Below are 55,602 nucleotides of genomic sequence, written 5' to 3'. Positions count from 1 at the left end.
TCGGGTCGAGCCGGTGGAAAGCCTGGAACGGCTTGGTGGTGGTCTCGACGGGATAGAGCCCGCCGGCGCTGACCAGTTGCAGCATCAGCAGCGTCATCAGCAACACCTTGCCCAACACCGGGCCGAGCAGCGCGCTGATCGCCTGCGCCACCGCGATGAAGGAGCACGACGCGAGCATCATGAAGCCCAGCATGGCCACCGGATGTTCGGCGTGTACACGCAGCGCGAAATGCACGACGCAGTACAGGATCACCGCCTGGGGGATTCCGATCAAGACGGCCGGCAGGTAGCTGGCCAGCGTCACGCGGAGCGGACTGATCTCCGCGGCGATCGCGCGGTTCTGCAACGGGCGGAACGCCATCCACAACAGCATCGCGCCGAAGAACAGCGCGAGCGTGAGGAAGAACGGCGCCATCCCGGTGGCGAAGTTGGGCGCCGAATTCTCGTGTGAACTGGTCAGCTGAACCGGACCGCCGATCGTGTCGGCGATGGCGTCCTTCTGCTGGGGACTCCAGTCGGGAACCTTCTGCGCGCCCTCGGAGAGCTTGGTCGCCAGCTCATTGGCCCCGGAACTCAACTGCGCTGTACCGGATTTCAGCTGCCGGGCACCGTCGTCGAGTTTGACGATGCCTGCGTTGAGCTGCGCGTTGCCCGACGCCACCTGCTGGGCGCCGTCGCGCAGCTGGTTGAGCTTGTCGCTCAACTCCTTGCCCTTGGTCGAGATATCGGTGAGCGCGGAACCGACGGGACCGCCCCCGTTGGCGGCCGCACGTGCCTTGTCGAGCTTCGCCTGGATGTCCGCGGTCCGCTGGTGGGCCAGCAGTTGATCGCGGGTGTCCCGCAGTTTCGCGGTGGCAATCACCGACACCGGATCCTGGTTGGCGGACAGGTTGTCGATGATCGAGGTAAGCGACTGGGCGGCAGTGTCTTGCGCCCCGGCGATGGTGTCGAGCTCGTTGGACGCATCCGTCAGTGCTGACGAGCTGTCCTGCACCTGGCCGTTGACCTGATCGCTCTGAGTGCCGATCTGCGCCAACAGGTTGGTGATCTTCAGCAGCGGATCGGTGGCGGTGTTGATGCCGTCGGAAAGCGTGCGCGAGCCGGCCGCCAGCTCTGCGGACCCGCTACGGGCGGTATCGAGGCCGCTCGCCAACTGGCCTGCGCCGGTGTCCAGTTGGGCCGCTCCGTCAGAGAGCTGACGCGCGCCGTCGGCCGCCTGTTTGATGCCGGCCCCCGAGGTGGTGATCACTGACAGCACCTGGTTGACCGCCTGCCCGGAGATCCTGCTCGATACGGCGTTGAGCACCTGCTCCAACGCGGTGTGGCCGATGCTCGACGAGATGTAGTTGTTGGCGTCGTTGTATTCGGCGATCAGTTGCGCCTTGCGGGGATTGCCAGTGGTGGGCGAGGCGATGGCCGCACTGAAGTCCGGCGGCAGTTCCAGCATGAAGTAGTACTTGCCGTGCGCCACCCCGTCGCGTGCCTCGGCATCGTCGACCAGGTGCCAGTCCAGGCTTGCGTCGTCGGTGAGGCTGTCGGCGATCTGGGAACCGACGTTCATCGGCTCTCCGGACACCGTGGTTCCGCGGTCCGAATTGACCAGTGCCACAGGCATTTTGTTCACGTGGCCGAACGGATCGGAGTACGCCCACAGATAGAGTGCGCCGTAGGTCAGCGGCATCAGCATCAGGACGACGACGGCGATCCGTGTCATCCGATTGCGGGCGAAGCGTTTGATCTCCGACCCCAGGGCAAGTCCGCCCACCATCTCCTAGTCCTTTCCCGCGATGTTCGGGATGTGTACGTCATGCTCGGGTGCTTGCTCGCCGAGCGAATTCGTCACGCCCACAACGACCAGACGGTCGGCGGCGATGGCGCCAAGACGTTGCACCGCCTGCGCCCGTCGTCCGTTGTCGCGGACCTGTTCGAGGTCACCGACCACCAGCACCGGTCGGTCCGAGCACAGCGCCAGGGCGATCTGCAGCAGGAACGTCTCCAAGTCGCCCAGGTCCCCGATGTAGTCGGTCGGTTTCGGGCGTTCGATGTCGCCGAACGCCAAAGCCAGTACATCTCGGTCGGCATCGGCACTCGACCGCCGGAACAGGGGAGCGAGCCACCGGCGCTGCTCGGTCACGACCGTTCCCACGGTCACGGCCTCGTCCAGATCGTCGATGTCGCCGAAGGCCGCGATCGCGCAGTGCTTGCGGATCGCCCGCGGCGCGGTCTCACCGAACACGGCGACAGTGCCTGCGCTCGGTTTGAGCCGGCCGGCCAAGGTGAGCAGCAGTGCCTTCTGGCTGTGGCCGCCGGGCATGTGCACCGCGTGCAGGCCGGGGCCGAGGTCCATGTCGACATCGCTGAACAGCGGGCTGTGCTCACCGTCGACCGTCAATCCGCGCGACACGATGATCGCCTCGCCCTCGGGAAGAACCAGCTGAGGAGGGACCGCGGTGGGTCGGCTCATGGTTGCCTCCTGGATGTGTACATGATTCAATACGATATGCATCCAATACGGAATGTATCGAGTCTGAAGGACGATTTGCGGTGAAGGTCACAGAGGCGCGGACAACCCGGCGGCGCACGAACACCCGGGCCCGTTTGATCGAGGCCACCGACGAACTCATCCGGGACAGCGGCCGGACCTGGTTCAGCGTCGAGGAGGTGTGCCGGGCCGCCGGCTACACCCGTGGGGCCTTCTACTCCAGCTATGACGACATGGAGGCTCTGCTCTTCGAGGTGTACGAGCACCAGAACGACGCGCTCGTGGAGCGGCTGCGGAGTACGGCCGCGCCCCTGCTGCGAACCGAGGGCGTTCTCGAAACCGACCGTGTGGTGCGCCAATTGCTGAAGGCGGGCGTCGCCGATCAACCGCGCATCGCCCTGCATGCCGCGCTGGTGGCTCGTGCTGCCCACCAGCCAGAGATCGCCCACGCCCTGGACGCACAGGTCGAACGCTTCCGTGAAGGCCTGCAAGGGATCTTCGTCGCGCTGATCGCCAAGACCGGCCGGACCATGACCGTCACTCCGGAGGCTTTCACTCGTGCGCTGATGGCCGCCCAGGCCGGCGCGTCCGGCCAGTTCCTCAGCGACCGTGCCGCCACCGAAGAAGTCCGCTACCTGACCGCGCTGGCCGTGGTGGAAGGACTGTCGGCCTGACGAGGGCGCCCAGCTCAAGCCGCAATTTCCTCTGTATTTTCTTTGCTGTCAATATCTCATCAACGCATGACCGCGGCACCCTCGCAGCTCATCAGGCTGGCGGAGGGGTTAGATTGAAGCATGCCTATTCGCTGCACGCGTGGGCACCCGGTGGGGAGCGACCGGTCAGCCGGTCGCTGGGTCGGGCTGGTTGCTTCGCCATTGTTCGTCACGAGCGCACTGCTCGTCGGTCCTGTCGCGCCACCGCTGGCGTCCGCTGCCGACTGTCCTGACGCCGAGGTCGTCTTCGCCCGCGGCACCGACGAGCCCGCCGGGATGGGCCGGGTCGGCGACGCCCTTGTCGACGCGCTGCGCAAGCAGGCGCCCAGCCTGAACATCGACACCTACGCGGTCAACTACAAGGCCACCAAGCTGCAGCTGCACGGCGGCGACGGCGCCAACGACGTGATCTCACACATCAAATCGACGGTGTCGTCCTGCCCGGACACCAAGATCGTCCTCGGCGGATACTCGCAAGGCGCCAGCGTGATCGACATCGTGGCCGGCGTTCCGGTGGGCGGCATCCCCTGGGGGAGCTCGCTGCCGCCGGAGTACGTCAAGAACGTCGTCGCCGTCGCGACCTTCGGCAATGTGGCGACCCGCACGAATCAAGCGCTGCCCACCACGAGCGCGCTGCTCGGCGCCAAAGCCATCGATCTGTGTAATCCGGCTGACCCGATCTGCCACGCGGGCCCGGGCAACGAGTGGAGCGGCCACACCGAGGGCTACGTCCCCGGCTACACCAACCAGGCGGCCTCGTTCGTCGCGGCCAAGTTGCTCGCCGGGATCAGTCAGCACATGCCGGGTTACGGCAGCGCGCCCGGATATGGCCCGACGTCGCCCTACGGGCCGGACTCGATGTACGCGCCGCTGCCCGGATCGGGGCCCTCGGCCTCGCTGCCCGGGCCACTGCCTCGTTATCCCGCGGAGGTGCCGAGCAATCCGTCGCAGTCACCCACGATCAGCCCGCCAACGGTCGCGCCCAGCGCGCCGTCGTCCGGCACGGGATTCGTGTAACTCCTCGATTCACGACGTGCGCGAATAGCGCCGTACTCTTCCACCGTGAACGCGATTGACCCCGACAAGCTCAATACCTGCCTGCAGGTGTTGGCCGACGTCGAGTCGCTGCCGCCCGAGCACCCCGATGCCGTTGCCGTCCGTCGGGCCACCGCGGGCATCTTCAAGTCGGTCAGGAAGGCCCGCCGCAAGGCCAAGCGCGACGAGGTCGCCGCGGCCGACCGGGCTGTCATCGCCGCTACCGCGACCGGTGCGCCCGGCCGGATCGACGACGAGACGGCCGGCCTGCCGTTGGTGTCAACGGCGGCAGGGGCCTCGGCGGGCACGTTGCTCCGGTCTCGGGCCTGCTACATCTGCAAGACCCACCACACCGTCGTCGACGCCTTCTATCACCAACTCTGCCCGGAGTGCGCGGCGCTCAACCGCGCCAAGCGCGACGCCCGCACCGACCTCACCGGCCGACGCGCACTGCTCACCGGCGGGCGGGCCAAGATCGGCATGTACATCGCCTTGCGGCTACTGCGCGACGGGGCTCACACCACGATCACCACCCGGTTTCCCAACGACGCCGTGCGCCGATTCGTCGCGATGCCCGACAGCGCCGACTGGATCGACCGGCTGCGCATCGTCGGCATCGACCTGCGCGACCCGGCTCAGGTCGTGGCGCTCGCGGACAGCGTGGCCGCGCAGGGTCCGCTGGACATCCTGATCAACAACGCCGCCCAGACGGTGCGCCGAGCCCCCGGCTCGTATGCGGCACTCGTCGAGGCGGAGCGGGCCTCGGCGCCCGAACTCGTCGACGTGGTCACTTTCGACCGGGTGAGCGACGCCCACCCCGCCGCGCTCGCCGGCAGTCTCGCCGACCATCAGAGCCCGCATGCTCCATCAATTCCCGGGTCGCTTCGCTCCTGCCCTCCGGTCACCGAACTCGCGCTCACCGCGCGCAGTGCGTCGCCCGAGCGGATCGCGGCAGGCACCGCTATCGACGCCGGTGGCCTGCTGCCCGACACCGCGGCCATCAATAGTTGGACGCAGCGCGTGCACGAAGTCGACGCGATGGAACTGCTCGAGGTTCAGTTGTGCAACCAGACTGCGCCGTTCATTCTGGTGAGCCGGCTGCGTCGGGCGCTGGCGTCGTCACCGGCCCGCCGGAAATATGTCGTGAACGTGTCGGCGATGGAGGGGCAGTTCAGCCGCGCGTACAAGGGTCCCGGGCATCCGCACACCAACATGGCGAAGGCCGCTCTGAACATGCTCACCCGCACCAGCGCCGGTGAAATGCTGGAGCAGGACGGCATTCTCATGACCGCCGTCGATACGGGCTGGATCACCGACGAGCGACCGCACCCGACCAAGCTGCGGCTTGCCGACGAGGGATTCCATGCGCCGCTCGACCTCGTCGACGGCGCCGCCCGGGTGTACGACCCGATCGTCCGGGGCGAGTCGGGCGAAGATCTGCACGGCTGTTTCGTGAAGAATTACGCGCCCAGCGACTGGTGACACCTACCCGCTAACGGGCGATACCGGTACGGCTCAGCCTGCGCCGAAGGTGCAACGCCGCGATCGTGACCGGGTTCTCGAACAGCGGAAGCTGCCGCAGTCGCCGGCGCACCACCGAGCGACCCAGGAACCCGGCGAGGACGCCCAGGACGAAATACCCCCGGCTGCCCCGGTTGGCCTCGCGCCGCAGCCCGGCGACGTAACCGCAGACCGCGGCGAGCGCGGCGGTCGTCAAGACCACCACGATCATCAGCCCAACCGCGTCCACGGGAACGATCACACCATCGTTTGTGCCACATCCGCATGGGTGTGGAGAAGGTCGTGACCGAACCGAATACCTAGCGTTACCGTCAATTGGTTAGGAACTCGGATCCGAGTTCCGTCGGAGACTATGTGTGAATGGCTCGTTCGGTCAGGCCGTCTTGGCTAGGCTCCGGCTTGGCAAGCAGCGCCGACACCGTCTACGAGTCCGATTCGGAGCAGACGATATGGCCAACATTGTCCTCGTCAACCCGCGTTTCGAGGTGTCCTACTGGGGCTTGGAACACGCACTGCCGCTGCTCGGCAAGAAGTGCAATGTCCCGACCGCCTGCCTGCCGCTGTTGGCTGCCCTGACGCCGCCTGAGCATCACGTCACGCTCGTCGACGAGAACGTCGAGGAGATCGACTACGACACGCTGGCGCAGGCCGACATCGTCGGGCTCACCGGCATGATCGTGCAACGCCGGCGGATGCTGGAGATCATCAACGAGCTCAAAGCCCGCGGCGTGTTCGTCGTCGTCGGCGGCCCGTGGGTCAGCGTCCAGGAGGACTACTTCGACGGTCTGGCCGACGCGATCTTCGTCGGCGAGGCCGAGACCACGTGGCCGCAATTCCTCGAGGACTGGAAGCACGGCCGGCATCAGTACCGCTACGAGCAGGCCGAGCGCACCGACATGACGACTGTGCCGGTGCCGCGCTATGACCTGCTGAAGACCAAGAACTATGTGTTCGGCAGTGTCCAGTTCAGCCGGGGATGTCCGTTCCAATGCGAATTCTGCGACATCATCGTCACCTTCGGCCGCAAGCCGCGGCTCAAGACCAGCGCCCAGGTGATCGCCGAACTGGAAGCGATGCGCGCGGCCGGACTGTCGATCGGCTTCATCGTCGACGACAACCTGATCGGCAACAAGGCCGCCGTGAAGGTACTGCTGCAGGACGTCCACGCCTGGCAGGAGCGTGAAGGCTATCCGTTGCAGTTCTTCACCGAAGCGTCGCTGAACCTGGCCGAAGACGACGAGCTGATGGAGTTGATGGTCGCCGCCAACGTGACGGTGGTGTTCATCGGGATCGAGAGCCCCAACGAGGATTCGCTGAAAGAGGCCAAGAAGTATCAGAACGTGAAGAAGGGCGGCACGATCGTCGATCGCGTCCGCAAGGTGCAAGACGCCGGGCTGGAAGTCTGGTGCGGAATGATCGTCGGCTTCGACAACGACGACACCCGAATCTTCAAGGAGCAGGCCGACTTCATCGGCCAGACCGACATCATGCACGCCATGGTGGGCATGCTCGCCGCGATCCCCAAGACGCCGCTGCACGCGCGGCTGAAGGGTGAGGGCCGCCTCGACCTCGACGACGAGCAGACCTTCGGCACCAACGTCATACCGCTCAACATGAGCCGAGACGAGTTGCGCGACGGCTACATCGGTCTGATGCGCGAGCTCTATGATCCAGACTTCTACTTCGATCGGCTTGAAAGCCTCTATCTGACAAGGGAATTCGACTTCGGACGGGCTCGCAATGAGTACCTGCGCAAACATCCCTGGCGGCGCAGGCAGGCCCAGCTCTTCGACGCCGCACGGGCATTCGGACTGTTCCTGCTGCTGATGAAGAACGTTCCCGACGCGCAGCTACGCCACATCTACCGACGCCGGATGTGGAAGATGCTCCGCAGCCGCCCGAACCCCGGTGTCTTGTTCGTCAGCGTGGTCAAGTGCGCGACGCACTACCACCACTACACGATGTCGCGGGAGATGTCCGAGCGCCGGACGCTGGTCAATACGTTCTAGTTCTGGGGCTGCTGGCCGTTGCTGCCGGCGATCTGCTCCAGGAACTGGACGGCCAACACCCGGACGGGCACGTTCGTCTGCTGGCTCTGCTTGCGCAACACGTCGAAGGCCGCGTCGGAGTCGATGCCGTGCATGGCCATCAGTACGCCCTTGGCCTGCTCGATCGGTGCCCGGCTCTGCAGCACCCGCTGGATCGACTCCGCGGTGTCGCGGGCGGTTTTGTAGCGGGCGAAGTCGCCGATCGCCCGAGACACCGCCTTGGTCAGCAGGTCGAGGATCTCGGCGTCGAGGCCGTCGAAAGCGTGAAACGCCCTGCCGTACAGGTTGAACGAGCCCAGCGTCAGGTCGTCGGTGAACAGCGGTGCCGCCAGGAAGCTGTGGATGCCCTCCTCGCGGGCGGCGTTCGCGAAGCGCGGCCACGCGGCCATCGCCTCTTCGGAATCCAGCTGCACGGTGGTGCGGGTGCGTGAGGCATGCAGGCAGGGGCCTTCGCCGGCGTCGTACTGCTCGGTGTCGATTCGCAGGGTGCGCTCGTCGGTGTGCACCGCGGTGTAGGTCAGCCCGCCCAGGTCGATTGTGATCCCCGTGCAATCGGCACCCTGGATGGCTTCCTGCGCGATCGGGGCGACGCGCTGCAGCAGCGACAGCAGCTCGTCCTCGTCATTGACGCTGCGACCGGCGTCTACCAGCATGCGCCCCAGCTGGGCGGCCGACATGGCGTTGCGGGTGGCGGCCTCGATGACAACCTCGGCCGCCTGCTCAGCGTCGGTTCCATCCAGCGGCTCGGCCGGGATGGAGTCCTCGACGCGCGGGTCGCTGTGCTCCATGGGGTGAGTGTCCCACCTTCGGGACTTCCGGTTGCTGTAAGGGCTATCTAGGGCAGCACCGTGTGCATCAGCATCACGTTGTAGGCCGACCACAGCGAGAGGTTGTAGTACAGCTCGCGGCCCGTCGACCAGGGATGCAGGAACGGCGCATAGATGCCGCCGGGGATCTGCATCGACGACACCAGCATCTGTTCGGGCCCCCACGGCCCCTGCGGTGCCGGCGCGGTCCGCATGACCACGTCGTTGTTCCCGTTGCAGTACAGCACCAGGTACTGCTTCAAGTAATTGTTGAATTGGGCCGACATCTCGCCGACCGGTCCGGGGATCACCGGGGTGGCCGCCGCCGGGCTGCCCGCGACCCAGGTGTTGCTGTCGGCATTCCAGTACTCGTACTTCGTCAGGTCCGGGATCAACCCAGGGGACACCCGCGACACGTACGCCGATCCGCTTCGCCCGTTGGGTGTGCCGAACGAATAGATGTACGGATCGCCGGGGCCGGGTTTGAGGAACGCACCCATCTGGAATTTCTCGTTGCCGTTGGACGGCTGGCGGACAGTGCCCGGGTACACGCCCCACGTCTCGCCGTTGTCGGTCGAGGTCGCGATCGCCGAGTAGTTCGTGGTCCATGCGCCGTAGTTGTCCCAGCTCCGGATGGACATGAAGTTCAAGAACTGGTTGGGCCCGACGGCGACGCCGGAGGTCGGGATGATTCCCGTCTCCTGCGGCGCACCGTTGATGCTGTTGATGACCTGCTTGGCGATGCCGGGTCGCCACACCGGCGACCCCGAGTACTTGTTGCCGACGACACCGTCGGGAACCGCGACGGTGTTGGCCAGCGATCCGTCGGTACTGCGCATCAGCGTGTTGTAGCGCCACTGCTTGCCGGGAATCATGCAGAAACCGTTGGTGTCGCCGAACGCCAACAGGACTTGACGATGGCTGGGATCGCCGTTGTCCCACATGATTCCGAGATCGGTGCCGGTGATCGCGAATTTCTGAACAGTCTGGTTCGGGCTGTCGGGTCCGGTCACCCAGCCGACCACCGAGGTGCCCGGGGGTGCGGTCGACGGCGCCGGTTGCGCAACCGCGGGAGCCGGTTGGGGTTGGGCGGGAGCAGGTTTCGGTGTCGGTACGACTGCGGCCTGCTTCTGCACCTGTCCCGCGTTGGGCATCAACGCGTTGATGAGCATCTTGCCCAATGTCGGCAGCGGCGCCTGGTCGTTGGCGCCGACCGGTTTGTGACCGATCGGGCGATCGAACGGCGCTATCGCTGACGGCTGCGGAATCTGAAAGGCCTGGTTGGCGGCGGGCTGGGCTGCCGCGGATGCGCCCTCGCACGGATCGGCGGCCGCGGGCGGTGCGACTCCGGTGGCCGCGCAGAGGCCGACGACCAGCGTCGAGGCCAGCGACAGCGAGGGAATGCGGGGGCGCGGCGACACGACTCACCTTTCGGAGGCGGGACGTCGCTGTGACGTCTGTTGACCTTTGTGACGATAGGGACCCGTGTGTCGTTTGCGACCGGCGCTGCAGCGATAGGTACGCATCCGTGACCGTGTCGCAACCAAGGGGGTCCTCGGTGGGTTACTGTGCGCATGATTCGCCCGACACAGGAGGCACAGATGAGACGTGGATTCTCTGCGGCGGCAGCCGTTGCCGTAGCGGTAGCACTGACCGGTACCGCCTGTGGCAACTCCGACTCCGGCAGCAAGGCACCGGCTTCCGCGAGTTCGACGGCGACGACGGCGAGTACGACGGCGAATGCGACGACGACGGCGGATGCGGCGCCGGTGGCCGCCGACAAGCTGCCCTCGTTGGTGCCGACGCCGGCGAACAGCCAGACGACCAAGGGGCCGGACAACATCGCCGACGGTGGAATCCACCTGTACTTTCAGGTCACCGGGTCGCCCACCGATGTCATGACGGCCTACAAGGCAGCGCTGGAAGAGAAGGGCTGGACAGTGACCACCATGGTCACCTCAGGTGGCCAGGGCGGGGGTGGCGCCACCTATACCGGAACCAATGGGGGCGCCTACGGCGTGTTCGACGGTGGCGGCTACAGCACCAACACCTACCTCGACGTCTGCGCGTGGCCGACCAAGCCCGCGAGCCCCAATTGCAGCCGCGGCGACCGCTAGCGTCGGCGTCCGGCGGGCAGGCGAGGACGCGGGGGAAAACGAAAAAATGAAGGACTGAAAGCCACAGCCTCTGTGGTCCTTCGAAAAGTCCGCACCTGGCGGGATCCGCGTCCTCACCGAGGATTGAATCGCAATTCCGTGATGCCCGCAAGAGCCTTCGTGGCTGCCCGCCAGCTGCGATCAGCGCAGGTTGCGCAGCCTCACGAGTGACACCAAACCAAGCTCGCCACGCAACATCGCGGGAGGCACGAGGCGAAAGCCGCGGACCCCCGGCCGCCCGGTTGCGCACTGGACGATTTTGCGCGCAATCCGGAAGTCGAGGTCCTTCAACGTGTTGCGATCTGTGGTGGTATCCAACAACGACGACAAGCCCGGCACTGCAAAGGGATTCGTGACGTCGAGCATCACGTTCGTCGCCATCACCAGCTGGTGTGCCCGGTCCTGAACGGACAACGGACCCAAGGCGGCCGCCACTCCGTCGAGCCGTGCGGCGACGCGGCCGACGAAGCGGCGCAGCCGATGTGGTGCCACCGCCATGCTGCCGTCGTAGCCGACCGAGAGGCCCAACGAATCGATGCGCCCGCGGCCGAGGTAGGCGGGATCCTCCGCCGACGGTCGGCCGGTCGCGCTCAGCGCGGTCCGGAGTTCCTTGCCGAGTTTGCGTTTGACGCCCAACTCGCCCAGCAGCGCGTCGATGCGCATATCGGCCTCGTGCAGCGCGGACAGATCCGAGTGAGCGATCAAGAAATCGTCGTTGTAACGGGCGTAGAAGATGCCGTCGATGGCCAAAATCGCTTTGTCCATGGGCACCACGGCGAGGTCAGCCAGAATCGGGACAAGCGGAGTGCCCATGGCCACACCGCGCAACCGGCTGAATTGTGCGCCGTCCCCGTCCCGCACGACGGGCCGCGTCAGCCCTGTGATGAGGTTCCAGACCCGGGTTGACACCGCGCCGGTCGGGCTGCCCAGCGAGACCACCTCACGCAGAATCGGCCACAGCGCGGCGTCCGGGCCGACCGGCAGATTGTCGCCGTAATGTTCGAAATCGGATTGCAGAACATACAGCGGAGGGCCTTGGGGCCCGACCCGTGCGCGATGAGCGCGAACGAATTCGGCGAGGGCACGCATTGCGCCGACATTGGTCACACCGGGCAGGTACGAGTAGACACCGGGCAAGCCGAAGCAGCACGCGTTGTGCGAGATGAGTTGGAACAGCGCCGATCCTACGACGTGGTCGGTGAAAGCGGGCATGTGCGCGGCGCGGCGCTTGCCGTTGCTGTCCAAGATCCACAGATCAACCGGCAGTGGCTGATACTGATCGCTGGCCACGCTGTGCGCGATCGCGCGGGCAAGGGACCGGCGATTGATGGCGGTGTCGAAGTACGTCAGGTCGCTGTCGCTGAGCTGACCGAACGTCAGTCCACGCTGTCTCTTCTTCGAGAAGATCCGAAGGATGGTGTCTTCGTAGGTCTTTGGATCGACCAGCAGCCGGTCGATGTCGATCGGATCAGCCATCGGGGACACCCCTTGCGGCCTGGCCGATTTCCCACTCCCGGATGAGCGTGACCAAGCTCTTCAGTTTTTCGCGCTCTGGGTCGGGCGGACATACCAGCAGCATCCGAAGTGTTCCGTGTCGGTAGATGGGGGCGAGCCGGCGATCACACACCACCACCAGGGTGGATCCCTCATCGACACTGCGCGCCACGGCGGGCACGGCTGCCACCAGGAAGTTCTGGTCCAGACCCCGCATATCGCGTGTTCCGTCCATGGTTTGCAGATCCAGGGCGATCCCAGCCCGGAAGAGCGAATGAAACGCACGCACCAGGTCAGTCAAATCAATTGGGGCAGAGCCACGTGCGCTGGACGACCGCCACAACCGGAACGCCTCGCATCCGTCGGCAATCGGCTGTTGCGACGAGCTGCCCCGGGTCACCACGCCGCCGCTGACGGTTTGCAACACGAGGTGCGGTGAGGCGTCGACCGTATCCTCCTGCACACGTTGGTAATACATGATTTTCGTCGGGGAACCGAACGCCACATGCCCGGTGCCATCGAATGATTGGCGAATCAGCGTCAACGCGGCAGAGCGTTGCTTCGCCGTCGTCGATCTCGGAATTGTGACGTCGCCGACCCGCACCGCGGCCGGCTCCCGGGCCAGGCGGCGTAGCCAGTCGCCGACGCTCAGCACGGTCGGCAACGGCGGGTAACGACGATCGCGCAGGTGTTGCAGGTTGATCAGAAGGATCAGCTGCAGGATCATCGCGGCCGTGATCTGGATGAGGTCGGAGGCGGGATTCGGCTTGATCCAGACCAGCCACAAGAGCACGACCAGAAACAGCATGGTGATGAGGTGGATACCGAACCGGCCTTCGGCGAACAGCCGGATCTGGTAGATCCCGATGACGCTGCGCACCACGAACAGCGGTACCAGTGCAAGCAGGAACGTCAGCGGAACATCTTTCAGCACAAGCATTCCGAGGGCCGCGCCCAGCGCCCAGAAGTACAGCGAGGCAAGCGGCGCCACACACAGCAGGCGGTGAAAGAACACCCGCCGCAATTCGTGCAGAGCCGACACGCTGCGCAGCCGTACGAAGTCGAAATAGAAGATACCGGCAGACTCGTACGAGCCGCGAAACAGCGGTAGCACCAGATAGAAGAATCGGAAGGTATCCACGTGGCGCCACGACGCCACGGCGGCGGTGAGTTCGAACGAGCGGGTGTTGGTGCCATAGATGCCGACGATCGCGAGAACCAACACGGCATCCAGCCGCAGGCCGAGACCCGACACCGTGGTCTGGATACCAAGCCAGGGTGGAATTTTCGGCAGCAGCCGGCTGAGTGGACGGCGGGGCGACGGTAGCCGCGGCCGCAGGCCGATCAGCCGGTAGGTCTCCACGGAGTAATGAATCGTGATCGCGATGGCGATGGCGTTCGACGCGACGATCGCAATGATGATGGCAATTGTGGGATAGAAGTAAAACCCCCCGGTGATCACCGCAAGTTGCACTGCGGGGGAAAGGAATATCGACCAACGCGGTCGGTAGACGCGCCGGGTCGCGTACACACCGGAATGCAGAACCCGAACCGGAAAATTGGCTGCGAGTTCGACGACGACCAGAAAGGCGTACAGGTGCGCGACGGGATCGTTGCCCGACGGGCGCAGCACCAGCAGCGCGACGCCGCCACCGATCGTCATCGCGATCGTGAGGGCCACCGCGAGCACGAGCCAACGGCCGATCTCGTACCCGGCGGCGTCACGCTCACCTGACCGAGAGAAGTCGCGAAGGCGCTCGCGCATGATCTCCAGAAGGCCCCACCACGCGCCGCCGACGATCAGGCTGCCCGCGCGAAGCATCATGACCGTGAACGCCGCCATGCCGCCGAGGCTGGCGAGGATCAAGAAGAACTCCGCGACGTGGACCGCGAATTGCACCGTGGCGAGCACGAGCGGGTAACGCAGCCGGTACGCCAGGTACCTGAAGACCCTGCCCGTGAGGAGACTCGCATAGAGCGAAGGCACCCGGTTGTGCCCACGGGCGGTGCGCTCGAACCAGCGATGGATGTCGTTCACGGTCGGGCGAATCTCGGCATCGTCATCTGGCGTGACCTTCCGCAATCCGTCAACGCTGACGCGTGGTCGTGACAAGCTGTACCGCATGCGGCGAGGTGACGTGGCCGTATTGTCCATATCGGCCGCACTGGGGGCAGTGGTCGTCGCGGCCGTGGTCGTCAGCGTCCTCGTCGTCGATCGTCCACGCGAGCCGTCCAGGGACGCGGAGACCAACAGCAACTCGAGTCTGCTTGTGGTGACGTGGGGCCCTGCGCTCTGCAAGGTCGACCCACCCAACCCGGGTTGCCGAAGCGGTCATGTCGGCTCATTGGGACCGGCGTTCATCCTGCACGGCCTCTGGCCGCAACCGCCGACCCAGCAGTTCTGTGGAGTGCCGAAAGGGGGCCGGAACCCCAGCTTGGCGGAGCTGAAGCTGCCCCAGGACGTGCAGACTGATCTTCAATCGATGATGTCTGATGCCGGCGTCATGGCACCCCACGAATGGTCCGCGCACGGCACCTGCTCGGGGCTCCCACCGGCCGACTACTTCACCATTGCCACGAAGCTCACCGAACAGGTGACGGCTGTCCTCAACCCGATTTTCCGGAATGCGGAGGGCGGCAACGTGTCACTGAGCACGGTGCGAGGCCGGTTCGACGCCGCATTCGGTGCCCACACCGGCGACCGGGTCGGCATGAACTGCCGCGAGGCGGCCGGGAGCGGGATGATCGTCTACGAGTTGCATCTGTCGCTCCCGCCGGTTGCGGACCTGCGGAGCTCGTCGAACGCGTCGTTGGGTGAGCTGCTGGACAAGGGGCCGACGATCTTGGCGGGTTGCCGACACGGGCTCGTATCCTGACGTCGCCCGAGACCTGCGCCAGTGCACAATCAACCCGTGAGCCGCCGTCCGACAGCACTCGTTGTCGCCCTCCTGCTTCTGTTCACGTTGCCCGCCAAGCACGCCTACGCCACCGGCGATCCGCCCGGCGCGCTGACCTTCGGTGGCGTACAGCGGACGTACGTGTTGCACGTGCCCACCGGACTGACGCATCCCAAGGGCCTGATCCTCAACTTGCACGGCGGAAGCCAGACCGGCCGCAAGCAGGCCGCCGCGACCAATTACGACGCGATCGCCGACCAACACGGTTGGATTGTCGCCTATCCCAACGGCATCGACTTCAGTTGGGCTGATGGGCGCGGCGCGGCAGCCCCGGACCGCCAGGGGGTCGATGACGTCGGGTTCCTGGCGACGCTGATCGGCCGGCTCACCCGTGACTTCAACATTCCGCGCGATCGGGTTTTCGTCACCGGGATGTCGGCGGGCGGGTTCATGGCCAACCGGCTGGCCTGCGAGCGAGCGGATCTGGTGGCCGCGATAGCCCCGGTGTCAAGCACGCTCGGCGTGAACGTCCACTGCAATCCGTCCAAGCCCGTGTCGGTGCTGGCGATTCACGGCACCGCAGACAAGGTGGTGCCCTACAAAGGTGGCCGCATGATCGGACGCGGCGGAGCCAGCGCCGTCGTGTCTGCGCCAACGATGGTGGACCGGTGGTTGGCATTCGACCGCTGTCCACCGGCGACATCCACATCGATCGATGGCGGAAAACGCTTGGTCGCCTTCGGTTGCGCCGATGGCACCGAAGTCACGTTCGTCACCATCGACGGGTGGGGTCACACCTGGCCGTTGCCACCGAAGACCGCGTTCGATGCCTCACAGGCCAGTGCGCAGTTCTTCGTCGCGCACGGCGGGTGAGCCCGGATTGATCACGGCTGCCCGGGCAGCAGCATCGACTGCCATGTGCTGTTCTGCTTGGCGGGCTTGGCCAGTTCGGATTGGGTGTATTCCCGGCCGTTGGGTCCGACGTACAGCCCTGTCGCAGGGTCGTACTCGCTGACGGCCACCAGCGCGGGCGGGGGGACGTCGGCCGGAGGACTCTCGGGCGGGACGTCGGGCACGGGTTGGCCGGACAGCGTCGCGTTCGGGTCGCCTTTCCAGTTGTAGCCGTCGTTGAGGGGGACATAATTCTGGTCGCTCTCACAGAGCTTGACCGTGGGCGCGCGCTTACCCGGCACCGTCTCGCACGGAATGTTGCGCGCGCCACGGACATTGAACGGCGAATCCTGCGCGGTGCGGCAGTACAGGTCGCCGGGCGGCCGCTCGGGGTAGTCGACCAGATTCGGGATGCGCTGCTGCTGGGCGGGCAGGAAGCCGGTGGTGCAGGCCGGCGGAAGGTTGATGTTGAGGTTGAACGACAGGTATTCGCCGCGGTAGGCCTGGTTGGTGTTCGCATTGGCCATGAAAGTCGCTTGACCTTCCGACACCGCATGCGGCAGCAGGACGAGCAGTTGTTCGATGTCGTTCTGATAGGTCACGGCGACCTGACCGATGCTGGCGAGGTTGGCGACGATGACCGGCAATGTGGGCTTGAGCCGCTCGATCAGGTTGCGCGCCTGTTCGTTTGTCGCGACGAGGCCGCCCTGGTCGATCACGCCGGCCACGGCATCGTTGTCGGATTTCAGTTCCCCGGTAACCGTCGCGATGTGCGAGGCCCAGGCTTGAATCGCCGCCGACGTCTGCGCCTGCGAGTCGAGCACCGGCTTGGCGTTGTCGATGAGGTCGATCAGCGGATCGAGGTTTGCGCGTGCGTCGATCGCCAAAGTGGTTGAACCCTTGACGATGTCGGATAGTTGCGGTCCCAGGCCGCCGACAGCCGTATAGGCCTCGTCGATCGCGGTTCTGAGGTTCTCCCGTGGGATCGCCTGCAATCCGGAGTTGGCGGCGTCGAGGAGCGCGTTGATGTCGGGTGGTACGGAGGTGTGGTCGCGGGGGATGACATCGCCGTCCCGCAGCGCCCGTGCGGTGCCGTCGCGGGGGATCAGATCGACGTACTGTTCACCGATGGCGGACTGGCTGTGCACCTCGGCGCGCAGGTCTGATGGAATGTCGATGCCCGACTTCAACGACAAGACGGCGTCAACTCCGCTGTCACTCAATCGAACTGATTGAACCCGGCCGACCTCGACGCCCCGGTAGGTGACGTTGCCGGTGCTGTACAGGCCGCCGGTTTCCGGCAACTGCATGGTCACGCTGTAGCGGCCCACACCGAACCACTTGGCCGGCAGCTTGAGAAAGTGCAGACCCATCACCGCGATCGCGGTCAGTGCGATGACCGCGAAGACGGCCAGCTGGATCAGCATCCTGCGGGGCAGATGCATATCAGGGGCCTTGGTCGAAGTTGTACGGCGCGACCAGCGGGTTGCTCTTGGTGTAGGGGCTGGGGAACTGCCCGATCGTGCGCCCCCACTGCATCTCGAGCTCGGTCAGGTTGCCCTCCCATCGGGTTCCGGTGAACAGGCCCTGGTCGATACGGCTCAGCGTGAGATCGACGACAGCGGTCATGTTCGCGTAATCGCCGCGTTGCCAGTTCTCGATGGTCTCGTTCGGGAACGGGAAGGTGGGGATGAGGCTCAGCGCGCGCGTCATGCTGGGCCCGGCGTTGGCCAGCGACTCCAGCACCGGCCCGATGTCTTTGAGCTCCTTGATCAGATCCGCTTTACTCTGTCCGACCGAACTGACAACCAGGTTGCTGAACCTGCCGAGTTGGGCGGCGGCCTCAACGAGATTGTCGCGTTCGTTGTTGAGCACCGCGAGCGCCTCGGGCACCGTCTTGAGTGCTTGGTCCAGCACCGGCCGGTTCGCGGCGAGCACCCCGGTCAGCCGGTTGAGACTGTCGGTGGCGGCAATGATGTCGTCGGTCTGGTCGTTGACGTTTCCGGCGAAGGTGTCCAGTTGACCGATGAGGCTGCGCAGGTCCTGTTCTCGGCCGCGGAATGCCGTACTGAATGCCTCGGTGATGTCCTGAACCTGTGCCAGCCCGCCGCCGTTGAGGACGGTGGAGACCGCCGCCAGGGTCTGTTCGACGGTCGGGTAGGACCCCGTGTGGGACAGCGGGATGCGTGAGCCGGCGTGCAGTCGGCCCTGCGGCGGAGCGTCTTCGGGCGCGCTCAATTCGATGTGCTGTGAACCCAGGATGCTGGTGAGACCGATCGTGGCAACGGCGTTGGCGGGCAGCTCGACATCACCGTCGAGCCGCATGGTGACCACCGCATGCCAGCCCTCCAACTCGATCTTCGTGATGTGTCCCACCGTGGCGTCGCCGACCCTGACCCTGGAGTTGGGCTGAATGTTGTTGACGTCGGGCATCTCTGCCTGGATCACGAACGATCCGGGCCCGCCGCCCTGCGTGCCGGGCAGCGGTAATGAGTTGAGTCCCTGCCAGTTGTCGACGTCGCAGCCGGACGAGGCGGCCACGACGACCAGCAGCATCGCGACACCGGCCGCGCGACGGGCGTTCATGACCCGCCTCCGGTCGGGGTCATCATCCCGGTCAGTCCAGCGGTCGGGTCGGTGGTCACCACCGGTTCCTCGGCGGGCAGCGGGGAGGGCTCCGCCGCGGGTGCGGCGGGCGGTACGTAGTCGGGACGCATCCAGTCCTCGCTGTAGGTCACCTCGTTGGGCCGGGCTTGCGGACCGACCAGGAAGTTCTCGCCGATCGGCAAGAAGTTGTACTGGCGGTTCTTGATGATCGGCGCCAGATACTGCACACACAGCTTCGCGGACTGTTCGGCGCCCAGTCGTGACGCCGCTTGAATTGCCCCGCACAGGAACGAGATCGGATTGGCGAAGTTGTTGACCGCGAGCGCACCGGTGAAGGCACCATTGGACGCCTCGTAGATGTTGGTGAAGTTGGCGACGGTGGTCGGCGCGATGTGCAGGGTTTGTTTGATGTCGTCGAGGCTCTCGTTGAGCGCGGTGCTGATCGACGCCAGCTTCTCGGTGGTGGTGCCGATGGTGTCGCCGGTGTCCTCGATGAAGTCTCTGACATCGCCGATCACCGAGTTCATATCGGCGAACGCGGTACCGACTTTCGTCGGGTCATCGGCCAGCAGCCCGGTCACCGCGGCGAGATTCTGATTGAGCTGTCCCAATACGTCGCTGCTGCCGCGCAACGCGCTGATCAGGATGGACAAGTTCTTGAACGTCGCGAAGATGTCGCCGCTGTGGTCGCCCAGGATCGACATCGCCTGGGACAGTTTGACGATCGTCTCGCGGATGGTGCCGCCCTGCCCGCGCAGGTTGTCCGCGGCGGTGTTGATGAAAGAGCCCAGTGTGCTGACACCGCCCGGGGCCGTCGGTTTGAGCAGTTCGGTGAGCCGCTGCAACTGCACCCGCACCTCATCCCACTCCACCGGAACCGCGGTACGGCTGCGGGGGATGACGGCGCCGTCGCGCAGCGTCGGCCCGCCGGTGTAGACCGGTGTCAGCGCAATGGCGCGGCCGGTGACCAGCATCGGCGAGAGAATCGCGGCCATCGCGTCGGCGGGCACTTTGTACTTTCGGTCGAACCAGAACGCGATCTTCACTCCGTCGGGATGCGGCTCGACGGCGGTCACCCGGCCCACCGGCACGCCGAGGATGCGGATGTCGTCACCGGGGAATAGTGCCGTGCTGTTGTCGAAGTAGCCGACGACCTCGACGCGGTTACCGTGTCCGACGGTGCGTAGCAGCACGCCGCCGGCCAGGATCAGCACCAGGACGATCGCGAGAGCGGTACGGGCTTTGCGTGGCTTGCTCATTGGGCGGCTCCTGGCTCGCCGGGGGCAGGTACGTACACCGGTGCCGGCGTCTGGTCCGGGGTGGAGGCGATGCCAGGCGGCGCCGCGGCGGGCGGGCCGGGTGGCGGCCCACCGGGTGGCGGTGCGGGCAGCGGCTCGCGGTACGGGTAGCGCGGGTCGCCCGGCTTACCGGTGATGGCGTCGGGAAGATTCAGGTGCGGTTCGCCGCCCTGGCCGGTCCGCGGGTAGGGCACCGGCAGCGCCGGTGTGCCCGGTTGGCCGACTTGTGGGTCGGTCCGCAGCGACGGCAGCAGGGTCGCCGGGTCCACGCCGAGATCGGAGAAGGCGGCGTCGATGAACGGCTGCACGAACTGTCCGGGAAACAGGTTGGCCAGGTACGCCTTGAAGAACGGTCCGGACGACACCGACTCGCCCAATGACATCGCATAGCTGTTGAGCCGCTTGATCGCTTCCTGCACGCGGCCTTTGCGGTCGTCGACGATCGTCAGGACACCGTTGAGCTTCTCTAGCGCCGGTTTCAGCTGGGTGCGGTTCTCGGCGATGAATCCTTTGAGTTGCCTGGAGACGTCGGATAGCTTCAGCCAGAGCTGATCGAGGCCCGCGCTTTGGGCGTTGAGCGCGATCAGCAGGGAGTTGGTCTGACGCACGAGTTCGACGATCTGGTCGGTGCGTTCGGCGAGGACCTGAGTGGTCTTGGCCGCATTGGCCAACAGGTTGCGCAACTGGGCGTCCTGCTTGTCGAGGGTGTCGGCGAACCGGGACACCCCGGCCACCGCCCGATGCAGGTCGGATGGCGTGTGGGCGAACGTCTCGGCCATCGTTGACAGGGACTGTGAAAGCTGTTGGGTATCAAGCCCGCTGATGGTGGTGGTCAGGTCGCCGAGAGCGTCGGGGAGCTGATAGGGCGAGGTGGTTCGGTCCCGCGGGATGGGTCCGGACAGCGGACCGTCACCGCGCGGAGTGACGTCGAGCATCTTGGTGCCCAGCAGTCCCTTCGTCTTGATGGCGGCCAGCGTGCGCTCACCGAGGTGGACGTCGCCGTTGATCCGGAAGGTCACCAAGACCTGCGGGCCGTCGAGTTCGATGCTGGACACCTTGCCGACAGGCAAGCCCGACACCTCGACGGTAGCCCCGGTGAACAGGCCGCCCGCTTCGGCGAAGTACGCGGAGTAGTTGCGGCCGGGATTGAGGAACGGCAGTCTCTGCCAATTCAGGGCGCCCATCACGATGCCGGCGATGACGACGGCGCCGACGGCCCCGAGGATGACCGGGTTGCGTTCGGAGAAAGACTTCACTTCGGCGTGCACCGCCCGGTGTCCTGTCCGGCCACCTTGACGAAAACCGGTTGTCCGCCTTTGCCGTTCAACTTCAGGATCAGGTCGCAGAGGTAGAAGCTGAAGAAATCGCCGTACATGCCCTGCCGCTGCAGGGCGCGGTATTTGTCCGGCAATGTGTCGATCAGCTTCTCTAGGTATTCGTGATCCGCCACCGCGATCGACGAGACCCGGTCGGTTTCGTGGACCACCTTCTGAAACGGTGCGCGGGCGCCTGCGAGCAGATCGGCGACGCTTCCGGCTGCCGCGCTGGTGGATGTGAATGCGGCGGCGACGTCGCTACGGCGGGCATCGAGGGCCTGAACCAAACCGGTCAGATTGGTGACGGCTTTGTCGAGTTGGGCGCTCTGACTGCCCAGGGCGCCCAGCACCGCGTCGAGGTTGGTGATGACCTCACTGATCAACTGGTCGCGGTCGGCCAGGGTATTGGTCAGTACCGCAGCCTGATTGAGGAACGAGCCGATCGTCGCGCCTTGTCCCTGCAGAGCCTGGTTGAGCTGTGAACTCAGTGCGTTCACCTGATCCGGACTCAGGGCACGGAACAGTGGCTTGAAGCCGCCGATCACCGAGTCGAGGTCCAATGCCGGGGCGGTCCGGTCGACCGGAATGGTCTGGCCCGCCGACAGTCGTTTGATCCCGCCCGTACCTTCGTCGAGCGCTAGAAACCGGCCGCCGATGACGTTGTCGTAGCGAATGATCGCCCGAGTTCCCTCGGTGAGCACCAGCGTGTCGGTAGCCGAGAATTCGACTCGCACGGTCGCGTCGCGGTTGATTCGGATGTCTTCGACCTTGCCCACCTCGACGCCGGCGACCCGGACGAAGTCCCCTTTCTTCAGGCCGGTGACGTTGGTGAATACCGCGTTGTAGACCGTGCCGGTGGTGAAGCGGAACTGGGCGAAGATGGCCAGCAGAGCGAATGCGCCGAGGAAGCACACCGTCAGGAAGATGCCGAGACGCCACACAGCGCCCGCAAGGTTGTCCTTCACGGCTGACCCTCCGTCGGTGGACTCGGTTGCGGTTGCGCTGCAGCAGGTTCCGGTGCGGGCGGCACACCCGGCCACAGCGGCACGCCTCCTGGGCCGTACCAGGCCGCGCCGTAGGGCGGCATACCTGGACCCGGGTCCGGACCCGGAGCCGGCCCGGGCAGGCACTGCCGGATGCTGGGCGGCCGCGGATTACCGCGGGTCACCGGGAACCAATCCGCCCAACACGGATGTCCCAGACCGGGATTGGGCCTGATATCCAGGCCGGTTCCCCAGCCGGTGTTGGTGACGAGCTGGCGCACCGGGAAGTTCTTGGTGACGTCCGGCAGCGACCCGCAGCCGGGCTTTCCACCGGGACCGCCTTTGGCGCCGACGACGGGCAGATTGTCCGGATATTGGTAGGGGTCATTGCCCAGTAGCAGGGCGACGTCGAACACCGCGGACTTGCCGTCCTTGCCACCCCAGGCCTCGTAGCCGCCGTTGTTCAGTGTCCAGGTCGCGCCCTGCAGCCAGCAGGTGTAGACCGGGTTGTACTTGAGCAGCAATGCCGTCGTGGGTTCCAGGATGTTCGCCGCGCGTACCAGGTTTGCGCCACTGCTGTCCAGCAGGTCGTGGCCAGACTGGGCGAACCCGATTGTGTTGAGCAGCAATGTGTCCAATGCCTGTGATCGGTCGGCGACGGTGGCGCTGACGGTGCTGGCGGAGTTGAGGATGGCCACGATGTCGGGGGCGGCCGCGGCGTAGGTGTCGTTGAAATTCTTGAAGGAACGCCAATCAGCGCGGATGGTGTCGCTGCGCTCATTGAGCGCTGTAAGAACCTGGTTGAGGTCGGTGGTGGCCTGGCCCATCCGGGGGCCCTGCCCGCGAACTCCGTCGGCGACCGCCGTCAGCACGGCATTCAGTTTGGCGGGGTCGACCATACCGAGCAGGTTGACCACGTTCTGGAAGACAGTGTTCACCTCGGTGGTGACGTTGGCCGAGCGCAGTACCGCGCCGGCGGCCAAGCGCTGCGGGCTCGGATCCTCGGGGTAGACGAGGTCGACGAACTTGGCGCCGAAGACGGTGGTCGACCTGATCTGCGCACCGACATTCGCCGGGATGTAACGGATCTGGCCGGGATCGATCTCGAGTCGCAGACTCGCCGGACCGTGCCCGCCGCCGATGTCGGCGACGCGTCCGACCTGCACTCCACGCATCTTCACCTTGGCGCCCGCTTCCATGACGAGTCCGGATCGGTCCGAGGTCATTGTGACCGGCACGTAGGAGCGAAATGTCCCGGCGAAAGCTGTTCCGGTCACGAAGAAGAAGACGCCGATCGCCGCCAGGAGGATGACGGTCCACCAGCCGTCGGGAAGACGGTTCTCGCCGGGTCGGGTATCCATGTCACCCGGCCAGGTTGAAGTTGCCCGACTGGCCGTAGACAGCCAGGGAGATCATCACGATCTCGACCGCCGCCACCACCATCGACGTGCGCACCGCGCGCCCGACCGCCTCACCCACACCGGCCGGGCCGCCCTTGGCGGTAAAGCCGTAGTAGGTGTGCACCAGCATGATCACGATGGTCATCGCCACGGACTGCATGAATGACCAGATCACGTCGGTGGGATTGAGGAAGGTGTTGAAATAGTGGTCGTAGACGCCCGAACCCTGCCCGTAGATGGCCACCGTTCCGGTGCGCGCCGCCAGAAACGCCATCATCACGGCGATGCAGTACAGCGGCACAACGACGATCACGCCCGCCAGCACGCGAGTCGACGCCAGGTAGGTGACCGAGCGGATGCCGATCACCTCGAGCGCGTCGATCTCCTCATTGATCCTCATCGCACCCAGCTGTGCGGTCGCCCCGGCGCCGATCGTGGCGGACAACGCCACAGACACGGTCCCCGGCACGATCAGGCGGACGTTGAAGAAGGCCGACGCAAAACCGGTCAACGCCTCGAAACCGACTGAGGACAATTGGTTATAGCCTTGTACGGCGACCAGAGCGCCGGTGGTCATGGTCAGGAATCCGACGATCGCGACGGTGCCGCCCACGACCGCGAGGGCACCGGCCCCGAGACCCATCTGGGCGATGAGTCTCAGCAGCTCCTTGTGATAACGGGTGACCGCCTCCGGAGTTGCCGCCAAAGTCGTTACGTAGAACCGGGTTTGGGCGCCGATTCGCTTCCAGCCCGTGGCGGCGCTCTGCACGCCGCTGAGCAGCTTCGGGTGCAATCCGCTGGGCGTGCTGACACTCACCGGGACACCCTCATCCCACCGTGAACTGGATGCCCACGGCGGTCACGATCACGTTGATCGCGAACAGCACCATGAAGGTGAACACAACGGTCTCGTTGACCGCGTTGCCGACACCGGCCGGGCCGCCTCCCACCGAGATGCCTTTGTAGCACGCGATCAGGCCGGCGGAGAGGCCGAATAGGGTTGCCTTGGTCAGCGAGACGATCACGTCACCCATGCCGGTCAACAGGGTCATGCCGGCGGCAAATGCGCCGGGGGAGACGTGCTGGATGTAGACGCAAAAGATGTAGGCACCGGTCAGCCCCGCCAGGATCACGGTCGCCGACAACGCGAGCGCAACGGTGGTGGCCGCGAGCACACGTGGAACCACCAGTGCCTGAATCGGATTGATGCCCATCACCCGCAGCGCGTCGAGCTCCTCCCGGATGGTGCGAGCTCCCAGGTCGGCGCACATGGCAGTGGCGCCCGCACCCGAGACGACCAAAACGGTGACGATGGGCCCGATTTGGTTGACCGTGCCGATCGCGGCGCCTGTCCCGGAGAAATCGGTGGCACCGAATTCGCCGAGCAGGATGTTGAAGGTGAACACCAGCAGCACCGAGTAGGGCAAGGTGAGCATGAGCGCCGGAAGCACGGAAACGCGGGCGACGAACCAGGTCTGAAGCAGGTATTCACGCCAGGCGAACGGGGGCCGGAACATGGCGACCAAGGTGTCCAGCGACATGGCGATGAACCCGCCGAATGCCCGTACCGGCTTGGTCAGTGGATACGTCGCGGTCACGGGTTCCCGCCCGGTACCGACGGGTTCGTCGGCCCGGGTTCGACCATGACGACCGGCGGCATGGCGGAACGCTATCGTGAGCGTTGCTGCAGCGGCTGCTCCTCAATGGGGGCGAATTCCTACCCCCAAAGAGTTAGCCGCAGTTGCGGCGCCGTCTCGGGGGCGAATCACGCTGAGCACCTCAGTCCACCGCACACGGTCTGCGGACCCCGCTCAGATTTGCTGCGAACCGGGTGTCACCGGGCTTGGGAGCCCCCCGGCAGGCGAACCACCTGCACGAAGAATTCGTCGATCTGGCGAACCGCGCTCATGAACTGATCGAGGTCGACCGGTTTGGTGACATAGGCGTTGGCGTGCAGCTTGTAGCTGCGCAGGATGTCCTCTTCGGCCGACGAGGTGGTGAGCACGACCACCGGGATGGTGCTGAGGTCGTCGTCGGACTTGATCTTCTCCAGCAGCTGACGCCCGTCATATTTGGGTAGGTTCAGGTCGAGCAGGATGAGGTCCGGCCGGGGGGCATCGGCGAACGGGCCGCGCCGGTACAGATAATCCAGGCCTTCCTCCCCGTCGTGCACCACATGCAGGGTGTTCTTGAGCTTGTTGTGCTCGAACGCCTCCCGGGTGATCAGTTCGTCTCCGGGGTCGTCCTCGATGAGCAGGACGTCGATGGCGCGAGTGCTGTCGCTCATGAAGCGGTTCCTTCCAGTTGCAACGCTTGTGTTGCTTGTGCGATAGGGGCGGGCAGGGTGAAGCGGAACCGGGTCCCGCCGTCGTAGGCGGTGTCGATCGCGATGGTGCCGCCGTGGTGTTCGACGATCTTCTTGACCAAGGCCAGGCCTATTCCGGTGCCCGCGTAGGCATCCCGGCCATGCAGGCGTTGGAAGATCACGAATACTTTGTCGACGAATTCGTCGGCGATTCCGATTCCATTGTCGGAGAAGGTGAATACCCACTGTCCATCGTCTTCCCCGGTACCGGTCTCGGAGGTGATGGTGATGCGCGGGGCAACGCCGTCGCGGCGGAACTTCACCGCATTGCTGACCAGGTTCTGCCACAACATGGTCAGCAGGGTCGGATCGCCCGTCACGGTGGGCAACGGGCCGGAACGAGTGACCTCGGCACCGGTTTCCTCGATCGCCGTCGCCACATTGGCGATCGCCGCGTCCAGCACCGTATCGAGGTTCACGTCGACCTGAGTGGAGTGCAGCCGGCCGACCCGCGAGAACGTCAACAGGTCGTTGATCAGAACCTGCATCCGCTTGGCGCCGTCGACGGCGAAATCGATGTACTGGTGGCCACGTTCGTCGAGCTGGTCGCCGTAGCGCTTCTCCAGCAGCTGGCAGAACGACGCGACCTTGCGCAGCGGTTCCTGTAGATCGTGCGACGCGACGTAGGCGAACTGCTCAAGCTCGGCGTTGGAGCGTCGCAGCTCGGCGGCCTGCTCGTCCAGTTGTGCGCGCGCGTCGCTGGACGCCTGGAGTTCTTCGACGATGCGGCGTCGCATGTCCTCGACGTCGGCGGCGATCGAACGAATATCCTTGGGGCCCTCCGGAACGATCCGCTCGTCGAAGCTTCCGTTGGTGATCCGCCGGCAGGCTGACGCCAACGCCTCCATGGGCCGGGTGACCGCATTGCGAACCAGGATCGTGATCGCCACACCGGTGATCAGGAATGCGGCGATCACGACGGCGGAGGCGCGGTCGCGCCACGCTCGTGCGATATCGCGCTCGTGTACCGCATCGGTGCGAACGGCGGCGAGATGGCTGTTCTGAGCGTCGAAAAGCGCTCGCAGGGAGTCGAATTTCGACTTACCGGCCTCCGCATTCGTTCTCGTCAACACGCTCGGTGAGCCCGGTGTGACGCTGGCGATCACAGGATCCGCGTACTCGTTGCGCCAGGTCGCGGCCGCGTTCTCGATGGCGTCTAGATCCGCAAGTAACTTCGGCCGCCCAGCCAGGTCACTCCGAATAGACTGCGCCGCAGCCTGTTCGGTTCGCTGACCGTCGTAGTAGGGCGCCAGGAATTGCGTGTCGGCGGCGATGACGTAGCCGCGGACCGCGGTCTCCTGATCGCGTAACGCGGCCTGCAGCTGATATGCGGCGACCCGCGCGGGTTGGATCTCTTCGATCAGCTGCCGGCTCGTCTCATCGGTTCGGTTGAGTAGCAGCGCGGCGACCAGTGCCCCGCCGAACACCACGACGCCGAGCGCCACCAGTACGACGCTGAGCCAGCCCCGCACCGTCATACCGGACAGCCGGGTGCCCGCGACCTCTTTCATCGGCGGGTCCGCTCAACGCGCAGCACGGCGATGTCGTCGGTCATGCCGCCGTGCGATGCGGCGCGTGCTTCGGCGCCTTCGATGAGCCCCGCCACGAATTCGGGGCCGGGAAGGTCCGCGATCGAGCGGGCAAGTTCGAGCAGACCCTCTTCACCGAGTCGCTTCTCGCCGATACCCGAATGCCCCTCGAACAGGCCATCGGTGAGCAGTACCAGCCCGTGGCCGTCGGGCAGTTCCAACTCGTTCAGCGGCCACTGCTGTGCGCCCAGACCCAAAGCTGGTCCGGCCGGCGGTTCGATCCATTCGACGGTGCCCGGCCCGTGCAGCAGCATTCCCGGGTGACCGGCGCGGACGGCGGTGAAGCCTCGCGAGTCGGGCCACATCGCGATGCTGAGCACAGTCGCGAAGATCCCGGTGCCGGCGCGCTCGGCGCGCAGGACCTGCTCGAGGCGACGCATCCGGTCATTGCCGCGGAGGCCCGCGAACGTCAATGCCCGCCAGGCGATGCGCAGAGCCGCACCCAGCGCAGCTTCGTCGGGGCCGTGGCCTGCCACGTCGCCGACCATGACGTGCACAGTCCCGTCCGGGGTCTGCACCATGTCGTAGAAGTCGCCACCCAGCAGCGCGTTCTCCCGGCTGGGCCGGTACTGCATGACGATCTCGACGCCCGGGTCGTCGTCGAGCAGTGGCAGCGGCAGTAATGCGCGCTCCAGACGGGCGTTCTCCTGGGCGCGCATCTGGCTGGTGTGCAGTTCGACGGCGGTCAGCTCGGTGCGCTTGCGTTCGATGGCGTACAGCACCGACCGGTGCAGAGTCTCAGGTTCGACGTGGCCCTTGACGAGGTAGTCCTGGGCGCCGGACGCCATCGCCGACATGCCGAAGTGCTGGTCGTTGAGGCCGGTGAGCACGACGATCGGCAGCGCCGCATCCAGCTTGGCCACCCGGTCCACGGCGGCCACGCCATTGGCGTCGGGCAGGTTGAGATCCAGCAGGACGCAATCGGGGCGATGGACGGCCAGCTTCTCCTGGGCGATCGCCATCGATGCGGCCCACTCCACGCTGATATCGGCGCCTGCTTCGGAGATCAGTTCCTCGACCAGGATGGCGTCGCCCTCGTCGTCCTCGATCAGCAGCAACGAAATCGGTCGCTTTGTGGCACCGGCAAAACCGGCAGGATTCAGCACCTGTGGGTCATAGGGTGCGCGCATGAAAGATCAGATCCTTAAGTTCAGATCGGCCGCGCTTTGACCTAGGTAATCGTTAGACAACAGATCGACCCTACCGGCTGACTCCCGTCGTACCCAAGCCTGGTAGGACGCGACGCAGGTCAACGGCGTGCCGAGCCGGTCAGCGATTGGCCGTGAGCGCCCTGCAGCAGGCAAATTACCGTGCTGGGATAAGGATTGTCCGACGTCCGGTCCTGCTCGGAGTCGATCAGGTAGCTGGTGGTGTACGGCCCTGCCGCGGCAGCGGCGCCGGTGTAGCGCTGAAAGCCGGTCGCGCATTCGCGGGTGGCGACATCGTCGAGGGCGGCGTTCACCGGGATCGGCACACGCAGGTATGTCTCGGCGAGATGGGGTTGGCCACAGTCCACGACGGTGACCTGGACGATGGCGGGATCGGCGGGCGGGGGGTCGGCCAGACAGTCACCGGCCTTGAGGTCCACCCACTTCACTGCCCGGGCTTGCGCCGTCGGTTCGGCCGGCTGGGCGGCATGCGTCGAGGTCGGCAGGGTCGTCGTGGTGGGGACTGCGGGGATGTTGGCCCGTCCAGCGCAGCCGGCGGCCGCGGTGACCGCAACGCCGATCACCATGCCCCATGCCCTGCTGCGCATCACCCACTGTTTACCGCAGCGCGCCCGGCGGGTATCGGGTTTGCATCATGACAATCACCAAGTTGACCGCCAAGGCGGCGCTGGCGAGCGTCGCGTTCGCCGTGACGTTGATGGCGGGAGCGGGCTTTGCCGCGGCCGACCCACCAGGGCCTCCGGGTCCACCCGCGCCACCGGGCCCGCCCGTACCGGCGCCCTGGGGTCCACCCGGCCCCGGTGTGAACGCCGGTCCGCCGGGCAACCCGTTGCCACCGGGCCAGGGTTACCTGCCCCCGCCGGGACACCGCGGCGATTACGACAATGTCGTGCCCGTCTGGGCCCCGCCTGCGCCGCCACCCCCGCCGTGGGCGCCGTGGCTGCCGGTGGTCTGGAACGCGGATCTCCCGGCCTGGGGCGTGTGGTGGAACGGCGGCTTCATCGCGCTGTAGCGGATCTAGAAACTGCTCTCACGACCCCGCACGAATTCGGCCAGCGCGGGGTCGTCGGAGGTGAATCGGTCGACCTCTTCGCCGCCGTCGCACCGGTACAGCGCCACCGTCACCGAATGAGCGTGACGGTCGATCACTGCCCAGTGTGCACCGGCGTCCTCCCACCGCTGTAGGACCGCCACCGGGTCGTCGCAGTCACTCATAGCCACCATCATGGCTCGTGGGAGGATGCACGGATGCGACTCGGGTTGCACGCCCTGGGTATCGGCGCAGGCGCCGAGCCCGAGGTGATCCGAGCGGTGGCCGCAGCGGCCGAGCGCCATGGATTCGCGACTCTGTGGGCCGGCGAGCATGTCGTGATGGTCGACAAGTCGGACTCTGAGTATCCGTACTCCGACGACGGCAAGATCGCTGTGCCCGCCGACGCGGACTGGATCGACCCGATGATCGGATTGGCCTTCGCCGCGTCGGCCACGACGACGATCGGGCTCTGCACCGGCGTCCTGTTGTTGCCCGAGCACAATCCGGTGATCGTGGCCAAACAGGCGGCCAGCCTGGACAAGATCAGCGGCGGCCGATTCTCGCTCGGCATCGGAATCGGTTGGTCGCGTGAGGAATTCGATGCTCTCGGAGTTCCCTTCGAACGCCGCGCCGCCCGCACCGCCGACTATGTGGCTGCCATGCGCACCATCTGGCGCGACGATATTGCTTCGTACGCAGGAGAATTCGTCGACTTCGACGCGATCAGGGTGAACCCGAGACCGCGACAGCGGCGCATCCCGGTTCTGTGCGGCGGCAACAGTGATGCTGCGCTGCGCAGGGTCGCACGGTGGGCGGACGGCTGGTACGGCTTCAATCTTCACCCCGACGACGTCGCGGCCCGGGTGTCGATGCTGCGTGAGATGTGTGGTCACGCCGGGCGTGACCCTGGTGAGCTGCGACTGGCGGTGGCGCTGCGCGATTCGAGGCCGTCAGACGTCGGGCGTCTGGCAGAGTTGGGTGTCGACGAGCTGGTTCTGGTCGCCTCGCCGCCGCAGGATCCGGCTGCCGTCGCCGACTGGGTAGCTGACCTAGCCGCGGATTGGCAGTGAGGGAGCACGGTGAACCACTGGACTGCAGTCGCGGGTGCGGCGGTGTTCGTCTGGTTGGGGATGGTGCTCGCCATTTCATTCCTCGAGGCGCCGCTGAAATTCCGGGCCCCCGGCGTCACGATTCCGCTCGGTCTGGGTATCGGCCGGCTTGTGTTTCGGGCTCTCAACATCTGCGAAGCGGTGCTGGCGGTGGTCGTCGCCGTCGCGTTGGTGGTCGGTAGCCCCGGTCGGGGTGTCGTCGTGGGGGTGCTGGTGGCCGCCTCAGCGTTGGTCATTCAAGTGGTCGGCGTGCGTCCGGCGCTGACGCGGCGCTCGGATGCCGTCCTGGCCGACGCCAGCCAGGCCGAGAGCGGACGGTCGCGCGCGCACTACGTCTATGTCGTGTTGGAAGTAGTCAAGGTGGTGGCGCTGCTGTCCAGTGGCGTTCTGCTGCTTGGCTTTTGATAAAGGAAGCTGATGGAGGAATCATGGAATCGATCTCGCTGAACCAGCTCGCCGACGAACAGCTCACCGCGGCCCGCTCGTCGAACAGCGGCCGGGCCGCGCACACCGTGCACGGCGGCCACGATCACCAGCTGCGGCAGACGCTGATCGCCCTGGCCAGTGGCCATGAACTCAGTGAGCACCACACGCCGGGGGAGACGACGCTGCAGGTGCTTCGCGGCCATGTCCGGCTGGCCACCCCCGACGACGCGTGGGAAGGCCAGGCAGGTGACCTGCTGGTGGTCCCGCGGGATCGGCACGGCTTGCAGGCCATCGACGACTCGGTGATCCTGCTGACGGTGCTGGCCGACAGCTGAGCGGTCAGTACCGGTAGTCGGCCAGATCGGTGGCGCCCTGGCGGATGTCGCCGTCGAGCAGCAACAGGGCCGGCACCATCTCGGAGGTGACCAATCCGTGGCGGCCGGTCACGTCGTCGATGAGGTCGAAGCATTGGGCGATGACCTCCGGGGTGTCGACGACGATGGTGGTCACCGGAACCTGGCGGCCGTACTGAATCAGCTTGTCGCCGTGGGGTTTATGGTCTCCGTGGAAGCCCCAGATGCCGCGTAGGACGGTGGCGCCGGCCGCGGTGTTGGATTCCCACAGCCGTCGCACCAGTTCCCGGTGGACGGGGACGCCGTCGTGATGGGTGGATGCGTCGGTGTGGATCGTCAGCTTCTGGCGTAGTTCGCGGCCGTGCGCGTCCACGGCAGGCAGGGCCGGCGGACGGGCCAGCAGCTGGCCGTCGCGTTTGAGGATCTGTACGCGTTCCACCGTCACCAGCGGCTGATCCATCAGTCCTTCGAGTTCGGGCAGAGCGCGCCGCGCCTGTTCAGCGGTGCCGATCGCGACGATCATGATCGGCACGTCGGTGTTGCCGCTGAAAAAGCGGGCGCGGCGCCGCCGGCCGTCCGCGGTGCCGTCCACGCCCAGGAACACCGTCGCGCCGGCGAAACGGTGGCGTTGCAGCAGATCGCACACCGCGTAGAAGGCGGCCGCGCCGTTGATCCGGCGCCGTCGCCCGACGTAGATCGTGAGCTTGACCCCGTCGTCTCCGTCGGGCAGCTCACCGCTATAGAGCCGGGCCCGCTCCAGGGTGATCAAGCCGCGCTTGGTGATGGCGATGACGTCGTCGATCAGCCCGCCGATGGTCTCCGCGGTGTCAACGGCGGCCACCGCGATCGGCGGATCCTCGGACAGCGTCAGGGATTGGTCGCTGCGGATCACGTGCCGCGGGCCGAAGCTGGCGATGCCGCGCAGCATCACGCTTTCGGCGACCTGGCGGTGCGCATACAGGTCGAGCATCGCCTCGGCCAGGAAGCGGGAACCAGCACGCTGGCGCTCGCCGAAGAACGCAGTCAGCTTGAGATAGGTGTCGTTCACAGCAGCCCCGCAATCCACTGGCCGAGCATCGCCGCGGCGACACCCAGGATGACGCTGACGACGAGATTGGCTATCGCGGGCCAGAGCTGGCGTTCCTCGGTGAGCCGTTGCGTCTCCAGCATCCAGGTCGAGAACGTGGTGTACGCCCCGACGAAGGCGGTGCCGGCCAGCAGCGCGACGTGTTGGCTGAGGGTGAGCCCGCTGACGAAGCCGAGAAGCACCGCGCCGGTGATGTTGACCGCCAGGGTGCCGAAGGGGAACGAGCGTGCCGCCCGGCGCGCGACGGCGCGATCGACCATGAACCGGGCCACCGAGCCGAGTCCGCCGATCAGCATCACGCCGGCCCAGATCGCGACGGTCACGCGCGGATCCTGACCCGGCGAACCAGCGCTGTCGCAACGTAGACGGCCAGCAGTCCCGCGACGATGCTGACCGCGCTGTAGGCGGCCGCGAGGCCGTAGTGGTGGTGCTCGATCATCTTCAGGGTCTCGACCTGCATGGTCGAGAAGGTTGTCAGCCCGCCGCAGAGGCCGGTGCCCAGTAGTGGTCGGCGGTAACTGGACAACGGGAGTCGTTCGAGCAGGCGGGTGGTGAAGTACCCCAGCAGAAAGGCCCCCACGATGTTGACGATGAACGTCCCCCATGGCCAGTGGGCGGGGTCATCGGCGAACACCGTGGCCAGGCCCGCGCGAGCCAGGGTTCCCAGCGCCCCGCCGACGAAAACGGCCGCCAGTTCCCGGTTGTCATGACCGAACACGGGCAATCCCCTTAACCGTCGATGAATCCGCGAGCAAGTATCACCCTAGGGAAGGCAGAATTGGCGCCATGGCGGCTAACCCCCGCGCCGGTAAGCCGGCGCTCCCCGAAGACCTCGTCGATCTGCCCCATCTGGTCACCTCGTATTACGCGGTGAACCCCGACCCCGACGACATCGACCAGCAGGTGGTGTTCGGCACGTCGGGGCACCGCGGCTCCAGCCTGGACGGGGCGTTCAACGAGGCGCACATCCTGGCCACCACCCAGGCGATCGTCGAGTACCGCGCCGCGCAGGGCACCACCGGGCCGCTGTTCATCGGACGCGACACCCACGGGCTGTCCGAACCGGCCTGGGTGTCGGCGTTGGAGGTGCTCGCCGCCAATGACGTTGTGGCGATGATCGATTCGGCCGACCGCTATACCCCGACCCCGGCGGTCAGCCATGCCATCCTGACCTTCAATCGCGGACTGAGCTCGGGTCTGGCCGACGGTATCGTCGTCACACCGTCGCACAATCCGCCGCGTGACGGTGGGTTCAAGTACAACCCGCCCAACGGCGGTCCGGCCGACACGGATGCCACCGGGGCGATCGCCAAGCGTGCCAACGAGATTCTGCGAGGTGGCCTGGCGGACGTTAAGCGGGTCCCGTTGGCGCGGGCGTTGCAGAGCGCCCAGCGCCACGACTACCTCGACGCCTACGTCGCCGATCTGCCCAACGTCGTCGATATCCATGCGATCCGCGCCGAGAAGATCCGCATTGGCGCCGATCCGCTGGGCGGAGCCAGTGTCGACTACTGGGGCGCCATCGCCGAACGCCACGGGCTGGACCTCACCGTGGTCAATCCGTTGGTGGACGCGACGTGGCGGTTCATGACGCTCGACACCGACGGCAAGATCCGGATGGACTGCAGCTCGCCCAATGCGATGGCGTCGCTGATCGCCAACCGGGACGCTTATCAGATCGCCACCGGCAACGACGCCGACTCCGACCGGCACGGCATTGTCACGCCGGACGCCGGTCTGATGAATCCCAACCATTATCTCGCGGTGGCCATCGACTATCTGTACTCGCATCGGCCGGACTGGCCGGCGAGTGTGGCCGTCGGTAAGACCGCCGTCAGCTCGTCGATCATCGACCGGGTGGTGGCCGGGCTGGGCCGCAAGCTGCTCGAGGTGCCGGTGGGCTTCAAATGGTTTGTCGACGGATTGATCAGCGGCACAATCGGTTTCGGCGGCGAAGAGTCGGCTGGAGCGTCGTTCTTGCGCCGCGACGGCTCGGTGTGGACCACCGATAAGGACGGCATCATCCTGGCCCTGCTGGCTTCGGAGATCCAGGCGGTCACCGGGTCGTCGCCGTCGCAGCGTTACGCCGAGCTGGCCGCCAAGTACGGTGCGCCGGTCTATGCCCGCGTCGACGCCCCCGCCAACCGGGAGCAGAAGGCGCGGCTGGCCAAGCTGTCCCCGGAACAGGTCAGTGCCACCGAACTGGCCGGCGAGCCGATCGCCGCCAAACTGACCACGGCCCCCGGCAACGGGGCCCCGCTGGGCGGGTTGAAGGTAACCACCGCCGACGGCTGGTTCGCCGCGCGGCCGTCGGGCACCGAGGACGTCTACAAGATCTACGCCGAGTCATTCAAGGGACCCGAACACCTGGCGGAGGTGCAGGAAGCGGCCCGTGAAGTGGTGAACTCAGTTATTGCGTGAGGTACGTCTCCAACGTCGTATGCAGTTGTTCCACGTCCTGGATGGTGGCGATTTCGTCCGTCACGTCTATGACATGAACTGACTGGCCGTCACCCGGCACAAGGCCGTGGGCCGAGCTCTCGTCCGTCTGAAACGCGGTACCGGCAATCTTGCCGTCTGCGTCGGTGAGTACAACGAGCTTCACTTTCCGAAGCGTGTCGGCCGAGAACACTGGCCGTTCCGACAGTAAGTTCCACCCACTCCCACCCCGTGCGGCGTCTGTGAACGTCAGCATGTGCAGGTCGAATCGGACTCCACTGGAGTTGTCGTTTCGGAGCCGGCAGTAGTACGAGGTATAGGCGGGAAAAAGGATGCCCTGAGACGAGCAGGTGTTGCCCCATTCCGTCACGAAGACCGGGCGCGGAGCCGCCACGGTCGGCACCGCTTGAAACAGGACGGGCCCTTGGTCGGACTCCGTTGGCAGGAATCCTCCTGAGAAGTACAACAAGCCAATCTCAATCGTTGCCTTACCGCCGATTGTCTGACCCTCGAAAACGTAGTGCTGCGGCATCTCCAACCCCCCGAACAGTGCGCGCTTCCTTATCAGCTCGCGTGACAGATGCACGCTAAGCCGGTGTAGGTCAGATGACTTGAGTAGTCCGATACTTCAAGTGCTGGTGACCCGTCGCCATTGTTGAACCTCTTCGGCTTGGGGAATGTCGGACTGGTCGCGGAGTCGCCGCCGGCGTCATGGGGCTTGCAGCCCGGCGAGGGCGTGATACCAACTCAAGTTCAGCGTTTGGTCGTGCCCGAATACAGTCATCTCGTGAGTTCTGTCGCGGAGGGTGACTGCTCCTCGGAAGCCGAGGCCAAGCTCCCTCGGGAGGTCTGGGTTCTGATTGCCGCCAACGCGGTGATCGCCCTGGGGTATGGCGTGGTGGCGCCGGTGCTGCCGCAGTTCGCCCGCAACTTCGGCGTGAGCATCAGCGCCGCGACGTTCGTTATCACCGCGTTCGCGTTGATGCGGCTGTGCTTCGCCCCCGCGTCGGGCATGTTGGTGCAGCGGCTGGGGGAGCGGCGGATCTACGTCAGCGGCCTGCTGATCGTGGCCTTGTCGACCGGGGCCTGCGCGTTCGCCCACACCTACTGGCAGCTGTTGGTGTTCCGGGCGCTGGGTGGAATCGGCTCGACGATGTTCTTCGTCTCCGCGCTGGGACTGATGATTCGGATCAGCCCGCACAACGCCCGCGGCCGGGTGGCGGGCATGTTCTCATCGGCGTTCCTGGTCGGCTCGGTGGCCGGCCCGCTGCTCGGCAGCCTGACCGCGGGTCTCGGCCTGGCGGCGCCGTTCCTTATCTATGGAGCCGCACTCTTGATCGCGGCGGCGGTGGTGTTCATCAACCTGCGGCACTCGCATCTGGCCGCCCCCGCACCCGCCGACGAACTGACGGTGACTCTCCGGGTGGCGCTGCGGCACCGGGCCTACCGGGCGGCGCTGCTGTCGAACTTCGCGACCGGGTGGTCGGCCTTCGGGCTGCGGGTGGCGCTGGTGCCCCTGTTCATCACCGAGGCGCTGCACCGCGGGCCGGGTGTCGCAGGCGCGGCACTGGCCACCTTCGCCGCCGGCAATGTCGCGGCGGTGATTCCGTCGGGGCGATTGTCGGACCGGACCGGTCGGCGACCGCTGCTGATCATCGGACTGGCGGCGTCCGGGTTGACGACGGCGGTGGTCGGGGCTGCGACGTCGCTGCCGGTGTTTCTGATCGGTGCGTTCATCGCCGGTGCGGGGACCGGGGTGTTCACCGCGCCGCAGCAGGCCGCAGTGGCGGACATCATCGGTAAGGCACGCGGCGGGACGGCGGTGGCGACATTCCAGATGATGTCGGACCTGGGGTCGATCGTCGGCTCACTGGGTGTGGGGGAGATCGCCCAGCACCTGTCGTTCGAGTGGGCATTCGCGGTCAGCGGCGCCATCCTGGTGTTGGCGTCGATCGGGTGGCTGCTGGCGCCGGAGACGCGGGACCGGCCGCCGTTGGAGCACACCCCACCCCGGCCGCTGGGGCCGGAGGCCGCCGGTGAGCTGCCGTAGCGCGGTGGCTTCCGTGGGATTGCACTGGCGCAGGGAAGTGCGAGTAGGCGTCTGCGTGAGTTCAATCTCGACGCGGTCTCGCCGCATAGTGCCGGCCGCTGCCTGCTCTGAACAGCGATTTTGAGGCGCGGGCGCCCGTGGTGTAACTTCGGTGGGCACACCTGGGGCTATGGCGCAGTTGGTAGCGCACCACACTGGCAGTGTGGGGGTCAGGGGTTCGAATCCCCTTAGCTCCACCAGGCAAGGCAGCATCCTTTCGGGTGCTCAGCAGGTCGTTTGACGACAGTTCTGACGACAGTTCGACTCGGCCGGGTCTGTCTTAGAGCCGAGCCGTAAACGAAAGTCTTCGCGCCTGCATAACATCGCGCCATGACCGATGCGAAGACTCCGTCTTGGTTCGAGATCGCCGAACGTCTACTGCTGGCTGCGAATGCCGAGCTAGGTTATTCGCTTCTCACCGGTATGCCGCCAAATCCGGTTTCATTGGTAACCACTTTCGGCGACGCTATGGCCGAGCGGCGACGAGGGCGCGGTCAGGAGTTTCTACAGCCGATCGTCGAGGTGGTCGGCGCAGACCGTCTGCTTGCGAAGATCGAGGGAGACCCCGCACTAGAATCTCTCCTTTGGAATGGTCTTCAAGGTGCGATGGCGACCGCACTCGAAGAGAAGCGCATCTGCCTGGCACGGGTTGTTGCGACAGCCCTAACGGACGACGACAAGGTCGACGAAGCTCAGTTGTTGGTCTCGGCGTTACAAGAGTTGGAGGGTCCGCACATCGCTGCGCTCACTCGCCTGCGCAAAGCTGATGATGAGAATCAACATAATCCTGGCGTCAACGACGAGATTTTGAACTCGGCCCTGAGAAGCGAGTTGGCCCCCGTGCTTGCTCACTTGCTGCGTGCTGGCGTTGTATTCTTTGGCTCGGTGCAGGGGCGTGACGGCCTGTACCGCATCCCGGATCCGAGGACATACGGAATTACAGGCGTAAATGAATTCGGCCGCAGGATATTGAAAGACCTCGAATCAATAGCAGTCGAGTAGTCTTCGACTCTATGTGCATTCCCGCTCACTGCTGAGTCGTCGCGCGAGGAGGGTGCGGGAAACATCCACGGTCCATAGGGTCCGCTGATCCGGTAGACGGCAGACCATTGCGCATTAGCATGGCTGGCACCGCCGAACCCGATAGGGTTAGCTTGTCGTCTGCCAGTGACTCTGGGCCAGACGAACCGTCGAGACAGTCTGGACTAGATGGGAGGACGCAACTTTGCGCGCCCAGTCGGCCGTTGATCAAATCGCACAGCGAGCTTCCTAACTTGGCACCCAAACCAGCCACCGAACAGCCGGGAAACTCTTTCAAGTATCTCTACTGGCGTTTATCAGAGGGACAGTTTCAGCAATTATGTGGATCTCTTCTGCGCCAGAAGTATCCGTCGGTTCAGTGTCTTCCAATTGGCATGGCCGACGGGGGCATCGACCAGATGGTTGATGGCAGCATCGTCTTCCAGGACAAATGGACCTCAAAGTGTCTCCAAAACCCCGAGACATGGCTCGACAAAACTATCGATGGTGAGCGCGAGAACATCAAGCGCCTCGTCCGCGAAAAGCGCATCTCAAGGTACGTCCTCATGACCTCTGTTGCTGGGACCACGACTGCGAAAGGGACGGGCAGCATTCAAAAGCTGCAGCCGAAGCTGGACGGTTACACGAAGGAATTCAAGATCCCAGTCGAATGCTGGTGGCAGTCGGACATCGATGCAGAGGTCGATGCTGCGCCAGATGCAATCAAGTGGTCCTACCACGAGATGCTCGCCGGCACAGAGGCGATGCGCTACCTCATGCACGGATCGCAAGTCGAAGGCCAGGCGGCGCGCATGCGCGACACGCTGATACTGGTCATGGCGAGTCAGTGGCGTGAGGACTCAAAAATAAAGTTCTCGCAGTTTGACGTACCCCATGCCAATATCGCTGATCTGTACGTCGACGTCCAAGTCTCGCTACAGTCAGCTCCTCGAAATGCAGTTGACGCATTCTTCAGCAAGAGCAACCACTCGATGTATGAGTCGCTGGGTGCGGTGTCGTACATGCTTCGCACCACTGCGCCGCTTACCTACCTCCTTGGAGTTCCGGGGCAGGGTAAATCGACACTGGGACAGTATCTCTCGCAAATGCACCGCGCAGCGATTCTCCCTGGTGACACGGTTATCGGCGGCATGCCCGCCGAAGCTGAGGTGGCCGACCCGAAGCTACCCCTACGCCTTGACTTGAAGGACTATGCGGCGTGGCTGTCTGGCGATGACCCATTCGGTGAAGACGAGACGTCGCTACGTTCGAAGCCTCGTCCGAAGTCGCAGCGCAGTCTTGACCTTTTCATAGCGAAGTTCTGTGAATTCCACAGCGGCGGAAGAGAAGTCACAGTGGAGGATGTTCAGAGCTTACTAGAACGTTACCCGACCTTCCTGGTGCTCGATGGCCTAGACGAGGTCGCAGACCCAGAGTTGCGAGCTGTCATCGTTGATCAAATCAACTTGACCTGCACTCGAATGGGCCTGGTGTCGAAAGCGCGTCAGTTCCAGGTCCTCGTCACAGCTCGGCCAAACGCATCCGGCCTATCGGAGCCGGATAAGGATATGTTTCAAACGCTGCGCTTAAAACCACTCGACACCAAACTGCAGCGACAATTCCTGGGCAAGTGGTGCGACGTCAACGAAGTTTATGGCTCAAAGCGCCGCGAACTACGCCGTATTTTTGAGCATCGGACTGCCCACGAGCACGTCGCCCAGCTTGCCGATAATCCCATGCAACTAACTATTTTGTTGTTTCTCATAAACAAGAACGGCGAGTCGGTACCTGTCGCTCGCACGCCACTTTATCGTGATTACCTCGAGGCGCTTCTGAGTCGAGAGGTCACACGTAAACAGATTGCCCGAGAACAAGTTCCGTATGTAAAGGAAGTAACGGCATTCCTTGGCTGGCACATGCACTCGGGAGTGGAAACCAGCCCTGCGGCGGGGCGGATGACGCAAGCTGACATTGAAACCTCGCTTCTGATTTACTTCCAACGGACAGAAGGGCCTTCTCAACAGGTCGCGACCTTGTTCAAGGCGGCAACAGACCGGTTTTGGGCGCTTTCAAGCAAAGTGGAACATACCTTCGAATTCGCAGTTCAGCCCTTGCGCGAGTACTTTGCTGCCAGCTTCTTGGCGGACTGGGCCGGCCGCGACCGTCTTGAAGTACTTTCCAAACAAGAAGTGCTTAGGCACCTCGTCGCCCGACCGTATTGGCTCAATACCGCCAGGTTCTACGCCGGGTTTGCGTCACCCAACGAACTTGCATCTCTTCGATACGGTCTGGAAGAGCTGATGGAAGAGCAGCGACATCCATTCCAGGAACGGACGGCCCTCTGGACGCTCCTCAGCGACGGGATATTCGCCAACAGCACTACAGTCCAGCGGGATGTCGTCTCGCTCGTGACTGACGACCTTTCCGTGATTCTTGTTGCGAATCACCCTGACGCCATCGCGAACTTCCCGAGCTTGGCTCACGGTAGCGGGGCCGGTCAGATGACATCGAAACTACTGCAAATGATCTCGGAGAATCCGCATAGTGGGCTAAACAGGAGCCGAACTGCGATCCTTCGTGACAAGACAGGGGTCGGTGCGGACGAGTTTCTGTCTTGGTGGAGACCACGCTTTCAGTCTGCTGCGTCGACGCAGGCAGAGCAGACTGCATGGCTGAATATCGCTGGCTCGTTTAAGATTCCACGCTTGCTGGATGGTGACCTAGCCACGCTTACCGTCGATGGAGCTTCGAGCTGTCGAGCGGCGTTGTACGCCAATGCCTCTCCCAGAGCTCGCTCACCACTCGACCGAACGCTTCTCGCTGGGGTCCTCAGCGGTTGGTGTTCCGATGTATCGACGTCCTCGACCAGCGAGGCTGGTGCGCTTCTTCGCACCATGAGGCCCCAGTGGTTTCAGCATAATCCCGCGTTCAATGGTGAGCCTTCGTTGGGAGTTGCAGACCACCTGCTCCCAACGGAAGCGGACCGCACTGCCCGAACTGCAGCGTGGCGCACTCTCGTTGAGATTGACGATCGCTACCGAAACCTTCAGAAGGCCTGTCGCCCCGGCATGGGTCAGCAGGGAACAACTGAACCATGGCAGAAGCCAGCGATAATACTCAAACAGCTACATGGACCTAACTGGCTTGCTGCCGAAATCGCCATCACCGGCGCCGCGAACCGATCTGTCAAACACTCGGGAACGTTCACCAGGGGCGGCCAGCCTTTCGGAAACGATGTGGATTACGGAACCCTCGTCTTGCGAATCCATCAACAGCCCGACGAAGCCTGGTGGGCGTCTATGTACCAGCGTCACGCCGATGGCCTCTCACGTCGAATGTGGGTACTAGCGCTTATCGCCGCCGCCGAACCTCAGATCGTGTTCAGGCAACTGGACAAAGTCGATGAGGTGTTATCCGGTCTTCCGCAGGACGAATTCGACAGTCTCGCAGACTCTTCGAGCCGTATCGGTCGAGGTCAAGCCTGCAGACGACTGGGTGACGGCATCTGGTCTCGATTGGGTGATGTCAGTGACCGCACACTATTGCTCGTTACACACTTCACTGCCAGCCTGGCAGCGAATGACCCGCTCAGCGCCCTCAGTGACGAGCGGCTGGCGCGGGCCGCCCTGTCGACAGCGTCCTCTTGGCCCATCGCCCGAGCGATGGCGGCTCGAATGCTCGGAGGTGGAAGTGCGGCGCTGTTGCGCGGGCTGACCCGGCTTGTCGGCACGCGCCCTCCTTCGACGGACCTCGATGTCGAGTCCTGGGAAGACGCGGTTCTCGCCGACCCGGCGTCCTTCCCGGTCTCCTGGGTTCTTGAAGCGGAGCAGCGCCGGTCCTCAGCTGTGCACGAGTCACCGCTCGAACAAGTCGCCCTCCGAGAGGAATGGCTGCCAAAAGTGCCACGGCTTTAGCCGAGCTGCACTTGGGTGGTGCGGCTCGAACGTGACGCTTACCCACATGCGAGAAAGAGCGACAGACTTAGCCCGTCTCACCAGTGGAAGCGAACAGCGACCCCATCGAATCCAAGGCGTCCCGTTGAACCGCCTCAATGACCTCAACATAGGTGCCCGTCGTCACTGTTATTGAGCTGTGGCGCAGGATCTTCTGGACCGTGGCGGGCTGAACGCCCATGGTGAAGAGCAGCGTCGCACAGGAGTGCCGTAGGTCGTGGACTCGGAGCTGTGGCACGTCCGCCTTTTCGCATAATCCGTGGAACATGCGGTTGACGTTGCGTGGCTCCAGAGCGCCGCCCTGAGTGGTTGTGAACACCAAGCCGGTGGCGCGCCACGCTGAGCCGGCCGCCAGGCGCTCCTCAAGCTGATTCCGGCGATGGTTAGTCAAGATGGGCACAAGCGTCCGGGGTACCGGCAAAACCGCAACGGAACCTTCAGTTTTGACGTTCTCTAGCTTCAGTTGTCCGTCAACGCGGTGCAGCGCTCGCCTGATTGTGATCCGCTCCGCGTCGAGGTCGACGTCGGACCATTGCAGCCCGAGCGCTTCACCGCGACGGAGTCCCATCGCCAATGCGACCGCCCACAACGCATAGAGGCGCGTCGCCTCAGCGGTCTTGAGGAAGCGCATCGCCTCCGCTCGCGTGAAAGATCGGACCCTCCGGTCATCGGTCACGCGCAACTGAACGAGTCGGGCAACGTTGCGACTCAGCATCTCTTCATCGACCGCATCCTGCAGAGCAGCCCGGAGCACGCGCAGAATGTGACGAATGGAGCTGGCGGACAACGTGTCATTGCAGCACTTGGCAGGTACGAGAGCGCAACACCGTTCCTGCGACTTGCGCGCTCGCGCTGCATCCTTCCCTTGGGCGCAGCATTGGCATCGGGTCTGCAGTCCGGTCAGCCACGCGCGAATATGCGAGGCCTGCAGTGACTTCAGCTTCCGATTGCCAATGCCTGGAATGATGTGCAGGCGCACGTCGCCCTCATAGGTCGCATACGTCGTGCGCCGAACACTAGGCTCCGCAATGTGCTCTAGCCAGTAGGTCATATACTCGGCGACCGTCAACGTCGTTGTTGCAGTGGGTATGCCGCGTCGCTGTTGATCGAGAACCTTGCCAAGTTCGTCCAGGGCGGCCCTCTCGTTGTCGCCGTAAACACTGATGCGCTTCCGCCGCCCGTCTGGCGTGTCGACGAAGACCTTGGCTTCCCAGCGCCCATCAGCTCGCCGATACACACCACCCTGGCCGTTCGCGTTGCGTCGCGCCTTACCACCAGCAGCCATCACGCGGCTCCTTCAATCAAGCCGGAAAGGTAATCATCGAAAGATTGCCGCACGATCCGCCGGCACCTACCGATCTGTACTGACTTGACACGTCCGTCCCAGATCAGCCGGTACACCATCCATCGACTGACTGCGAGACGATCCGCCGCCGCCTGCAAGGTAATCAGCTCAGCACTGAATTCAGTATGCATCGGACCTCCTCTCGGTGTGAAGCAATCGGGAATGCGGGAATCGTTCATTTCGCTCTGGTTTCGTCGGAAGTGAGTTGTGCTGTGTACGAGGAATTTCCATGTGGTCGCGCAGTGCCGAACCGGTCATCTGATCGGTTCTCTCGCATGCTCATGTCGACCAATCCGGTGGTGACGATTGGTCCTGTGTCCAGCGATTCGCACGGACGATGTGGCGATGCTCGATCATTCGGTGCGCCGCAGACACGACCAAAGTGCGTTCACCGAGATTGCCCAGCCCGGCTCGATCGAATGTCCATTCCATGTCTTCGGCACCATGTAGCACACGATGACGATCGTCGGTCGCCACGTCTAAGCGGTGATGGCGTTGCTCCCGAGTCCACTCTGCTCGATGCTCCCGCAGCGCGCCCATCGTGGTGGAGAACAGCCGGGACTTAGTGGTGATATGCCCACGAAAGCCTAGAGTGTGCAGCCACCGGTCTATCCCCGAGTAGGCGCCATGGTCGGCTAGATCGAGGATTGTGGTCAGAATCGCGCGGACGTGTGTGGTGACGTCCAAATCGGGAACCGCGAGCGGTGACATCCGTCGGATTCCAACGCCGAAGTCGGCGACGGATTTGGTTACGTACTTGGCCAGGTAGGCCGCCACCGATCGACGCGACCGGCGAGGCGTTCCCGTGTCGCAGTCACCACTGTCGGACTGCAACGGCCGTGCATCCGTCTGGGTGCCGAACTGTATTTCACGGCTACTGATTTCAGCGCCGCGTGCTGGGGCGGCGACACTGAGTGCGACGCCGCTCGCGGCCTGATGGATCAGGAGGGCCAGGTCGGTTGCTGTGATTGAGGAGTTGGGTGGTGTTGGGGGTTGGCCCGGCTGGGGCGGCTCGTCGAGGCGGATTACGGCGTGGAAGTGCGGGATCGCGCGACGTTGCATCTCGGTCACCTTCACGAAGTTAATTCGGGCAGCGGTGGGGGATTCGCCGAGCGCGCGTAAGCGTCTACGCAACAGTCGGCGCAGTGCGATGGTGAAGCGCCGCCACAGTTCAGGGGCATGCCAGGCGAACAGGACGTGCCCCATGTAGTCGTAACAGTCCTCGCAGAGTGGCTGACCGACGTGAGCATCGCCGTCGTGGTGGATGGAGCTGCACCACAGGGGTCTCCCGTGCTGGCAAATTCGGTGGGCATCAAGGCCCCGGTCGTGACACCGCCGAGCCTGGCCTCGCTGGCCGTCATCGCGTGTGGTGTGCACGGCCCCGAAACTGGGCGCGGTCAGCGTGACGAACACCTGAGGGTGTTCGGCGACGGTGGGCGGCAGATCGTGATGGCCACCGTGCAGGCCGGCGTGTACGAGTTGCCAGGTATCGCGGGCGTAGAGATCGGAGCAGGACGGGCAGGCGACTGCGCGTCGGTTGTTGCATCGGGTCCACACCCGAAGCTCGCGACCGAAGCTGTCGGTTCCTGTCAGACGGATCGGATTCGCACAGAACCCAGCATTCTCCGCTTTAGTCCACCAGGTCTCGAAGTCGCGGGAGGCGACGCGACGGACCATCTGCGCCACGACGCCAGTGGTGTCGGTACCGGCCGGAAGGCCTGGCAGTGTCGAAACCGCAATGCCCAGCGCAGCAGAGGTCATGACTGGCGGCCTTCAGTCTCGGTGGTCCGAGGATGCGCTCTTGTGGGGGCAGAGCGAGCGACGAGATCATCAATGGCGGAATCGGTGACGTGGAAGGCCCGAACCCGCAACGGTTCAGCGCTGCCGTCAGTGCAGACGTAGCCGACACCGGGAGTACCGGTGGAGATTCGATCACACAAGGCGCCGGCTTCTCGGGCGGCGGCTCCGAGCACCATCGCGGTCTGGGTGGCTTCACTCATGCGCAGTCCGACCCGGATGGAGAAGAGCTGCCGGATGGGTAAAACATCTTTAGACGGGTCCTGTACAGCGGCGACGACCGAGATACCGACTGCGCGCCCCTGGGACAGCAGGAGCCCCAGGAGCTGCTCAACCTCGGCCCGTGTTCTGCGGTCCCCGAGATAGGCAGTCAGTGAGGCGATTTCGTCGATAATCAATACAATCAGCGGTGCGGAGACACTCGGAGTGTGAAGCCGGGTCTTCCCCCGCAGCCGTTGCGCACGTTTCTGCATCACCGCGACAACCGCCCGCAGCGCAGCGATTGTCTGTTCACCGCTGTCATGGGCAAGCGAGGTGAACAACGCTTGCCCGCGCCCGAACTCCATCCCTCCCTTGGGATCTACGACGATTAGGCGTACGGAGCCCGCCCGCACGGCGGGGCCGACGGCGGCAATGATTGACCAGAGCACCGAGCCCTTGCCAGAGCCGGTCGCGCCTGCGACCAAGATGTGCTGTCCCAGTAGCGGCAGGCGCCAACGCTCACCGGCCTCGGTCAGCCCCACCCACAGGCGGGACAAGTCCGGTGTGGTGTCCCCGGCCGGACGAGCAAGTTGGATGGGCGTCGTCAGCGGATCGCCGTGATGGGCGGTGATGCGGATCGAGCCCGGTCGGGTCGAGCGAATGGTCACACGCTGGGCGCTCAGCGCTTCGGCTAACGCGTCACCTCGGGATTGCCAGTCGGCCAACGACTGGCCCGTGAGGATGCGGACCTCGAGAACGTCGCTCGTGGCACCGATCGTGACCGAACGCAGACTCGGCACCATGACGTGACCGTCGAGACCGGCGGTTAGGCCACACAGCGTGCAGACCGTGGCCCATCGGCCTCGATAGATACCCCATGTGCGCCACTGGACCCGCAGACGTACCGTCACCCACTGACGGAACGTTTTGGGGGATAACAGAAACCAGCTGAACAACGCGAGAGCCGACCAGATCGCCGCCAAGAGGCCGACCAAGGGGCCGCAAGTGATGGCCATCCAGACGCTTGTGATGGCCGGAATGCTGATCATCGGAAACAACACCGATGCCCATACCAGCGCGGCTGTCACTTGGGCGAGCGCCGTGGCTGCACGGAGGGCGGTGTCATCGAAGTCCGAGTGGTTGGGATGAGAGCGGTTAGAGCGGTGAGCTCGTGGGTGGCCAGGCATGGCAGACCTTCCGGCAGGGTTGCGGGATCAGGGCGAGGAGAGGCTTCGGCCGAACGGGCGCAGCACCACACCCGCTTGGTGTGCGGTGCTGCGCCCACTCGACGAAAGGGTCAGGCGGCGGGCTTGCTTGTGCCGCCGGTTACGCCGCTCGGTGACGCATTCCTAGGTGCGGCAACGACTCCTGCCAGTGGCGCACCTGATGCGCGGATCGCCTCGGCACGGAACGCGACTCCGCTGCGACTGTCCTGGCTCCACGGCAAGGCAACCAGGCCCTCGATGTGGACTGGCTGCCCGACCGTCACATTCGGGTCGCCGGCGACAGTCACCGTGATTACGTCCCCACCCGTAAAGTCCAACGCCATCACCTGGACCTGCCAGAGCGGCAGACCAGTCTCGCGATCCAGCTTCGGCTGGCCGGTGTCGAAAGCGATGCGCTGTTCGGGTGCCCGCGTGCACACGAACGACACACCGCCGGTGTCAATACGTAGCTTCATTCCAAATGTCCTTCCGGCTGTTTTCTCGCGACCGCTCGGCCGCGACCACCAGTTCAGGCGGACAACTCGGACATTCCCAGGGCATCAGTTAGACAAATCGGACAGGCGCCTGGACAGCGCGGACACTCGCACGACAATCGCGCGCCAACTTTCGTGCTTTGGGCGTCGCTAATGCTGGCACCGCGCTCCTAGCATGAGCAGATCGAGAAGCTACCTGTTCCTAACCACGCGCTGACGGCGCGAATGAGCGAAAAGGGTTTCAGCGAAACCAGACTCGCAACAGCCGCCGGTGTCGACGTCAAGACGGTGGGCCGCTGGGTCAGGGGTGAATCACTGCCCCAAGCGGTCAACGCGCGCGCCACCGCCGACGCACTGGGCTGTGATCCGCAGACGCTTTGGCCAGACATCTTTCCCACCCTGCGCCCACCTGGTACCGGCACTGTCGCGGTCAGTGTGTACCGAAGCCGCGCGGACGTTCCCGTCGCCGTGTGGACCCAACTGTTCGGCGGCGCCGCCGAGCAGATCGACATCCTGGTCTACGGGGGCACCTTCCTCTTCGACGGCATTCCCAGGTTCTGCTCAATGCTCGCAGTCGCTGCCGAACGCGGAGTCGCCATTCGCTTCATCGTGGGTGATCCCGATTGCGCTGCGGTCGGCCAACGCGGGGACGAGGAGACGATTGGCTCAGTCCTGGCCGCTCGCTGCCAGATCACGCTGGCGCGATTGGCTTCACTCGCCGATGCCCCGGGCTTGGAGGTGCGCACACACGCCACACCGCTGTACACGTCGATGTTCCGCGCGGACAACACCCTAATTGCCAACCCGCACCTCTACGGTGCTCCCGCCAGCGACAATCCCGTTCTCTTCATTCGACGCGACGACGCACCCGGGCTGTGGCGCGATCACCAACTGTCTTTTGAACGGGTCTGGAACACCGCCCAGCCGCTACCCACCCCCGCATGACCCCGCCGATTGGAGAACCGCATGGCCCGGACCGACTACTACAACGATCCCCACGCGCCAGCCGCAAACAGCGTGGTGCCATCCACCACCGCCGTCGTCACCGACCCATACGACCGAATCGTGCTTCTCCGAAGACGCGACAACAACCTCTGGGCCTTGCCAGGCGGCGCAATGGAATTGCGCGAATCCATCGTCGACGCTGCGGTTCGTGAAGTGAAAGAAGAAACCGGTCTCGACGTCGATATCACCGGACTCATCGGGGTCTACACCAACCCCCACCACGTGATGGCCTACGCCGACGGTGAAGTCCGTCAACAGTTCTCGCTGTGCTTCACCACCCGGCTGCTGGGTGGACAGTTGCGAGTCGATTCGGAAAGCACCGATATCGCCTGGACGTCGCCAGATGAACTTGCATCGTTGGACATCCACCCCTCGATGCGGCTACGCATTCAGCACTACCTTCAACGCCGCGACAGCCCGTACCTCGGGTAGCCCCGCAGTGGGTAGTCGCTAGCGGGCGGAGGCACTCACTCGCGCTGCCGCCGCCAGCAGGCTCGGAGCCGCGCGCTCGATCGCACGATGTACAGGATCGCCATCCGGGTAACGCGTCAGGATCTCCGTGACCCGATCTTCGGCCCGCACGGGCGTGCCCTGCGGGCTAGTGGTCAAGTCAGCGCACGTCAGCACGTCCAGTAACAACGGCGAGGGTGCCGTGAACTCGGCGAGCACGTCCGCGCGTCCGCGTTCCCGCGCCTCGAACACCGCGCCCGTGTGATAGGCCACCAGCGAGACCACCACCGCAGAGAAGCCCTCGTCGCGAACGAACAGTGCGCCATCTATGGGGTGGAAACCCGTCGATCGAATTGATGGTGCATAACCAACATCGTGAAGCCACGCGGCGGTCACCACCGCGTCGGCATCGACGGCGTCCAAGCCGACGACCAACCGCTCCGCCGTCGCCGCGACACCGCGGACATGGGCCCACCGATGCGGCAGATCGGCCAGTCGCTCCTCAGCGATCGCCCGTGCCCGCACCGTCTCAGTCACCACGATGCAAGTCTACGAATATGCCCGACATGGCACCGACATCATTTGTGTGAAAGATCCACGCCGCGGCGGCTCCCGTCCGCTGGCGCTCCCGTCCGCCACCACGGACCGAATGATTCCTACCGGATCGAGGCTGTGAGAACTTTCTCTACTGTTATCGAGGCTACCGTGAGGCGTATGGAGCCGCAGCAGACAGCCGCGATGGAACTCATGAAGGCCCTGAACGCTCGCCAGGTTCAGTCCGCAATGGCCATGAGGGCAGACGGCTACTCCGTCATCCTCTCTGATGTCCATCCACCGACCACCGTCCACTTCGGGTTCGGACAATTCCGGGAAATCGCCGTGCAACTCATATTCGACGGCAGACAGTCCCCAGTGCGGACCACAGACCCCGACGAGATAGCTGACCTCGTGATCGCCAAGCTCGCAGGCGGCTGAGACCCTCATGGAGGACTCGCGCTGCCGGCGGCGGGACCGCGACCGTCTCTAGGCCATGGGTCATGTCGAATTCCAAATTTTGTGCCGGCTCGGACCGTGCGGAGTCGTCAACCATTCGGGCTGATGTTTTCGGTGAAGTCGCGAAACGCGACATACGGATCATCCTCGGATCGAGGATCATCGTCGGTGTCGCCCTTATGGAACGACTCGCCGGAGATCCCGGCGGCGCCCATAATCACTATCTGGAATGGGCCGGAGTCCGGCGCTGACCAACTCATCGTTCGGCTTTTTGCCTCGTACCAGAGACGGTCGGAGGGATATTTCTCACCTGTCTGAACGACGAGGTCGCCGATAGCGGTGTCTGATATTTGAATCCCGCCCCGTACGAAGCGCAGGTCCGCACGCCCCGTAGGTCCGGCCGATTCGACTGCGGCGGCCGCGGACAGCTTGTAGATGATCCACTGGTTGAGCGAGACGCCTTGCTCGGCCGCTTCGATGGCCAGTCGGCGGTGCTGTTCGGCGCTTGTGCGCAACGCGATGTTGCCGGAGTACCGGCGCTCAGAAAACGGGACCGGGGGAGTTTCGCCGGTGGTTTCCATGTCGTCGAGGATGTCGTCAACGAGGCGAGAGAGTCCGGCGATTGCTTCGCTCGGGGTATCGGCCAGCCAGGAAAGTCTGGGGAATTCGGCGACCAGGCCGACATACTCGTCGTCTTCGGCGGACCACTCAGCCCGGTAGGTGTAGTGACGGGACATCAGCAGTTCTCCTTTCCGGTCGAGTTGAGCTTGTCGATAGCTTCGAGGACTTGTTTTACCTGGTAGGGCTTGGCTTGGCCGTTCTTGTTTTGAATGTTGACCCGAGGTTCGCCATGCCACGGTGTGCGGAACACCGCGTGGCTGGTGCTGCCGTGGCGGGATTCTCCGAAATAGTGCGCGCACACACTGAGCAGGTCCGAGTACCGGACGTTGGTGCGGGACTCCCGGAACGCTGCTACCAGCTTCTCGACCCGACTCATGCGACTATGCTAGCACCGGCGCTAGCACAAGTGTGCAATCTGCAACTACGAGCGCTATCAATTTCTTCCCGCGGAGGTTAGTTTGTCTGCTATGAGCACCCACACTGGGGCGCCTCACGCAAATGGAGGGACGCGCATGAACGAAGTCCTCATCGTCTGCACCGCGGACGGGAAGGGTAAGCCCCACGGCCGGGCTCAGCTAGCGGCAGCTAGATGGGATGACCAGGGGGAGGCCGACATGCAGCTCGTGAAGTTTGGGGAGCCCCTGAGCGCCGGTACGGAGATTAGGCGCGTGGAATACGTCAGCCATTCCGGATATCCCATCGAATGCCACGAGTGCGGCCGCGAAGCACTCGTGGACTTTGACGAAGACGGCGAGGACGCGTGGAGGGAGCGCTTAGTGAAAGCGCTGAAGGATGGCGAGATCGACGTTTCCGGAGAATTGCACGAACCTTCTTGATCAACCCGCCCCAGGAGAGGTGAGGGCGGGCCGCGATGCCAGTCTTACTGGCGGGATCGAGCGCCGCAATTCACTCTGACGGCTGCTTGCGCCGAGCTTTCGCGTTCGCCCGACTCAACGCATCGCACTCCTGTGGTTCCCCCGGCTCAGACGTGGTGATCCCGAACGCATTCCGACTGTTGTCGATCCCGACGACGGTTTAGCGATCACTGCTCGGGATCGTCAGACCACGGCTCTGGCAGACTGAATAGCTGTTGGGGCGTTGTCGCGGCCGGTGTGGAAACCACGTTGCCGTTGTCTTTCGCGGTATGGACAGCGAACGGGAGACTGTTGTCCGAGACCGGTATTGGCGCCCACGGATTGAGCCACAGATTGGGCAAGGTCTTGCCAACCCACCAAGGTTTCAGTGTGCTATCTGCAAAGAGCACACCCGCTATGCGGGTACCGCGCGTGCTTGGTGGTGGGCGCCAGTAGCCGTCTCGTTCGCGAATCAGTTGCGCCGAAGATGCGTCACCCTGGACATAACTGACAGCAACCGAACCAAACAAGGCGTTCACCATCTCGCGTTCGTTGGTCCAACTTGACCAGCTCAGCAACGCAACGACAAGCGGCTCATTCAGCGAGCCGTAACGACGTCCTTTGTTCCGGAGTACAGTCCGGATTTTCGATTCCTCATCGATCACGCGAACGCCATGGAATCCGAGTCCGATGAGCCGTCCGTCGTAGCCGCGACTTTGTTCGTTCACGGGAAGTGCGACGAGCCGCACTTCCCAATCTCGAAAGGCGAAGGTCTCTTCGGCGACGTCCATGGTCGAATCCATGAGCTCCGACAGAAGGTCGTAATCAAGTCCAGAGAGCCAATTCTCGATCGGCTTCACGATCTCGCCAACTGTCGGATGATCGGTCCTATCTCGGTGAATTCCACCTGGACCATGAAGTCGGGATTTTTTGCCTTGTTAATGCTCTCGCGGATCCACGCTTGCCCGGCGGCATTTTCGACCACGTCATCGCCGGCCATCGCGGCACATTCAACGTACATGCCCGATGAGTCACGACTGACGCGAAAATCGGGTCGCTTATCTGTTTCGGGGACTGTTGGGTGCACCTCCACCTCGTAGCCCAAGGCGCGGAATGCGCTGTAGACGTACAGCTCCCACCATGCCGCAAGATGTTGGCCCACATCGTCACTCTGAAAACGGGCGCGGAGATCACCATCGGCGTCTGGGTACTCGAGATACCAGGCTTCAGTCAGTTCACGTGTGCGCTGCCATATTGGATCGCAAGCTCTGTTTAGAAAGTGGTATGCGCTCTCGGTTTCAGACGCAGGACCGCCGTAATGATCGATATACGGGTCGAACAGCTTCAGGTCAGTCACATCAATAATTGTGCCGCGAGGCCGAGACATTAACGACCCCGGCTGCAACCGGACAGAGGCAGCCGCTAGTCAGCAGCAGCCACGCGGACAGAGCTCCGGAGTAGTCGACACGACCCGCGCGATCGCGGCGTCAGTACGGTGTGACATCAGTCGGGAAAGTCGGGCTCGTCCCCCCAGATAGCCGCCCCGGCGGCGTACGCAGTGGCGACTCCGGCGCGGGCGGCCTCGACCGATGGACTGCTCATCTGACCCTTGTCGGTGCCGCGGTACACCACGCGATCGCCAACGATAGTGCCGGCGTAGCGGCCGTTTTGCCGAACACGTTGTCGCCGCGGATATGTCCGATGTACTTGCCGTGTTTGGAGTACAGGTCTGTACCTGAGACCTGTAGTGGGCGGCCTCTCTTGGTGTAGAGCTGGCTCATGTTTCTGCGGTCAGCGACTTCCGCGCTTCCGGTTGGTGTTGTTTCCGCCGCCGCCCTTCAGGGTGTCGTGGTGCTGTTTGTTGCCCTGAATTCTTTTGTTGTTGCGCTGGGAGTTGTTGGACTTCGGCGCCGCCGCCCCCGAAATCAAATTGACGATGTACCCGTCCTTTTTGGCCTTGCCACCTTTGGTCATGACTGCCTTCCTCGATCGTCTCGGTGTTTGGCAGGCAGAACATAACTCTGTGGCCGTCGGACTGTCAGCGATTTTGCAAGCTAGATACGTGGCGCCGGACGGCTTGATCAACCTCAGCGACACCACCCAGGCCCGCCACGAAGGCGAGATTGAAGACAGTGCCCGCAGCTTCATCGCCAGCGCTCGGCATTGAGATTGATGCCGTGGACGTCCGCCGCGCCTGGCCTGATTTTGTACTAAAATAGCGCTAGAATTACGTACATAAGTACGTACAATATAGGTGTGGCCAGCGGGTACAGCATCGAGATCGAGACTAGCGCCGCCAAAGCGCTCACCCGGATCGAACGACCCTTCCGCATCAAAATCATCAACGCCATCGCCGACCTCGGCATGGACCCCCGGCCCCACGGCTGCACCAAACTGTCTGGCCGCACCGACGCGTACCGCATCCGCATCGCGGACTACCGCGTCATCTACACCATCAACGACGGCATCCGCGTCGTCCGAGTCCAGAAGATCGCTCACCGCAGGGAGGTTTACCGATGAGCCGCGAAGACCGCAGCGCCGTCACTACCGGCAAGGAGAACTCCAAAGGTGGCGTGATCAAGGGCTCCAAGAGTGGGCAGTACGCCGTCGTTTCCGGCAAGCCCAGCAGGGGCAAAAGCGCCATTCGCGGTTCTTCGTTGCCGAGTGATCGGATGGTGCCGGTCAGTGAGGCCCGCGCGAACCTGTCCGCGCTGATCAAGCGGGCCGCCGACGGGGACCTGTTCCTGATGAACCACGGCCGGCCCGCCGCGGTGCTGATGTCTCCGGAGCACTACCAGTCGTTGCTCGAAGAGCTGGACGATCTGCAGGACCGCCTCGCCGTGTGGGAGAACGCCGACGCCCCCGCGGTGCCATTCGAGCACGTGCTGGCCGAGCTCCCCGAGGACGACGCGATCGCGAACTTGGGGGTCGGCGTGTTTGGATCGTCGCCGTTACGGGACATCCCCGACGTCGGCTGACCTTGCTCGGCGTTTGCGTCAATCGAATGGGTTGAGTCGGTCAATGGCTTCCACGCGCTTCTCGTCGCGGACCTGGACGTAGATCGCCGTGGTGTTGAGATTGGCGTGCCTCAGCAGTGTTTGGGCGGTGCGCATGTCGGTGGCGTCGCCGACGGGCGTCGAGCCGTACCAGTGGCGCAGCCGGTGAGCGGTGCCGCCGGGGATATCGGCGGCGCCCATGGCCTGCTTGATGATCTGCGACACCGACCGCCAGGTGATCGGCTTCACCGGGCCGGCGGGAATTCCCGGGGGATTACAAGCCCTTGCGTGGCATGTAAGCCGCTGCTTCGATCAGCAGCGGATGGAGCGGCAATTCCGCGGTCTTGTTCCCTTTGCCGGTGACCCGTAGCGCGCGTCTTATCGGATCGATGTCCCGCCGCGAACCTCGGCAATCTCGTGGACCCGAAGGCCGGCTAGTGCACCGATCAGAATCATCACGCGGGTTCGGTGGAGCAGGACGGCGAGCGGCCCGACTCCGGCCCGGGCTACCGGGCCGATGTTCAAGGGCAGGGGAAGCGGATACGTGGCGGTGCTGCTCCCGAACGGGGGTGACGACAGTTTTGACGACAACGCCGACGACAGTTGCTGCCACAACCACGTCCCCTACACGAGAATTTGCCGCCCATCGTGACTGGTCACGGCTTCTGCCCGGTCCTGGCAGTGTGGGGGTCAGGGGTTCGAATCCCCTTAGCTCCACTTTTGGAAAACCCGAGGCCATCTGGTCTCGGGCTTTTTGCTTGATTCGCAGAGAACGCGGGATCCCCTCGTTGCGACCCGCCACCGTGGGGTCGCGTAGGTTCCTAGGGAACCAAACCCACGACCTAACGCCGCCTCCAACGAAAGCCATCATGTCCGAGGATCAGAACCCAGACGTTCCGCCGAATCACCTCTCCATTGATCCGCGCAGCCCCTTCTACAACGAAGAGGTGCTTCTGCGCGACGTGGGCATTCGCTTCAATGGCGCCGAAAAGACCAACGTTCACGAATACAACGTCGACGAGGGTTGGGTGCGCGTGGAAGTCCCGACCGCCAAGGACCGCCGCGGCAATCCGATGGTCGTCAAGGTCAGCGGCACGGTTGAGCCGTATTTCCGATCAGCGGAATAAGGCCACCGGCCTACTCACGCGGCCATCGACCAGTCAGCGCTGCGTCAGTTCCTGGCTTGCGGGCTCGTGTGCGCGTCCGACGTGCGATTCCGCGCGCATCCGCTCGATCATGTGCGGGTAGTGCAGTTCGAATGCCGGGCGCTCCGAACGGATTCGGGGCAGCTCGGTGAAGTTGTGCCGCGGCGGCGGGCACGAGGTGGCCCACTCCAGCGAGTTGCCGTAACCCCACGGATCG

The 55,602-nt window shown here is 64.4% G+C and carries 59 protein-coding genes, 1 tRNA gene and 1 pseudogene (1 of these 61 only partly in view); 24 read left to right on the top strand and 37 right to left on the bottom strand.

Annotation, left to right across the window (positions count from 1 at the left end; translation table 11 throughout):
- Both AB4879_RS16195 and AB4879_RS16190 read right to left on the bottom strand, forming a co-directional pair.
- Positions 1-1,768, bottom strand: partial view of a YhgE/Pip family protein gene (locus AB4879_RS16195; protein ID WP_370508400.1) — the 5' portion only. 179 nt of this gene lie to the left of the window's left edge; 1,768 of the gene's 1,947 nt are visible here — the first part of the coding sequence; the start codon lies at positions 1,766-1,768; its stop codon lies beyond the left edge, outside the window.
- 3 nt (positions 1,769-1,771) lie between these two features.
- On the bottom strand, positions 1,772-2,464 hold the full coding sequence (locus AB4879_RS16190; RefSeq protein WP_370508399.1) for a hypothetical protein: 693 nt from the start codon (positions 2,462-2,464) through the stop codon (positions 1,772-1,774).
- A gap of 80 nt (positions 2,465-2,544) precedes the next feature.
- Between AB4879_RS16190 and AB4879_RS16185 the strand changes: the two genes are divergently transcribed.
- The 3 genes from AB4879_RS16185 to AB4879_RS16175 all read left to right on the top strand — a co-directional run bounded on the left by AB4879_RS16185 (position 2,545) and on the right by AB4879_RS16175 (position 5,712).
- Entirely contained in the window at positions 2,545-3,156 is a 612-nt protein-coding gene (locus AB4879_RS16185; protein ID WP_370508398.1) for a TetR/AcrR family transcriptional regulator, read from the top strand.
- A gap of 120 nt (positions 3,157-3,276) precedes the next feature.
- Positions 3,277-4,212, top strand: coding sequence for a cutinase family protein (locus AB4879_RS16180; protein WP_370508397.1), 936 nt, complete (start codon positions 3,277-3,279; stop codon positions 4,210-4,212).
- Positions 4,213-4,257: 45 nt separating this feature from the next.
- Positions 4,258-5,712, top strand: coding sequence for an SDR family NAD(P)-dependent oxidoreductase (locus AB4879_RS16175; RefSeq protein WP_370508396.1), 1,455 nt, complete (start codon positions 4,258-4,260; stop codon positions 5,710-5,712).
- A gap of 10 nt (positions 5,713-5,722) precedes the next feature.
- Here the strand turns inward: AB4879_RS16175 and AB4879_RS16170 are convergent, their stop codons facing one another.
- A complete protein-coding gene (locus tag AB4879_RS16170; RefSeq protein ID WP_370508395.1) occupies positions 5,723-5,992 on the bottom strand; it encodes a hypothetical protein in 270 nt (89 codons plus the stop codon).
- A gap of 208 nt (positions 5,993-6,200) precedes the next feature.
- Between AB4879_RS16170 and AB4879_RS16165 the strand changes: the two genes are divergently transcribed.
- Positions 6,201-7,760 carry a B12-binding domain-containing radical SAM protein gene (locus AB4879_RS16165; RefSeq protein WP_370508394.1) on the top strand — a complete coding sequence of 520 codons (1,560 nt, stop codon included), beginning with the start codon at positions 6,201-6,203 and terminating at the stop codon, positions 7,758-7,760.
- Here the strand turns inward: AB4879_RS16165 and AB4879_RS16160 are convergent.
- Complete coding sequence (locus AB4879_RS16160; protein ID WP_370508393.1) at positions 7,757-8,587, bottom strand: ANTAR domain-containing protein; 831 nt, start codon at positions 8,585-8,587, stop codon at positions 7,757-7,759. The genes AB4879_RS16165 and AB4879_RS16160 overlap by 4 nt on opposite strands.
- 47 nt (positions 8,588-8,634) lie before the next feature.
- Positions 8,635-10,026, bottom strand: a complete 1,392-nt coding sequence (locus tag AB4879_RS16155) for a DUF4185 domain-containing protein (RefSeq protein WP_370508392.1) — start codon at positions 10,024-10,026, stop codon at positions 8,635-8,637.
- A gap of 180 nt (positions 10,027-10,206) precedes the next feature.
- Here AB4879_RS16155 and AB4879_RS16150 point away from each other — a divergent pair, with 180 nt between their 5' ends.
- Entirely contained in the window at positions 10,207-10,722 is a 516-nt protein-coding gene (locus tag AB4879_RS16150; RefSeq protein WP_102807583.1) for a hypothetical protein, read from the top strand.
- Between the two features lie 180 nt (positions 10,723-10,902).
- On the opposite strand, the gene AB4879_RS16145 is transcribed toward AB4879_RS16150, so the two are convergent.
- Complete coding sequence (locus AB4879_RS16145) at positions 10,903-12,237, bottom strand: hypothetical protein (protein ID WP_370508391.1); 1,335 nt, start codon at positions 12,235-12,237, stop codon at positions 10,903-10,905.
- Positions 12,230-14,338 (bottom strand): hypothetical protein, encoded by a 2,109-nt coding sequence (locus AB4879_RS16140; RefSeq protein WP_370508390.1) that lies wholly within the window; start codon positions 14,336-14,338, stop codon positions 12,230-12,232. The genes AB4879_RS16145 and AB4879_RS16140 overlap by 8 nt, the downstream gene beginning before the upstream one ends.
- Positions 14,339-14,378: 40 nt before the next feature.
- Here AB4879_RS16140 and AB4879_RS16135 point away from each other — a divergent pair, with 40 nt between their 5' ends.
- Together AB4879_RS16135 and AB4879_RS16130 are read left to right on the top strand one after the other, a co-directional pair.
- Positions 14,379-15,131, top strand: coding sequence for a ribonuclease T(2) (locus AB4879_RS16135; RefSeq protein WP_370508389.1), 753 nt, complete (start codon positions 14,379-14,381; stop codon positions 15,129-15,131).
- A 36-nt stretch (positions 15,132-15,167) separates the two neighbouring features.
- Positions 15,168-16,025, top strand: coding sequence for a PHB depolymerase family esterase (locus AB4879_RS16130; RefSeq protein WP_370508388.1), 858 nt, complete (start codon positions 15,168-15,170; stop codon positions 16,023-16,025).
- An 11-nt stretch (positions 16,026-16,036) separates the two neighbouring features.
- Here AB4879_RS16130 and AB4879_RS16125 read toward each other — a convergent pair whose 3' ends face one another.
- From AB4879_RS16125 to AB4879_RS16070, 12 genes are all read right to left on the bottom strand, one after another.
- Positions 16,037-17,488: an MCE family protein gene (locus AB4879_RS16125; protein WP_370508387.1), complete on the bottom strand. Its 1,452-nt coding sequence runs from the start codon at positions 17,486-17,488 to the stop codon at positions 16,037-16,039.
- A 1-nt stretch (position 17,489) separates the two neighbouring features.
- Positions 17,490-18,629: a virulence factor Mce family protein gene (locus tag AB4879_RS16120; protein ID WP_370508386.1), complete on the bottom strand. Its 1,140-nt coding sequence runs from the start codon at positions 18,627-18,629 to the stop codon at positions 17,490-17,492.
- Entirely contained in the window at positions 18,626-19,909 is a 1,284-nt protein-coding gene (locus AB4879_RS16115) for an MCE family protein (RefSeq protein WP_370508385.1), read from the bottom strand. Before AB4879_RS16115 ends, AB4879_RS16120 begins: the two co-directional genes overlap by 4 nt.
- Entirely contained in the window at positions 19,906-21,204 is a 1,299-nt protein-coding gene (locus tag AB4879_RS16110; protein ID WP_370508384.1) for an MCE family protein, read from the bottom strand. The genes AB4879_RS16115 and AB4879_RS16110 overlap by 4 nt, the downstream gene beginning before the upstream one ends.
- Positions 21,201-22,229 (bottom strand): MCE family protein, encoded by a 1,029-nt coding sequence (locus AB4879_RS16105; protein WP_370508383.1) that lies wholly within the window; start codon positions 22,227-22,229, stop codon positions 21,201-21,203. The genes AB4879_RS16110 and AB4879_RS16105 overlap by 4 nt, the downstream gene beginning before the upstream one ends.
- Entirely contained in the window at positions 22,226-23,608 is a 1,383-nt protein-coding gene (locus AB4879_RS16100; protein WP_370508382.1) for an MCE family protein, read from the bottom strand. The genes AB4879_RS16105 and AB4879_RS16100 overlap by 4 nt, the downstream gene beginning before the upstream one ends.
- A 1-nt stretch (position 23,609) precedes the next feature.
- Complete coding sequence (locus AB4879_RS16095) at positions 23,610-24,464, bottom strand: ABC transporter permease (RefSeq protein WP_102807533.1); 855 nt, start codon at positions 24,462-24,464, stop codon at positions 23,610-23,612.
- 10 nt (positions 24,465-24,474) lie between these two features.
- Positions 24,475-25,188: an ABC transporter permease gene (locus AB4879_RS16090; protein WP_102807586.1), complete on the bottom strand. Its 714-nt coding sequence runs from the start codon at positions 25,186-25,188 to the stop codon at positions 24,475-24,477.
- Positions 25,189-25,481: 293 nt separating this feature from the next.
- Complete coding sequence (locus AB4879_RS16085; protein ID WP_102807534.1) at positions 25,482-25,934, bottom strand: response regulator; 453 nt, start codon at positions 25,932-25,934, stop codon at positions 25,482-25,484.
- Positions 25,931-27,523 (bottom strand): CHASE3 domain-containing protein, encoded by a 1,593-nt coding sequence (locus AB4879_RS16080; protein ID WP_370508381.1) that lies wholly within the window; start codon positions 27,521-27,523, stop codon positions 25,931-25,933. Before AB4879_RS16080 ends, AB4879_RS16085 begins: the two co-directional genes overlap by 4 nt.
- Positions 27,520-28,731: a PP2C family protein-serine/threonine phosphatase gene (locus AB4879_RS16075; RefSeq protein ID WP_370508380.1), complete on the bottom strand. Its 1,212-nt coding sequence runs from the start codon at positions 28,729-28,731 to the stop codon at positions 27,520-27,522. The genes AB4879_RS16080 and AB4879_RS16075 overlap by 4 nt, the downstream gene beginning before the upstream one ends.
- Positions 28,732-28,850: 119 nt before the next feature.
- On the bottom strand, positions 28,851-29,357 hold the full coding sequence (locus AB4879_RS16070) for a hypothetical protein (RefSeq protein WP_370508379.1): 507 nt from the start codon (positions 29,355-29,357) through the stop codon (positions 28,851-28,853).
- Between the two features lie 47 nt (positions 29,358-29,404).
- On the opposite strand from AB4879_RS16070, the gene AB4879_RS16065 reads away from it, so the two are divergent.
- Complete coding sequence (locus AB4879_RS16065; protein ID WP_370508378.1) at positions 29,405-29,782, top strand: hypothetical protein; 378 nt, start codon at positions 29,405-29,407, stop codon at positions 29,780-29,782.
- Between the two features lie 5 nt (positions 29,783-29,787).
- On the opposite strand, the gene AB4879_RS16060 is transcribed toward AB4879_RS16065, so the two are convergent.
- Complete coding sequence (locus AB4879_RS16060) at positions 29,788-29,985, bottom strand: hypothetical protein (protein WP_370508377.1); 198 nt, start codon at positions 29,983-29,985, stop codon at positions 29,788-29,790.
- 33 nt (positions 29,986-30,018) lie between these two features.
- Between AB4879_RS16060 and AB4879_RS16055 the strand changes: the two genes are divergently transcribed.
- Genes AB4879_RS16055 through AB4879_RS16045 form a run of 3 tightly spaced genes read left to right on the top strand, consistent with a single transcriptional unit; the run spans position 30,019 to position 31,673 of the window.
- Positions 30,019-30,873: an LLM class F420-dependent oxidoreductase gene (locus tag AB4879_RS16055; protein ID WP_370508376.1), complete on the top strand. Its 855-nt coding sequence runs from the start codon at positions 30,019-30,021 to the stop codon at positions 30,871-30,873.
- Between the two features lie 60 nt (positions 30,874-30,933).
- A complete protein-coding gene (locus AB4879_RS16050) occupies positions 30,934-31,317 on the top strand; it encodes a hypothetical protein (protein ID WP_370508826.1) in 384 nt (127 codons plus the stop codon).
- Positions 31,318-31,340: 23 nt separating this feature from the next.
- On the top strand, positions 31,341-31,673 hold the full coding sequence (locus AB4879_RS16045; protein ID WP_370508375.1) for a cupin domain-containing protein: 333 nt from the start codon (positions 31,341-31,343) through the stop codon (positions 31,671-31,673).
- A gap of 4 nt (positions 31,674-31,677) precedes the next feature.
- Here the strand turns inward: AB4879_RS16045 and AB4879_RS16040 are convergent, their stop codons facing one another.
- From AB4879_RS16040 to crcB (AB4879_RS16030), 3 genes are read right to left on the bottom strand one after another with little or no spacing between them, the layout of a single operon-like run.
- The gene (locus tag AB4879_RS16040) at positions 31,678-32,739 is read right to left on the bottom strand and encodes a DUF190 domain-containing protein (RefSeq protein WP_370508374.1); all 1,062 of its coding nucleotides are present in this window, start codon (positions 32,737-32,739) and stop codon (positions 31,678-31,680) included.
- Entirely contained in the window at positions 32,736-33,074 is a 339-nt protein-coding gene (gene crcB, locus AB4879_RS16035; RefSeq protein ID WP_370508825.1) for a fluoride efflux transporter CrcB, read from the bottom strand. Before crcB (AB4879_RS16035) ends, AB4879_RS16040 begins: the two co-directional genes overlap by 4 nt.
- 23 nt (positions 33,075-33,097) lie before the next feature.
- Positions 33,098-33,496 carry a fluoride efflux transporter CrcB gene (crcB, locus tag AB4879_RS16030; RefSeq protein WP_370508373.1) on the bottom strand — a complete coding sequence of 133 codons (399 nt, stop codon included), beginning with the start codon at positions 33,494-33,496 and terminating at the stop codon, positions 33,098-33,100.
- Positions 33,497-33,564: 68 nt separating this feature from the next.
- On the opposite strand from crcB (AB4879_RS16030), the gene pgm reads away from it, so the two are divergent.
- Positions 33,565-35,199, top strand: coding sequence for a phosphoglucomutase (alpha-D-glucose-1,6-bisphosphate-dependent) (gene pgm, locus AB4879_RS16025; protein WP_370508372.1), 1,635 nt, complete (start codon positions 33,565-33,567; stop codon positions 35,197-35,199).
- On the opposite strand, the gene AB4879_RS16020 is transcribed toward pgm, so the two are convergent.
- Complete coding sequence (locus AB4879_RS16020; protein ID WP_370508371.1) at positions 35,189-35,749, bottom strand: hypothetical protein; 561 nt, start codon at positions 35,747-35,749, stop codon at positions 35,189-35,191. The genes pgm and AB4879_RS16020 overlap by 11 nt on opposite strands.
- A 255-nt stretch (positions 35,750-36,004) precedes the next feature.
- Here AB4879_RS16020 and AB4879_RS16015 point away from each other — a divergent pair, with 255 nt between their 5' ends.
- The 4 genes from AB4879_RS16015 (at position 36,005) to AB4879_RS16000 (ending at position 42,240) form a co-directional block, all read left to right on the top strand.
- Positions 36,005-37,267, top strand: coding sequence for an MFS transporter (locus AB4879_RS16015; RefSeq protein ID WP_370508370.1), 1,263 nt, complete (start codon positions 36,005-36,007; stop codon positions 37,265-37,267).
- A gap of 163 nt (positions 37,268-37,430) precedes the next feature.
- Positions 37,431-37,506: transfer RNA gene (locus tag AB4879_RS16010), tRNA-Ala, on the top strand.
- A 130-nt stretch (positions 37,507-37,636) separates the two neighbouring features.
- Entirely contained in the window at positions 37,637-38,308 is a 672-nt protein-coding gene (locus AB4879_RS16005; protein ID WP_370508369.1) for a hypothetical protein, read from the top strand.
- A gap of 272 nt (positions 38,309-38,580) precedes the next feature.
- Complete coding sequence (locus AB4879_RS16000) at positions 38,581-42,240, top strand: NACHT domain-containing NTPase (protein ID WP_370508368.1); 3,660 nt, start codon at positions 38,581-38,583, stop codon at positions 42,238-42,240.
- 67 nt (positions 42,241-42,307) lie between these two features.
- Here the strand turns inward: AB4879_RS16000 and AB4879_RS15995 are convergent, their stop codons facing one another.
- The 5 genes from AB4879_RS15995 to AB4879_RS15975 all read right to left on the bottom strand — a co-directional run bounded on the left by AB4879_RS15995 (position 42,308) and on the right by AB4879_RS15975 (position 47,303).
- Positions 42,308-43,564, bottom strand: coding sequence for a tyrosine-type recombinase/integrase (locus AB4879_RS15995; protein ID WP_370508367.1), 1,257 nt, complete (start codon positions 43,562-43,564; stop codon positions 42,308-42,310).
- Positions 43,564-43,755: an excisionase family DNA-binding protein gene (locus tag AB4879_RS15990; protein ID WP_370508366.1), complete on the bottom strand. Its 192-nt coding sequence runs from the start codon at positions 43,753-43,755 to the stop codon at positions 43,564-43,566. Before AB4879_RS15990 ends, AB4879_RS15995 begins: the two co-directional genes overlap by 1 nt.
- A 148-nt stretch (positions 43,756-43,903) precedes the next feature.
- Positions 43,904-45,385, bottom strand: a complete 1,482-nt coding sequence (locus AB4879_RS15985) for a replication initiator (protein ID WP_370508365.1) — start codon at positions 45,383-45,385, stop codon at positions 43,904-43,906.
- Positions 45,382-46,809 carry an FtsK/SpoIIIE domain-containing protein gene (locus AB4879_RS15980; protein WP_370508364.1) on the bottom strand — a complete coding sequence of 476 codons (1,428 nt, stop codon included), beginning with the start codon at positions 46,807-46,809 and terminating at the stop codon, positions 45,382-45,384. The genes AB4879_RS15985 and AB4879_RS15980 overlap by 4 nt, the downstream gene beginning before the upstream one ends.
- A gap of 110 nt (positions 46,810-46,919) precedes the next feature.
- A complete protein-coding gene (locus tag AB4879_RS15975; RefSeq protein WP_370508363.1) occupies positions 46,920-47,303 on the bottom strand; it encodes a hypothetical protein in 384 nt (127 codons plus the stop codon).
- A gap of 243 nt (positions 47,304-47,546) precedes the next feature.
- Here AB4879_RS15975 and AB4879_RS15970 point away from each other — a divergent pair, with 243 nt between their 5' ends.
- Positions 47,547-48,266 (top strand): helix-turn-helix domain-containing protein, encoded by a 720-nt coding sequence (locus AB4879_RS15970; protein WP_370508362.1) that lies wholly within the window; start codon positions 47,547-47,549, stop codon positions 48,264-48,266.
- A gap of 21 nt (positions 48,267-48,287) precedes the next feature.
- A complete protein-coding gene (locus tag AB4879_RS15965; RefSeq protein ID WP_370508361.1) occupies positions 48,288-48,758 on the top strand; it encodes an NUDIX hydrolase in 471 nt (156 codons plus the stop codon).
- An 18-nt stretch (positions 48,759-48,776) separates the two neighbouring features.
- On the opposite strand, the gene AB4879_RS15960 is transcribed toward AB4879_RS15965, so the two are convergent.
- The gene (locus AB4879_RS15960) at positions 48,777-49,319 is read right to left on the bottom strand and encodes an HD domain-containing protein (protein WP_370508824.1); all 543 of its coding nucleotides are present in this window, start codon (positions 49,317-49,319) and stop codon (positions 48,777-48,779) included.
- Between the two features lie 171 nt (positions 49,320-49,490).
- Here AB4879_RS15960 and AB4879_RS15955 point away from each other — a divergent pair, with 171 nt between their 5' ends.
- Positions 49,491-49,751 (top strand): hypothetical protein, encoded by a 261-nt coding sequence (locus AB4879_RS15955; protein ID WP_370508360.1) that lies wholly within the window; start codon positions 49,491-49,493, stop codon positions 49,749-49,751.
- Positions 49,752-49,858: 107 nt separating this feature from the next.
- Here AB4879_RS15955 and AB4879_RS15950 read toward each other — a convergent pair whose 3' ends face one another.
- Both AB4879_RS15950 and AB4879_RS15945 read right to left on the bottom strand, forming a co-directional pair.
- A complete protein-coding gene (locus AB4879_RS15950; protein WP_370508359.1) occupies positions 49,859-50,506 on the bottom strand; it encodes a type II toxin-antitoxin system HicB family antitoxin in 648 nt (215 codons plus the stop codon).
- Entirely contained in the window at positions 50,506-50,766 is a 261-nt protein-coding gene (locus AB4879_RS15945) for a toxin HicA (RefSeq protein WP_370508358.1), read from the bottom strand. The genes AB4879_RS15950 and AB4879_RS15945 overlap by 1 nt, the downstream gene beginning before the upstream one ends.
- Positions 50,767-50,902: 136 nt before the next feature.
- Here AB4879_RS15945 and AB4879_RS15940 point away from each other — a divergent pair, with 136 nt between their 5' ends.
- The gene (locus AB4879_RS15940) at positions 50,903-51,226 is read left to right on the top strand and encodes a hypothetical protein (protein WP_370508357.1); all 324 of its coding nucleotides are present in this window, start codon (positions 50,903-50,905) and stop codon (positions 51,224-51,226) included.
- A gap of 206 nt (positions 51,227-51,432) precedes the next feature.
- Here the strand turns inward: AB4879_RS15940 and AB4879_RS15935 are convergent, their stop codons facing one another.
- The 3 genes from AB4879_RS15935 to AB4879_RS15925 all read right to left on the bottom strand — a co-directional run bounded on the left by AB4879_RS15935 (position 51,433) and on the right by AB4879_RS15925 (position 53,218).
- On the bottom strand, positions 51,433-52,104 hold the full coding sequence (locus tag AB4879_RS15935; RefSeq protein WP_370508356.1) for a hypothetical protein: 672 nt from the start codon (positions 52,102-52,104) through the stop codon (positions 51,433-51,435).
- Positions 52,101-52,601 carry a hypothetical protein gene (locus AB4879_RS15930; protein WP_370508355.1) on the bottom strand — a complete coding sequence of 167 codons (501 nt, stop codon included), beginning with the start codon at positions 52,599-52,601 and terminating at the stop codon, positions 52,101-52,103. The genes AB4879_RS15935 and AB4879_RS15930 overlap by 4 nt, the downstream gene beginning before the upstream one ends.
- Positions 52,602-53,035: 434 nt before the next feature.
- Positions 53,036-53,218: a hypothetical protein gene (locus AB4879_RS15925; RefSeq protein WP_370508354.1), complete on the bottom strand. Its 183-nt coding sequence runs from the start codon at positions 53,216-53,218 to the stop codon at positions 53,036-53,038.
- Between AB4879_RS15925 and AB4879_RS15920 the strand changes: the two genes are divergently transcribed.
- The 3 genes from AB4879_RS15920 to AB4879_RS15910 all read left to right on the top strand — a co-directional run bounded on the left by AB4879_RS15920 (position 53,217) and on the right by AB4879_RS15910 (position 54,222).
- The gene (locus AB4879_RS15920) at positions 53,217-53,411 is read left to right on the top strand and encodes a hypothetical protein (RefSeq protein ID WP_370508353.1); all 195 of its coding nucleotides are present in this window, start codon (positions 53,217-53,219) and stop codon (positions 53,409-53,411) included. The genes AB4879_RS15925 and AB4879_RS15920 overlap by 2 nt on opposite strands.
- Before the next feature lie 89 nt (positions 53,412-53,500).
- Positions 53,501-53,764 (top strand): type II toxin-antitoxin system RelE/ParE family toxin, encoded by a 264-nt coding sequence (locus AB4879_RS15915; RefSeq protein ID WP_370508352.1) that lies wholly within the window; start codon positions 53,501-53,503, stop codon positions 53,762-53,764.
- The gene (locus AB4879_RS15910; RefSeq protein ID WP_370508351.1) at positions 53,761-54,222 is read left to right on the top strand and encodes a type II toxin-antitoxin system Phd/YefM family antitoxin; all 462 of its coding nucleotides are present in this window, start codon (positions 53,761-53,763) and stop codon (positions 54,220-54,222) included. The genes AB4879_RS15915 and AB4879_RS15910 overlap by 4 nt, the downstream gene beginning before the upstream one ends.
- A gap of 18 nt (positions 54,223-54,240) precedes the next feature.
- Here AB4879_RS15910 and AB4879_RS15905 read toward each other — a convergent pair whose 3' ends face one another.
- A complete protein-coding gene (locus tag AB4879_RS15905) occupies positions 54,241-54,489 on the bottom strand; it encodes a tyrosine-type recombinase/integrase (RefSeq protein ID WP_370508350.1) in 249 nt (82 codons plus the stop codon).
- A 620-nt stretch (positions 54,490-55,109) separates the two neighbouring features.
- On the opposite strand from AB4879_RS15905, the gene AB4879_RS15900 reads away from it, so the two are divergent.
- Positions 55,110-55,367, top strand: coding sequence for a DUF3297 family protein (locus AB4879_RS15900; protein WP_370508349.1), 258 nt, complete (start codon positions 55,110-55,112; stop codon positions 55,365-55,367).
- 33 nt (positions 55,368-55,400) lie between these two features.
- Here the strand turns inward: AB4879_RS15900 and AB4879_RS15895 are convergent.
- A pseudogene (locus tag AB4879_RS15895) lies at positions 55,401-55,602 on the bottom strand (cytochrome ubiquinol oxidase subunit I); the annotation flags it as partial.

This window comes from Mycobacterium sp. SA01 (genome assembly GCF_041287105.1).
Lineage (GTDB): Bacteria > Actinomycetota > Actinomycetes > Mycobacteriales > Mycobacteriaceae > Mycobacterium.
The sequence above is the reverse complement of the archived record's forward strand: the minus strand, read 5'-3'. Positions and strand labels throughout refer to the sequence as shown.

Excerpts from the sequence above, each read along its gene's own strand:
- AB4879_RS16190 (WP_370508399.1), bottom strand. The coding sequence starts at position 2,464 with ATGAGCCGACCCACCGCGGTCCCTCCTCAGCTGGTTCTTCCCGAGGGC.
- AB4879_RS16180 (WP_370508397.1), top strand. The coding sequence starts at position 3,277 with ATGCCTATTCGCTGCACGCGTGGGCACCCGGTGGGGAGCGACCGGTCA.
- AB4879_RS16165 (WP_370508394.1), top strand. The coding sequence starts at position 6,201 with ATGGCCAACATTGTCCTCGTCAACCCGCGTTTCGAGGTGTCCTACTGG.
- AB4879_RS16160 (WP_370508393.1), bottom strand. The coding sequence starts at position 8,587 with ATGGAGCACAGCGACCCGCGCGTCGAGGACTCCATCCCGGCCGAGCCG.
- AB4879_RS16150 (WP_102807583.1), top strand. The coding sequence starts at position 10,207 with ATGAGACGTGGATTCTCTGCGGCGGCAGCCGTTGCCGTAGCGGTAGCA.
- AB4879_RS16145 (WP_370508391.1), bottom strand. The coding sequence starts at position 12,237 with ATGGCTGATCCGATCGACATCGACCGGCTGCTGGTCGATCCAAAGACC.
- AB4879_RS16135 (WP_370508389.1), top strand. The coding sequence starts at position 14,379 with ATGCGGCGAGGTGACGTGGCCGTATTGTCCATATCGGCCGCACTGGGG.
- AB4879_RS16125 (WP_370508387.1), bottom strand. The coding sequence starts at position 17,488 with ATGCATCTGCCCCGCAGGATGCTGATCCAGCTGGCCGTCTTCGCGGTC.
- AB4879_RS16120 (WP_370508386.1), bottom strand. The coding sequence starts at position 18,629 with ATGAACGCCCGTCGCGCGGCCGGTGTCGCGATGCTGCTGGTCGTCGTG.
- AB4879_RS16115 (WP_370508385.1), bottom strand. The coding sequence starts at position 19,909 with ATGAGCAAGCCACGCAAAGCCCGTACCGCTCTCGCGATCGTCCTGGTG.
- AB4879_RS16100 (WP_370508382.1), bottom strand. The coding sequence starts at position 23,608 with ATGGATACCCGACCCGGCGAGAACCGTCTTCCCGACGGCTGGTGGACC.
- AB4879_RS16090 (WP_102807586.1), bottom strand. The coding sequence starts at position 25,188 with ATGTCGCTGGACACCTTGGTCGCCATGTTCCGGCCCCCGTTCGCCTGG.
- AB4879_RS16085 (WP_102807534.1), bottom strand. The coding sequence starts at position 25,934 with ATGAGCGACAGCACTCGCGCCATCGACGTCCTGCTCATCGAGGACGAC.
- AB4879_RS16080 (WP_370508381.1), bottom strand. The coding sequence starts at position 27,523 with ATGAAAGAGGTCGCGGGCACCCGGCTGTCCGGTATGACGGTGCGGGGC.
- AB4879_RS16075 (WP_370508380.1), bottom strand. The coding sequence starts at position 28,731 with ATGCGCGCACCCTATGACCCACAGGTGCTGAATCCTGCCGGTTTTGCC.
- AB4879_RS16070 (WP_370508379.1), bottom strand. The coding sequence starts at position 29,357 with ATGCGCAGCAGGGCATGGGGCATGGTGATCGGCGTTGCGGTCACCGCG.
- AB4879_RS16065 (WP_370508378.1), top strand. The coding sequence starts at position 29,405 with ATGACAATCACCAAGTTGACCGCCAAGGCGGCGCTGGCGAGCGTCGCG.
- AB4879_RS16060 (WP_370508377.1), bottom strand. The coding sequence starts at position 29,985 with ATGAGTGACTGCGACGACCCGGTGGCGGTCCTACAGCGGTGGGAGGAC.
- AB4879_RS16055 (WP_370508376.1), top strand. The coding sequence starts at position 30,019 with ATGCGACTCGGGTTGCACGCCCTGGGTATCGGCGCAGGCGCCGAGCCC.
- AB4879_RS16050 (WP_370508826.1), top strand. The coding sequence starts at position 30,934 with ATGGTGCTCGCCATTTCATTCCTCGAGGCGCCGCTGAAATTCCGGGCC.
- AB4879_RS16045 (WP_370508375.1), top strand. The coding sequence starts at position 31,341 with ATGGAATCGATCTCGCTGAACCAGCTCGCCGACGAACAGCTCACCGCG.
- crcB (WP_370508825.1), bottom strand. The coding sequence starts at position 33,074 with ATGCTGATCGGCGGACTCGGCTCGGTGGCCCGGTTCATGGTCGATCGC.
- pgm (WP_370508372.1), top strand. The coding sequence starts at position 33,565 with ATGGCGGCTAACCCCCGCGCCGGTAAGCCGGCGCTCCCCGAAGACCTC.
- AB4879_RS16020 (WP_370508371.1), bottom strand. The coding sequence starts at position 35,749 with ATGCCGCAGCACTACGTTTTCGAGGGTCAGACAATCGGCGGTAAGGCA.
- AB4879_RS16005 (WP_370508369.1), top strand. The coding sequence starts at position 37,637 with ATGACCGATGCGAAGACTCCGTCTTGGTTCGAGATCGCCGAACGTCTA.
- AB4879_RS15995 (WP_370508367.1), bottom strand. The coding sequence starts at position 43,564 with ATGGCTGCTGGTGGTAAGGCGCGACGCAACGCGAACGGCCAGGGTGGT.
- AB4879_RS15990 (WP_370508366.1), bottom strand. The coding sequence starts at position 43,755 with ATGCATACTGAATTCAGTGCTGAGCTGATTACCTTGCAGGCGGCGGCG.
- AB4879_RS15985 (WP_370508365.1), bottom strand. The coding sequence starts at position 45,385 with ATGACCTCTGCTGCGCTGGGCATTGCGGTTTCGACACTGCCAGGCCTT.
- AB4879_RS15980 (WP_370508364.1), bottom strand. The coding sequence starts at position 46,809 with ATGCCTGGCCACCCACGAGCTCACCGCTCTAACCGCTCTCATCCCAAC.
- AB4879_RS15975 (WP_370508363.1), bottom strand. The coding sequence starts at position 47,303 with ATGAAGCTACGTATTGACACCGGCGGTGTGTCGTTCGTGTGCACGCGG.
- AB4879_RS15970 (WP_370508362.1), top strand. The coding sequence starts at position 47,547 with ATGAGCGAAAAGGGTTTCAGCGAAACCAGACTCGCAACAGCCGCCGGT.
- AB4879_RS15965 (WP_370508361.1), top strand. The coding sequence starts at position 48,288 with ATGGCCCGGACCGACTACTACAACGATCCCCACGCGCCAGCCGCAAAC.
- AB4879_RS15955 (WP_370508360.1), top strand. The coding sequence starts at position 49,491 with ATGGAGCCGCAGCAGACAGCCGCGATGGAACTCATGAAGGCCCTGAAC.
- AB4879_RS15950 (WP_370508359.1), bottom strand. The coding sequence starts at position 50,506 with ATGTCCCGTCACTACACCTACCGGGCTGAGTGGTCCGCCGAAGACGAC.
- AB4879_RS15945 (WP_370508358.1), bottom strand. The coding sequence starts at position 50,766 with ATGAGTCGGGTCGAGAAGCTGGTAGCAGCGTTCCGGGAGTCCCGCACC.
- AB4879_RS15940 (WP_370508357.1), top strand. The coding sequence starts at position 50,903 with ATGAACGAAGTCCTCATCGTCTGCACCGCGGACGGGAAGGGTAAGCCC.
- AB4879_RS15920 (WP_370508353.1), top strand. The coding sequence starts at position 53,217 with ATGACTGCCTTCCTCGATCGTCTCGGTGTTTGGCAGGCAGAACATAAC.
- AB4879_RS15925 (WP_370508354.1), bottom strand. The coding sequence starts at position 53,218 with ATGACCAAAGGTGGCAAGGCCAAAAAGGACGGGTACATCGTCAATTTG.
- AB4879_RS15910 (WP_370508351.1), top strand. The coding sequence starts at position 53,761 with ATGAGCCGCGAAGACCGCAGCGCCGTCACTACCGGCAAGGAGAACTCC.
- AB4879_RS15900 (WP_370508349.1), top strand. The coding sequence starts at position 55,110 with ATGTCCGAGGATCAGAACCCAGACGTTCCGCCGAATCACCTCTCCATT.